This window comes from Sphingobium sp. BHU LFT2 (assembly GCF_018604485.1).
Taxonomy (GTDB): domain Bacteria; phylum Pseudomonadota; class Alphaproteobacteria; order Sphingomonadales; family Sphingomonadaceae; genus Sphingobium; species Sphingobium yanoikuyae_A.
Window position 1 is genome coordinate 1 of record NZ_JAFCGW010000012.1, and the last position, 56,045, is coordinate 56,045.

54 protein-coding genes and 1 pseudogene (1 of these 55 running past the window's edge) are annotated in these 56,045 nt (G+C 65.4%); 23 read left to right on the plus strand and 32 right to left on the minus strand.

Annotated elements, in window-relative coordinates; all coding sequences use genetic code 11:
- A pseudogene (locus JQK15_RS19135) lies at nt 1-397 on the minus strand (energy transducer TonB); the annotation flags it as partial.
- A 4-nt stretch (nt 398-401) separates the two neighbouring features.
- Nucleotides 402-2,495, minus strand: a complete 2,094-nt coding sequence (locus tag JQK15_RS19140) for a TonB-dependent receptor domain-containing protein (RefSeq protein WP_251007874.1) — start codon at nt 2,493-2,495, stop codon at nt 402-404.
- Between the two features lie 133 nt (nt 2,496-2,628).
- Between JQK15_RS19140 and JQK15_RS19145 the strand changes: the two genes are divergently transcribed.
- Complete coding sequence (locus tag JQK15_RS19145) at nt 2,629-3,435, plus strand: DUF4198 domain-containing protein (RefSeq protein WP_069337745.1); 807 nt, start codon at nt 2,629-2,631, stop codon at nt 3,433-3,435.
- Between the two features lie 17 nt (nt 3,436-3,452).
- Complete coding sequence (locus tag JQK15_RS19150; protein ID WP_214866951.1) at nt 3,453-3,944, plus strand: EF-hand domain-containing protein; 492 nt, start codon at nt 3,453-3,455, stop codon at nt 3,942-3,944.
- Between the two features lie 228 nt (nt 3,945-4,172).
- Here JQK15_RS19150 and JQK15_RS19155 read toward each other — a convergent pair whose 3' ends face one another.
- Together JQK15_RS19155 and JQK15_RS19160 are read right to left on the minus strand one after the other, a co-directional pair.
- A complete protein-coding gene (locus JQK15_RS19155; RefSeq protein ID WP_214866953.1) occupies nt 4,173-4,451 on the minus strand; it encodes a DUF2218 domain-containing protein in 279 nt (92 codons plus the stop codon).
- Nucleotides 4,452-4,455: 4 nt separating this feature from the next.
- Nucleotides 4,456-5,139 (minus strand): PadR family transcriptional regulator, encoded by a 684-nt coding sequence (locus JQK15_RS19160; protein WP_214866955.1) that lies wholly within the window; start codon nt 5,137-5,139, stop codon nt 4,456-4,458.
- 277 nt (nt 5,140-5,416) lie between these two features.
- Here JQK15_RS19160 and JQK15_RS19165 point away from each other — a divergent pair, with 277 nt between their 5' ends.
- Nucleotides 5,417-7,624: a TonB-dependent receptor gene (locus tag JQK15_RS19165; protein WP_502956831.1), complete on the plus strand. Its 2,208-nt coding sequence runs from the start codon at nt 5,417-5,419 to the stop codon at nt 7,622-7,624.
- A gap of 39 nt (nt 7,625-7,663) precedes the next feature.
- Here the strand turns inward: JQK15_RS19165 and JQK15_RS19170 are convergent, their stop codons facing one another.
- From JQK15_RS19170 to hrcA, 3 genes are all read right to left on the minus strand, one after another.
- Complete coding sequence (locus tag JQK15_RS19170) at nt 7,664-8,905, minus strand: threonine synthase (protein WP_214866957.1); 1,242 nt, start codon at nt 8,903-8,905, stop codon at nt 7,664-7,666.
- Nucleotides 8,906-8,992: 87 nt separating this feature from the next.
- A complete protein-coding gene (gene grpE, locus JQK15_RS19175) occupies nt 8,993-9,556 on the minus strand; it encodes a nucleotide exchange factor GrpE (protein ID WP_125997692.1) in 564 nt (187 codons plus the stop codon).
- Nucleotides 9,553-10,596, minus strand: coding sequence for a heat-inducible transcriptional repressor HrcA (gene hrcA, locus JQK15_RS19180; protein WP_214866959.1), 1,044 nt, complete (start codon nt 10,594-10,596; stop codon nt 9,553-9,555). Before hrcA ends, grpE begins: the two co-directional genes overlap by 4 nt.
- 328 nt (nt 10,597-10,924) lie before the next feature.
- Here hrcA and JQK15_RS19185 point away from each other — a divergent pair, with 328 nt between their 5' ends.
- The gene (locus JQK15_RS19185; RefSeq protein WP_214866961.1) at nt 10,925-11,941 is read left to right on the plus strand and encodes a hypothetical protein; all 1,017 of its coding nucleotides are present in this window, start codon (nt 10,925-10,927) and stop codon (nt 11,939-11,941) included.
- A 364-nt stretch (nt 11,942-12,305) separates the two neighbouring features.
- Here JQK15_RS19185 and JQK15_RS19190 read toward each other — a convergent pair whose 3' ends face one another.
- Nucleotides 12,306-12,842 (minus strand): DUF6438 domain-containing protein, encoded by a 537-nt coding sequence (locus tag JQK15_RS19190; RefSeq protein ID WP_214866962.1) that lies wholly within the window; start codon nt 12,840-12,842, stop codon nt 12,306-12,308.
- 96 nt (nt 12,843-12,938) lie between these two features.
- Between JQK15_RS19190 and rph the strand changes: the two genes are divergently transcribed.
- Nucleotides 12,939-13,655 carry a ribonuclease PH gene (rph, locus tag JQK15_RS19195; protein WP_004210935.1) on the plus strand — a complete coding sequence of 239 codons (717 nt, stop codon included), beginning with the start codon at nt 12,939-12,941 and terminating at the stop codon, nt 13,653-13,655.
- A 124-nt stretch (nt 13,656-13,779) separates the two neighbouring features.
- A complete protein-coding gene (rdgB, locus tag JQK15_RS19200; protein ID WP_214866964.1) occupies nt 13,780-14,409 on the plus strand; it encodes an RdgB/HAM1 family non-canonical purine NTP pyrophosphatase in 630 nt (209 codons plus the stop codon).
- Nucleotides 14,410-14,437: 28 nt separating this feature from the next.
- On the opposite strand, the gene JQK15_RS19205 is transcribed toward rdgB, so the two are convergent.
- From JQK15_RS19205 to JQK15_RS19215, 3 genes are all read right to left on the minus strand, one after another.
- Nucleotides 14,438-15,058, minus strand: a complete 621-nt coding sequence (locus JQK15_RS19205) for a CAP domain-containing protein (protein ID WP_214866966.1) — start codon at nt 15,056-15,058, stop codon at nt 14,438-14,440.
- A gap of 134 nt (nt 15,059-15,192) precedes the next feature.
- The gene (locus JQK15_RS19210; RefSeq protein WP_214866968.1) at nt 15,193-15,918 is read right to left on the minus strand and encodes a hypothetical protein; all 726 of its coding nucleotides are present in this window, start codon (nt 15,916-15,918) and stop codon (nt 15,193-15,195) included.
- Nucleotides 15,919-16,039: 121 nt separating this feature from the next.
- Complete coding sequence (locus JQK15_RS19215; RefSeq protein ID WP_004210929.1) at nt 16,040-16,669, minus strand: CAP domain-containing protein; 630 nt, start codon at nt 16,667-16,669, stop codon at nt 16,040-16,042.
- Between JQK15_RS19215 and hemW the strand changes: the two genes are divergently transcribed.
- A complete protein-coding gene (gene hemW, locus JQK15_RS19220; protein ID WP_214866971.1) occupies nt 16,668-17,843 on the plus strand; it encodes a radical SAM family heme chaperone HemW in 1,176 nt (391 codons plus the stop codon). The two genes, JQK15_RS19215 and hemW, sit on opposite strands and share 2 nt — an antisense overlap.
- Nucleotides 17,844-17,849: 6 nt before the next feature.
- On the opposite strand, the gene JQK15_RS19225 is transcribed toward hemW, so the two are convergent.
- The 9 genes from JQK15_RS19225 to JQK15_RS19265 all read right to left on the minus strand — a co-directional run bounded on the left by JQK15_RS19225 (nt 17,850) and on the right by JQK15_RS19265 (nt 25,604).
- Nucleotides 17,850-19,448 carry a M56 family metallopeptidase gene (locus tag JQK15_RS19225; protein WP_214866973.1) on the minus strand — a complete coding sequence of 533 codons (1,599 nt, stop codon included), beginning with the start codon at nt 19,446-19,448 and terminating at the stop codon, nt 17,850-17,852.
- On the minus strand, nt 19,445-19,813 hold the full coding sequence (locus tag JQK15_RS19230; protein WP_004210924.1) for a BlaI/MecI/CopY family transcriptional regulator: 369 nt from the start codon (nt 19,811-19,813) through the stop codon (nt 19,445-19,447). The genes JQK15_RS19225 and JQK15_RS19230 overlap by 4 nt, the downstream gene beginning before the upstream one ends.
- Nucleotides 19,814-20,247: 434 nt before the next feature.
- A complete protein-coding gene (gene grxD / locus JQK15_RS19235; protein WP_099233080.1) occupies nt 20,248-20,580 on the minus strand; it encodes a Grx4 family monothiol glutaredoxin in 333 nt (110 codons plus the stop codon).
- A 63-nt stretch (nt 20,581-20,643) separates the two neighbouring features.
- Complete coding sequence (locus JQK15_RS19240; protein WP_037510601.1) at nt 20,644-20,877, minus strand: BolA/IbaG family iron-sulfur metabolism protein; 234 nt, start codon at nt 20,875-20,877, stop codon at nt 20,644-20,646.
- A gap of 13 nt (nt 20,878-20,890) precedes the next feature.
- Entirely contained in the window at nt 20,891-21,214 is a 324-nt protein-coding gene (locus tag JQK15_RS19245) for a DUF1476 domain-containing protein (RefSeq protein ID WP_037510605.1), read from the minus strand.
- A gap of 57 nt (nt 21,215-21,271) precedes the next feature.
- Entirely contained in the window at nt 21,272-21,865 is a 594-nt protein-coding gene (gene leuD / locus JQK15_RS19250; RefSeq protein ID WP_004210902.1) for a 3-isopropylmalate dehydratase small subunit, read from the minus strand.
- A 109-nt stretch (nt 21,866-21,974) separates the two neighbouring features.
- Nucleotides 21,975-23,426 carry a 3-isopropylmalate dehydratase large subunit gene (gene leuC, locus JQK15_RS19255; protein ID WP_037516249.1) on the minus strand — a complete coding sequence of 484 codons (1,452 nt, stop codon included), beginning with the start codon at nt 23,424-23,426 and terminating at the stop codon, nt 21,975-21,977.
- Between the two features lie 99 nt (nt 23,427-23,525).
- Nucleotides 23,526-24,212 (minus strand): glutathione S-transferase family protein, encoded by a 687-nt coding sequence (locus JQK15_RS19260; protein ID WP_214866975.1) that lies wholly within the window; start codon nt 24,210-24,212, stop codon nt 23,526-23,528.
- A gap of 573 nt (nt 24,213-24,785) precedes the next feature.
- A complete protein-coding gene (locus JQK15_RS19265; protein ID WP_214866977.1) occupies nt 24,786-25,604 on the minus strand; it encodes a DUF2711 family protein in 819 nt (272 codons plus the stop codon).
- A 156-nt stretch (nt 25,605-25,760) separates the two neighbouring features.
- Here JQK15_RS19265 and JQK15_RS19270 point away from each other — a divergent pair, with 156 nt between their 5' ends.
- On the plus strand, nt 25,761-25,988 hold the full coding sequence (locus JQK15_RS19270; protein WP_251007875.1) for a LysR family transcriptional regulator: 228 nt from the start codon (nt 25,761-25,763) through the stop codon (nt 25,986-25,988).
- A 320-nt stretch (nt 25,989-26,308) separates the two neighbouring features.
- Entirely contained in the window at nt 26,309-28,117 is a 1,809-nt protein-coding gene (locus JQK15_RS19275; RefSeq protein WP_214866979.1) for a DUF885 domain-containing protein, read from the plus strand.
- 322 nt (nt 28,118-28,439) lie between these two features.
- On the opposite strand, the gene JQK15_RS19280 is transcribed toward JQK15_RS19275, so the two are convergent.
- Entirely contained in the window at nt 28,440-30,032 is a 1,593-nt protein-coding gene (locus JQK15_RS19280) for an isocitrate lyase (protein ID WP_214866981.1), read from the minus strand.
- Between the two features lie 146 nt (nt 30,033-30,178).
- Between JQK15_RS19280 and JQK15_RS19285 the strand changes: the two genes are divergently transcribed.
- The 3 genes from JQK15_RS19285 (at nt 30,179) to JQK15_RS19295 (ending at nt 34,583) form a co-directional block, all read left to right on the plus strand.
- Nucleotides 30,179-31,576: a helix-turn-helix domain-containing protein gene (locus JQK15_RS19285; protein WP_214866983.1), complete on the plus strand. Its 1,398-nt coding sequence runs from the start codon at nt 30,179-30,181 to the stop codon at nt 31,574-31,576.
- Nucleotides 31,577-31,724: 148 nt separating this feature from the next.
- Nucleotides 31,725-33,002 (plus strand): MFS transporter, encoded by a 1,278-nt coding sequence (locus JQK15_RS19290; RefSeq protein WP_214867155.1) that lies wholly within the window; start codon nt 31,725-31,727, stop codon nt 33,000-33,002.
- 66 nt (nt 33,003-33,068) lie between these two features.
- Nucleotides 33,069-34,583: a S10 family peptidase gene (locus tag JQK15_RS19295; protein ID WP_214866985.1), complete on the plus strand. Its 1,515-nt coding sequence runs from the start codon at nt 33,069-33,071 to the stop codon at nt 34,581-34,583.
- Nucleotides 34,584-34,589: 6 nt separating this feature from the next.
- Here the strand turns inward: JQK15_RS19295 and JQK15_RS19300 are convergent, their stop codons facing one another.
- Entirely contained in the window at nt 34,590-34,898 is a 309-nt protein-coding gene (locus tag JQK15_RS19300) for a type II toxin-antitoxin system RelE/ParE family toxin (RefSeq protein WP_097382351.1), read from the minus strand.
- A gap of 1 nt (nt 34,899) precedes the next feature.
- Nucleotides 34,900-35,145 carry a type II toxin-antitoxin system ParD family antitoxin gene (locus tag JQK15_RS19305; protein WP_214866988.1) on the minus strand — a complete coding sequence of 82 codons (246 nt, stop codon included), beginning with the start codon at nt 35,143-35,145 and terminating at the stop codon, nt 34,900-34,902.
- Between the two features lie 147 nt (nt 35,146-35,292).
- On the opposite strand from JQK15_RS19305, the gene JQK15_RS19310 reads away from it, so the two are divergent.
- Nucleotides 35,293-36,669: an amidohydrolase gene (locus JQK15_RS19310; protein ID WP_214866990.1), complete on the plus strand. Its 1,377-nt coding sequence runs from the start codon at nt 35,293-35,295 to the stop codon at nt 36,667-36,669.
- A 2-nt stretch (nt 36,670-36,671) separates the two neighbouring features.
- Here the strand turns inward: JQK15_RS19310 and JQK15_RS19315 are convergent, their stop codons facing one another.
- The 3 genes from JQK15_RS19315 to bdcA all read right to left on the minus strand — a co-directional run bounded on the left by JQK15_RS19315 (nt 36,672) and on the right by bdcA (nt 39,816).
- On the minus strand, nt 36,672-37,652 hold the full coding sequence (locus tag JQK15_RS19315) for a phosphatase PAP2 family protein (RefSeq protein WP_214866992.1): 981 nt from the start codon (nt 37,650-37,652) through the stop codon (nt 36,672-36,674).
- Nucleotides 37,653-37,739: 87 nt separating this feature from the next.
- Entirely contained in the window at nt 37,740-38,930 is a 1,191-nt protein-coding gene (gene chrA, locus JQK15_RS19320) for a chromate efflux transporter (protein ID WP_214866994.1), read from the minus strand.
- Nucleotides 38,931-39,102: 172 nt separating this feature from the next.
- The gene (gene bdcA, locus JQK15_RS19325) at nt 39,103-39,816 is read right to left on the minus strand and encodes an SDR family oxidoreductase (RefSeq protein WP_214866996.1); all 714 of its coding nucleotides are present in this window, start codon (nt 39,814-39,816) and stop codon (nt 39,103-39,105) included.
- A gap of 72 nt (nt 39,817-39,888) precedes the next feature.
- On the opposite strand from bdcA, the gene JQK15_RS19330 reads away from it, so the two are divergent.
- The gene (locus JQK15_RS19330) at nt 39,889-40,482 is read left to right on the plus strand and encodes a TetR/AcrR family transcriptional regulator (RefSeq protein WP_214866998.1); all 594 of its coding nucleotides are present in this window, start codon (nt 39,889-39,891) and stop codon (nt 40,480-40,482) included.
- Nucleotide 40,483: 1 nt separating this feature from the next.
- On the opposite strand, the gene JQK15_RS19335 is transcribed toward JQK15_RS19330, so the two are convergent.
- The 5 genes from JQK15_RS19335 to JQK15_RS19355 form a co-directional block, all read right to left on the minus strand.
- Nucleotides 40,484-41,524 (minus strand): nucleotidyltransferase domain-containing protein, encoded by a 1,041-nt coding sequence (locus tag JQK15_RS19335; RefSeq protein ID WP_214867000.1) that lies wholly within the window; start codon nt 41,522-41,524, stop codon nt 40,484-40,486.
- On the minus strand, nt 41,521-42,384 hold the full coding sequence (locus JQK15_RS19340) for an HprK-related kinase A (RefSeq protein ID WP_214867002.1): 864 nt from the start codon (nt 42,382-42,384) through the stop codon (nt 41,521-41,523). Before JQK15_RS19340 ends, JQK15_RS19335 begins: the two co-directional genes overlap by 4 nt.
- A complete protein-coding gene (locus JQK15_RS19345) occupies nt 42,381-42,665 on the minus strand; it encodes an HPr-rel-A system PqqD family peptide chaperone (protein ID WP_214867004.1) in 285 nt (94 codons plus the stop codon). Before JQK15_RS19345 ends, JQK15_RS19340 begins: the two co-directional genes overlap by 4 nt.
- Before the next feature lie 66 nt (nt 42,666-42,731).
- On the minus strand, nt 42,732-43,910 hold the full coding sequence (locus JQK15_RS19350; protein WP_214867006.1) for a glycosyltransferase: 1,179 nt from the start codon (nt 43,908-43,910) through the stop codon (nt 42,732-42,734).
- Between the two features lie 97 nt (nt 43,911-44,007).
- On the minus strand, nt 44,008-44,448 hold the full coding sequence (locus JQK15_RS19355; RefSeq protein WP_214867008.1) for a hypothetical protein: 441 nt from the start codon (nt 44,446-44,448) through the stop codon (nt 44,008-44,010).
- A 99-nt stretch (nt 44,449-44,547) separates the two neighbouring features.
- Between JQK15_RS19355 and JQK15_RS19360 the strand changes: the two genes are divergently transcribed.
- From JQK15_RS19360 to JQK15_RS19400, 9 genes are all read left to right on the plus strand, one after another.
- Nucleotides 44,548-45,801: an ATP-binding protein gene (locus tag JQK15_RS19360; RefSeq protein WP_069336143.1), complete on the plus strand. Its 1,254-nt coding sequence runs from the start codon at nt 44,548-44,550 to the stop codon at nt 45,799-45,801.
- A 143-nt stretch (nt 45,802-45,944) separates the two neighbouring features.
- Entirely contained in the window at nt 45,945-47,000 is a 1,056-nt protein-coding gene (locus JQK15_RS19365) for a substrate-binding domain-containing protein (protein WP_017499005.1), read from the plus strand.
- Nucleotides 47,001-47,007: 7 nt separating this feature from the next.
- Nucleotides 47,008-48,402: a phosphate ABC transporter permease subunit PstC gene (gene pstC, locus JQK15_RS19370; protein ID WP_214867010.1), complete on the plus strand. Its 1,395-nt coding sequence runs from the start codon at nt 47,008-47,010 to the stop codon at nt 48,400-48,402.
- Nucleotides 48,402-49,646: a phosphate ABC transporter permease PstA gene (gene pstA / locus JQK15_RS19375; RefSeq protein WP_010337565.1), complete on the plus strand. Its 1,245-nt coding sequence runs from the start codon at nt 48,402-48,404 to the stop codon at nt 49,644-49,646. Before pstC ends, pstA begins: the two co-directional genes overlap by 1 nt.
- 8 nt (nt 49,647-49,654) lie before the next feature.
- Entirely contained in the window at nt 49,655-50,443 is a 789-nt protein-coding gene (gene pstB / locus JQK15_RS19380) for a phosphate ABC transporter ATP-binding protein PstB (protein WP_004210863.1), read from the plus strand.
- 108 nt (nt 50,444-50,551) lie between these two features.
- Nucleotides 50,552-51,247 (plus strand): phosphate signaling complex protein PhoU, encoded by a 696-nt coding sequence (gene phoU, locus JQK15_RS19385; protein ID WP_004210862.1) that lies wholly within the window; start codon nt 50,552-50,554, stop codon nt 51,245-51,247.
- Nucleotides 51,248-51,250: 3 nt separating this feature from the next.
- Nucleotides 51,251-51,949, plus strand: coding sequence for a phosphate regulon transcriptional regulator PhoB (gene phoB, locus JQK15_RS19390; protein ID WP_004210860.1), 699 nt, complete (start codon nt 51,251-51,253; stop codon nt 51,947-51,949).
- 157 nt (nt 51,950-52,106) lie between these two features.
- Complete coding sequence (locus JQK15_RS19395) at nt 52,107-53,813, plus strand: Hsp70 family protein (RefSeq protein ID WP_214867012.1); 1,707 nt, start codon at nt 52,107-52,109, stop codon at nt 53,811-53,813.
- Nucleotides 53,810-55,570, plus strand: a complete 1,761-nt coding sequence (locus JQK15_RS19400; protein WP_214867014.1) for a hypothetical protein — start codon at nt 53,810-53,812, stop codon at nt 55,568-55,570. Before JQK15_RS19395 ends, JQK15_RS19400 begins: the two co-directional genes overlap by 4 nt.
- A gap of 79 nt (nt 55,571-55,649) precedes the next feature.
- On the opposite strand, the gene def is transcribed toward JQK15_RS19400, so the two are convergent.
- On the minus strand, nt 55,650-56,045 hold the 3' portion of the coding sequence (gene def / locus JQK15_RS19405) for a peptide deformylase (RefSeq protein WP_004210855.1). 135 nt of this gene lie beyond the right edge of the window; 396 of the gene's 531 nt are visible here — the last part of the coding sequence; its start codon lies beyond the right edge, outside the window; the stop codon is at nt 55,650-55,652.

A 56,045-nucleotide genomic window follows, 5' to 3' on the forward strand; every position in this document is an offset into this window, starting at 1 on the left:
GCGCCGCCCGGGCCGCGGCCTGCGGCGACGGCGCCGCTGCGGCCGCCGGCGTGGACGGAGCAGCCGGCGCCACCGCGACGGGCAGCGACAATGCGGAAGGGATCGCCACCATCGGCGGCGGCACCGGCTGCGGCGGGCTGACCGGCGTTGGGGGCGGCGCCTGCGTCGGCACCGGGGCTTCGGGCTGCGCCGTCGCCTCCGCCGCCTCGGCCTGTTCCGCCCCCTGCTCCACGCCCTTCAGCGCCGCCAGCGACATGACGGTCAGTGCAGCCCCCTCCTCGCGCTTCGGCGCGCGACCCATGCCCAGGTTCAGCAGCGCCGCGATCAGCAGCGCGTTGATCCCGAGCGAGGCCGCCGCCGGCCCCGTGACGCGAAAGGGACGCCGCACGCCCGTCATGGCGTCAGAAGGTATTCGCCACGGTGAAGCGGAAGCTCTGTCCCTCGGCGGCGAGCGACGACAGATGGCGGCGATATTGCTTGTCGAAGATATTATCCATGGCGATGCGGAATTCGAAGCCCTTGGCCACGCCACCCTGCGGCTTGAAGGCGAAGAACAGGTTGTGGACGCTGTAGCCCGGCGTCGCCAGGCCCGACCCGGCCGAGGCGAAGCTGCCCGGCGTCACCTTGTCCTGCCGCTCGGCAAATTCGCCGGTCCAGCCGCCCGACAGGCCGCTCGCCACATCATTATAGCCCAGCGTCAGGCGATAGTCGTTCGCCGGGATGGTGTTGAGATAATCGCCGGTCAGCCGGTTCTTGCCATCGATGAAGCTGGCATTGCCGCGCGCATAGAAGCCGCCCATGCCATATTCGGCCTCCAGCTCGATCCCCTTGAAGCGCGACCGGTTGATATTCTGGAAATAGGGCGTGCCCGCCGCCGCCGAGACGTTGACGATCAGATCCTTGACGTCGTTCTGGAACAGGGTGGTCTTCGCGCGGAAGCGGTCATTCTTGCCCAGCATATCGTCGAAGGACAGAGTGAAGCCGGCTTCATAATTGTCCGACTTCTCGGGCTTCAGGTCCGGATTGTTCGGCCGGGTCGCACTGCGGGTGAAGATTTCGTCGATATTGGGCATGCGCACGGTACGCGCGACCGACCCGAACAGGCCGAACCAGGGCGTGATATTGTAGAGCGCGGCGAGCTTGGGCGACACGCCGCTATCCTTCACCTTGTCGGTCAGGACAGTGCCGCCGACCACCGTGTCGCCCGGCGTCAGTCGGGTCCAGTCGACGCGCACGCCCGGCATGATGGTCAGCTTGTCGGACCAGACGATCTCCAGCTGACCGAACAGGCCATAACGGTCCATGTCGCCTTCGGGATGGGTGCCCGCGCCCGGCGTCACCGTGCCGTCGAAATTGACGCGCGGGTTGCGCCGTTCCTGCGTGCTCCACTGGCCGCCCAGGATCAGGAAGGTCGTCCAGTCGCCGCCCATGGCGAACTCGCTGGTATTCTGGACCTTGGCCTGCCAGCTTTCATAGGAGAAATCGGAATATTCCAGGTTCGCGCCCAGGAAGGTCGTCTCGGTCTGGTGGACCTTGGACAGCGAATAGGCGACCTGCGCCTCGACATTGAAGAATTTGCTGCCGTCGAAGTCGTTCACATAGCCCAGCACGGCGGTCTTGTCGTGAACCCGGCGGCGCATCAGCGAGCTGCCGGTGGCGGCCGAAATCTGGTCATAGACCTGCGGCGCGTCGCTGATCCAGTCCTGGTAGGACGCCCAGATCGCATGCTTCTTGTTGCCGCCGATCGCGACCCGGCCCTTGACCAGCCAGCTGTCGGATTCGGTGGCGGAGGCAGCGACGGTGTCGCCATTGCCGCTCGTGTAATCGTCGGTGCGGCGATAATTATAGCTGCCCAGCAGTTCGACGCCATCGACCGGCTCGGTCGCGACGATGCCCGACAGGGTATGGCCCTGCGCATTGGTTTCGGTCGCGCCCTTCAGGCGCACGGCCAGCTTGTCGCCGTCGCGCAGGAAGTCCGACGCATCCTTGGTGGTGAAGTTGATCACGCCCGCCAGCGCGCCCGCGCCATAGAGGGTGGAGGATGCCGGCCCGCGCAGCACCTCGACCCGCTTGTAGAGTTCCGGCTCGCTGAAGAAGGCGCCCATGCGATATTGTTCGTAGAATTTGGTGACGCCATCGACCGTCATCAGGATACGGTTGTCGCTGTCGCCGATCGCCGTGCCCATGCCGCGAATGTTGAAGCCCTGGCCGAGCTGGCCGACGCCGCCCTGCACATTGACGCCCGGCATGCCTTCCAGAAGGTCGCCGATCGTCGTCGCCTGCAGCTGGTCGATATCCTCCTGGTCGAGCGCGGTCACCGCCTGCGGCGTATCCAGCGCAACCTTCTCGACGCCGGCGGAGATGATCATCCGGTCGAGCGCGAACTGCGAATCGCTCGCGACCGCAATGTCGTCACCCTGGTCCTGGGCCATTGCCGGCAACGGCAGTGCGATCAGTGCGGTGCCCAGCAGAAGCAGGGTCTTGGACTTGGTCATGAAAAATGCCCCCGTATCATTGTTGCGGCGCATCACGCGCCGGGTTGGCCGCTCTCTACCCGCATTAAATGCTATTGCAAGTGATTCTCACTATATATTATAGAGGAGCGTAACGAAACCAAGGGGAACCCCATTGTCCAACCATCGCCGCCCGGTGAACGCCCTGTTCGCCGCCGCCTTGCCTGTGCTGCTATTGGCCAGCGCCACCGCTGCCCAGGCGCATATGCCCTATGTGCTGCCGACCCTGTTCGACGCCGGAAAGGCCGATCATGTCACCGTCACCTCGGCCTTCGCCGAGGACGCCTTCGTCCCCGAAGTCGCGATGCGCGACGCCCCCTTCCACCTGGTCGCGCCGGACGGCAGCCAGGCGACGACCGGTCCGGTCACCTATCTGCGTGACCTGTCGGTGTTCGAGGCTGATCTGAAGGCGGACGGCACCTATCGCATCACCACCGGCCAGCGCGCCGGGCGCAAGGGCAAGATGTTCCGCGTCGGCGACACATGGCAGATGCGCGGCGAGGGCGGCGATCCCAAGCCCGGCACGCAGGAGGTCGAAGTGCAGAGCATGACGCTCGCCGACGCCTATGTCACCCGCGGCCAGACGACGCAGGCCGCGCTCAAGCCGGTCGGCACGGGCCTCGAAATCCAGCCGGTCACCCATCCCAACGCCATCGTGTCGGGCAGCGATGCCAGCTTCGTGCTGCTGTTCGACGGCAAGCCCCTGCCCGCCACGCAGGTCACCCTGTTCCGCAGCGCCGGCGTGCATGACGGCCGCAAGGTCGCGACCGAGACCAAGAGCGACGCGCAGGGCCGCTTCAGCCTGAAGCCTGACGATGCCGGCACCTACCTGATTCTGGTCCGCCATCGCGGCGCCGCACCGGCCGGGTCGGAAACACCCTATCGCAGCTACACCTACACGCTGGCGTTCGACGCCGCCTGATATTCCGGAGACACGCCATGAACACCCGTTCCATCCTGATCGCCGCCGTCGTTGCCGCCGCCGGCACGCCCGCCTTCGCCGCCCCGCATGAAGGCGGCGCCTTCGTCCATGACTATGACAGCGACCATGACGGCCAGGTCAGCCGCGCCGAATTCGACGCCGTGCGCGTCACCCGTTTCAAGGCGACCGATGCCAATGGCGATGGCTGGGTGTCGGAGGATGAATATGTCGGCGAATATGCCGCCCGCCTCGAAAAGCAGCTCGCCCAATCGAGCCTGACCGAAGAGAAGAAGACCGAGGAGCGCCAGCGCCAGATCCGCCAGGCCCATGTCCGCTTCAACGTCCTCGACAAGGACAAGGACGGCAAGATGGCCCAGGCCGAATATGACGCATCGGGCGCGCGTGCCTTTGCCGAGCAGGACGCCGACAAGGACGGTATCGTCACCGCCGCCGACGTGCAGGCGACCAACGCCCGCATGGCCGCCATGCGCGCCAAGACCGATAGCTGATACAAAGAAGGACCGGGTTTGCCGGTCCTCATGGAGCTTACCAGGGAAGGGGCCGGGCCGTGCAGACCCGGCCCCTTTCGCGTGTCAGAGACTGTTTGAGAAAGCCGGTTCCAGCCCGCTCCCCCGCCCAACCACCCGATCCAGTGTCATCCTGTCGGGCGGTTGGGCGGGGGAGCGGGCTGGAACCGCGCTGAAAAATCGCTCTTTCGCGATTTTTCAAACAGGCACTCAGGCCCAGTGGAAGGGCAAGGGCGCCTCGCGGAAGGCGAAGCGGTCGAGATGGTCGGCGACCACCTGCTTGAACTTCTCGACATCGGCGTCGGCATTGGGTTCCAGCACCACCGTCAGCGCCTCGCCATCGGCGGTAAGGTGGATCGGCCCCATCGGAAAGGCGATCTCGCCCTTGTCCGCATCGAAGCTGGTCTCGAACTTGTGGCTCCAATGCTTGCAGAGCTGCTGCAGGTAACGGCTGCCATGGGTGGTCGGCACGGTGGCGGTCAGCGTCATGGGATCAGAGCCTTTCGATCTTGCTGGCGGCCTCGTCGATCAGGGCCGCGACGTCGAACATGGTCTGGGAATCGGCGCCTTCCTTTTCAAGGCGATGCTGGATGGCAACGCGCATATTCTGCAGCGCGCGGCGCACCGGCGCGGCATCATTACGTTCGGCCTTGCGGGCCAGATGCGCCAGCTTCTCCATCACCTCGGTGACGCCGGCCTCATGCTCGGCCAGATGGGCCGTGCCCGCCTCGGTAATGGCGAACAGCTTGCGGCTGCCTTCACCGGGCTGCTCGGCGATCAGGTCCATGTCGGCCAGCAGGGTCAGGGTCGGATAGACGACGCCCGGACTGGGCGCATAGACAGACCCCGACAGGCTCTCGATCTCGCGGATCAGGTCATAGCCGTGACGCGGCGCATCGGCGATCAGCTTGAGCAGGATGAGCTTGAGCGCATCATTGCCGAACAGCCGGCGGCGCCCACCGCCACGCCCGCCCTGGCCACCGCCGAAGGGACCGTCACCAAAGCCGTCCTCACCGAACGGACCGCCCCGGCCACCTGCCCGACCACCGCCGAAACCGCGTCCAAACCCCTCGGGGCCAAAGCCACCCGGTCCGAAGAAGCGGCCATGGCCGCGTTCACCGCGATGGCCAAAGCCTCGCGGATCGGCACTGCGCGGGTCCAAACCGCGATCGGCCATGGCGTCATCCATGTGCCGGCCCGGCCGGCAACCCCGGCGCCCAGCGCCGCGATCGGAATGGGAAAAATGCATATTCTCTCTTTCAAAATGCTTCATGATGCATTGTGATATATCTTAAAATTCATCAGCGTCAATGCATAAGATATATCTTTATGCATCTTATGATGGAGACACCCACCCGAAACGCCGGAAAATCGGGCTTATCACTTCATCGCATAAGCATTATGCAGAATGTGATTGTTCTTGCGATCGATTGTCGTTAGCAGCCCTGCCCAACATGGATCAGGGGATCGCGATGCTGCATCATATCGAAATTCGTCACTCTGCAATCGCGCTGGCGGCGCTGACCATCGCCCTCGCATCGCCAGCCATGGCGCAGCAGGCCGAGGCCGACGCTGACACCAAGAGCAGCGAATCGATCGTCGTCACCGCCGCCCGCTCGATCCTGCCGCCCAATGCACTGCCGCTGACGATCGATCTGATCGACAAGCAGATGCTGGACCAGCAGATCGCGATCTCCGGCTCGGTCACCGATGCCATCTCCACCCTGACCCCCAGCTTCTCGCCGACGCGCGGTAAGCTGTCGGGCGCGGGCGAAACGCTGCGCGGCCGCTCGCCGCTCTACGCCATCAACGGCATCCCCCAGTCGACCCCGCTGCGCGACGGCAGCCGCGACGGCTTCACCATCGACGGCTTCTTCATCGACCGGGTCGAACTCATCTATGGCTCCAACGCGCTGCAGGGGATTGGCGGCACCGGCGGCATCGTCAACCAGGTGACGGTCGGCGCGCCCAAGCAGGAGGGCATCAGCGGCCGGGTGCTGCTGCAGGGATCGGCAAGCGACGATTTCGACGGCGACGGCTTTGGCGGCAAGGCGGCCGGACTGGTCCAGTATAAGGCCGGCGCTTTCGATGCCACGGTCGGCGCCTCCTATGAAAAGCGCGGCGCCTTCTATGACGCGCGCAACCGCCGCATCGGCATCAACCTGACCCAGGGCGAGACCCAGGCGTCGCAGACCACCGATATCTTCGCGCGGCTGGGCTATGCCGTCGGCGATACCGGCCGGCTCGACCTGATCCTCAATCGCTATGAGCTGAAGGGCGATGGCGACTATGTCCCGCTCGCCGGCAGCCGCGCCAACGGCCTCCCCACCACTGCGGTCAAGGGCGACGCCCCCGGCACGCCGGGATCGAACCGCACCGAAAGCGCATCCCTCTCCTACACCGACAGCGATGTCGCCGGCGGCAACCTCGTCACCCAGCTCTTCTTCAACCGCAGCCGCGACATTTTCGGCGGCGAATTCGCCGCGATCGCGACCTTCCAGGATCCCAGCATTGCGCCGGTCGGCACTCTGTTCGACCAGTCGCAGAACCGCTCGCGCAAGATCGGCGGCAAGATCAGCTATGAACGCGCCCTGCCCGGTTTCGAAGCGCTGACCACCACGGTCGGCCTCGACGTCCTGTTCGACAAGACGGAACAGCGGCTGATGGTCACCGGCCGCACCTGGGTGCCGCCCAGCGACTTCCGTTCCATCGCGCCCTTCGCCCAGGCCAATCTCAAGATCGCCGACGGGCTGGTCCGCGTCGCCGGCGGCGTGCGCTGGGAAAATGTGCAGGTGAAGATCGACGATTTCCACACCCTCGCCTCCACCACCGCGCCCAATTATGGCGGCGTCGATGTCGCGGGCGGCAAGCCCAAATTCTCCGACGCACTGCTGAACGGCGGCCTCATCTTCGAGCCGCTTGAGGGCATTCGGGCCTATGCCAGCTATGCCGAGGGCTTCACCATGCCCGATGTCGGCCGCGTCACCCGGTCGATCGGCGTCGCGGGCGTCGACCTCGACGATTATCTCGACATCAGCCCGATCGTCTCCAACAACCGCGAAATCGGGCTGGAGGTGAAGCGCGGCCCGATCGACGCCAGCGCCACCTATTTCTGGTCGTCCAGCGACAAGGGCCAGATATTGATCGCGCAGGGCGACGGCATCTTCACCGTGCAGCGCCAGCGGGTCGAGATCGAAGGGCTGGAAATCAACCTGGGCGTGCAGACGCCGCTGCCGGGGCTCAAGCTCTCCACCGGCTATGCCCATCTCAAGGGCCGCTATGACAGCGACAGCGCCAATCCCGACGGCATCGTCGATACCGATCTGGACGGCACCAACATCTCGCCCGATCGCCTGAACGTCGCCGCCGACTATCGCCATGGCGCCATCTCGGCGCGGCTGCAGACCCAATATTATCTGTCGCGCAATTTCCATGGCAAGGCGAACCCGGACCGGCGCAACAATTTCGGCGGCTATGCGGTCACCGACGCCTATCTCCGCTACGACACCGCATCACTGGGCGGCGTCTATCTCAGCGTTCAAAATCTGTTCGATAAATTCTATATCGACTATAATAGCGACACGCGCCTGCCCAACGACAATCTGGCCTTCTTCGCCGGTCGCGGGCGGCTCTTCACCCTGGGCTGGGACTATCGCTTCTAACGGCGAATGGGCGGGTTCAGGCCCGCCCATCCCGCCTTTTCAGAGCGACGCGAAATCGATCGGCGCGTGCCGGTCGAGCGTGCGGCTCTGGTCCTCCAGCGGATATTTGAGGCCGCTGGCGCAATTGAACAGCACCGCGCGTTCATCCCGCCCGATCAACCCCTCGTCCAGCGCTCGGCTGTAGGCCGCCAGCGTCGCTCCGCCCTCGGGACAGAGCAGCAACCCGTCGTCGCGCGCCACGTCGCGCACTGCCGCCGCGATTGCCGCATCCGACACCGCCAGCGCCGCGCCGCCGCTTTCCCGTACCGCGCGCAGGATCAGGAAGTCGCCCACCGCCTTGGGCACGCGAATGCCCATGGCGATGGTCTGCGCATCCTCCCAGCGCTCGGCAAATTCCACGCCCTGTTCGAAGGCGCGGACCATCGGCGCGCAGCCTTCGGCCTGCACCGCGAACATCTTGGGGCGTTTCGACCCGATGAAGCCGATCTTCTCCAGCTCGTCGAACGCCTTCCACATGCCGATGAGGCCGGTGCCGCCGCCGGTGGGGTAGAAGATCGCATCCGGCAATTCCCAGCCAAGCTGCTCGGCCAGTTCCAGCCCCATCGTCTTCTTGCCCTCGATCCGATAGGGCTCCTTCAGGGTCGAGAAATCGAACCAGCCGCGTTCCTTGACGCCCTGGCCGACGATCGCGCCACAATCGTCGATATAGCCGTTGACGCGATAGACCCGCGCGCCCTGCGCCGCGATCTCGCGCACATTCACTTCGGGCGTATCGGCCGGGCAGAAGATCACCGATTCCATGCCGGCGACCGCAGCATAGGCGGCCAGCGCCGCGCCGGCATTGCCGTTGGTCGGCATCGCCACCTGGGTCACGCCCAGTTCCTTGGCCATGGAAACCGCCATCACCAGGCCCCGCGCCTTGAACGAGGCGGTCGGCAACCGCCCCTCATCCTTGGCGAGCAGTTGCGCACCGCCCAGCCGCTTCGCCGTGCGCGGCAGCGGGATCAGCGGCGTCGCATTTTCGCCCAGGCTCACGATGTTGCTGGTCTGCCGCACCGGCAGCAATTCGCGCCAGCGCCACAGGTCCATCGGCCGGCTGCTGAGCGCTTCCTTGGTCAGCGTGGCCCGCACGCCGTCCAGATCATAGCGCACCAAGAGCGGCTTGCCCGCCGCCGACAGCCCATGCAGCCGATCCGCCTCATAACGCTCGCCGGTCAGCGAACATTCGAGATGGGTGACAAAGGTCGGACGGTCGGTGGTGAGGTTCAGGTCGTGCAGCAAAAGGGCCTCCGTTCGGGCAAGGATTCGGTGCGTTCGCGGCCCCACGGGGGACCCTGACCGATCCAGCCCGAACGGGGCGGATATTTGTCAGTCCGGCTTCTTCGCCACGCTGACCATGGCGGGGCGCAGCAAGCGGTCCTTGATGCTGTAGCCGGCCTGCATTTCCACCAGCACGGTGCCCGGCTCGGCGTCCGCCGACGGCAGTTCCATCACCGCCTGATGCTTGTTCGGGTCGAGCGGCTGGCCGACCGATTCGATCTTGGTGATGCCGTTGCGGCCGAACACCGCCTCCAGCTCGCGGCCGGTGGCTTCCAGACCGGTCACCAGCCCCTTGAACTTGTCGTCCTCGCGCAGGTCGGCGGGAATGGCGGCCAGTGCCCGGCCCAGATTGTCGGCCACCGACAGCATGTCGCGGGCGAAGCTGGTCGCGGCATAGGCGCGCGCGTCGGCCAGTTCCTTCTCCAGCCGGCGCCGCACATTCTGCGTGTCGGCATGGGCGTAGAGAATGTCCTGCTTGGCCGTTTCCAGCTCGGCTTCCAGCGCTGCGATACGCTCGGCATTGGCGTTTTCAGGGGCGTCCACGGGGGTCTCCTGCTCGGGCAGCTGGTCCAGGGTTTCGGTATTTTCGATAGTCTGCTTGTCTTCGCTCATCTCATCAATCTCGACAGCGTCTGTGCGGTGAAATCCACCATGGGGATCACTCGGGCATAGTTCAAGCGCGTGGGGCCGATCACGCCGACCACGCCGACGACCCGGCCGTCCCCGCCGCGATAGGGGGCGGCTATGACCGATGAACCCGAAAGGGAAAAGAGCTTGTTTTCCGAACCGATGAAGATTTTGGTCGCGCTGCCCGCCAGCGCGCTCTCCAGCAGGCGCGAAATCTCCTGCTTGCCCTCCAGCTGCTCCAGCAATTGCCGCACCCGATCGAGGTCTGCGGCGGTGCCATCGTCGATCAGATGCGCCTGCCCCCGCACGATCAGCACGGGCCTGTCATCGGCATCATGGCTCCAGATCGCGATGCCGCGCGTCACCAGCTCGCGCGCCGCGCCCTCCAGCGTGGAGCGCTCCTGCTCCATCTCGCGGGCCAGCAGGTCGCCGGCCTGGCGCAGGGTCAGCCCGCCAAAGCGCGCCGACATGAAATTCGCCGCCTCGTTCAGCATCGATGGCGTCACCCCGCGCGGCAGGTCGAGCACGCGATTCTCGATCGACCCGTCCTGCCCGACCAGCACGGCCAGCGCCTGCCGATCATTCAAGGGCACGAAACCGAACTGGCGCAGCACCGGCTCGCGCCTTGGCACCATGACGATGCCGGCACAGGCAGACAGGCCCGACAGCGTCGCCGTTGCCGCCGACAGCGCCTCCTCGATCGGCCCGCCCTCGGCCAGCCCCGCCTCGATCGCGCGGCGCTCCTCGACCGACGGCTCGGCCGCCTGCATCATCCCGTCGACGAACAGCCGCAGCCCGGTCTCGGTCGGCATCCGCCCGGCCGAGGTGTGCGGCGCGGCGAGCAGCCCCAGTTCCTCCAGATCCTGCATCACATTGCGGATCGACGCGGCCGAGAGGCTCAGCCCCATCTTGCTGATCGTGCGCGATCCCACCGGCAGTCCGGTGCCCAGATAGCTATCCACCACCATGCGAAACACGTCGCGCGCGCGTTCATTCAGTTCGGCGATGGAGGCAGTGGCGGCCATGGCGATGATGTAGGCGGCTTTCCCGTGCGGCTCAACGGGGGAGATTGGGCATTTCCCTATCCGTCATGCCGGGCCTGCCCCGGCATCCCGCTTTTCTTGGTTCAAGAGGAAAGAAGCGGGACTGCAACTCGAAGCCGAGGTGGTGATACCCGCAAATGGCCGGTAGGGGAATGACTGGTTCCGGACGTGAATCCGCTGAAGAAGACACTCCGCCTAAGCCCACCATTGTCTATTCATTGGTCATCTCGCTCCGCTTAGAAACGCTCGTAGCAGAGGTTGCAAAAGGGATCAGTAAAAAGCACTAAAAGTTCATGACGAGGTTCAATCTATGACGGTTTCAGTCGATCTCATGCGTGCAAGGCTTCGCATCCATGAAGAGCGGCACACCGAATTCGAAAATCGTGCCAAGGCGAACGGTGGCAGCCTGCCAAGGAGCGATTGGTGGCGGTTCGAATATGTCGCCAATCCCTACCTGCTAGGCTGCCCGGACGATCGCCTTGCAATCCGTTTTCATGACGTTTTCACCAACCAAACAGAATTAAGCCGGGAGGCGTTGATCGGGATATTGCCGGTTGATGACGGCAACCACTTCATACGGAAGTTCACGCACCTACTAGAGGAATATGCCGTTCGGGGTGGGCTACCAAACCTCAACGATATTCCGAGAACTAACGTCGATTATTTTGCCGATGGCGGCCCCATCGCCAAGCGCATCTTTGCCGACTATGTTGAACCCCCACGCCCCTTTCTAGTCAAGTACGGTAGCCGACAATTCCTTGAGCCGATGCTGCGGAAGGGCGAGATTCGGATCTGCCCCGCGAGCTATTACAGCGATACCAGCCACAACGCCGCAATTCAGGACGACGAGGTTAGCCGAGTTTTTTGTATTCCGACTTGGCGGGAACGCTTGGCTGGAAAAAATTACACAGACATTCAAGGGCATAGGATCGAATACAAGCACGACGACATCGTCTTACCGGTCGTGTTCGACGACTATTATCTCTACAGTCTGTGTGACCATATCTATTACCGGATGCCAACTGACTTCGGTGCAGACGCTGCGCTAATTATCCATGATCCTGTCCGTTTCACTCAACGATTCATCTCCACTTTTCTCGCCGCTTACCCTGATTGGGAGCCATTAGAAGGGCCAGTCACGTATTATGACCCTTACTTGGACTATACCGGATTTCGGGTGCCTGAAATGGCAAAGCCTTTCGGCTACTCATACCAGCGGGAAGTAAGGATCGCATTCAAACCTCGACGGCGCCCTGCGAAGAAGCTGGAGCCTGTTTTCCTAAACATCGGACAAATGGACGACTATGCTGAACTCCTTTGGGCTTGATGTCGGACCTCTAGGTCGGAATGTCCGTTGCTAGGCGCGAAAAAATCTTCGCTAAGGACCGGCTTGGGCGCAACCCCGCCTTCCCTTTCCTACTCGCCGCTCTTCTGATCTACCCTACACGATGGAACAGGCCGCTCTCACGCCCCGCTTAACACCCCCGCCCCACGCGCGAACCTGTCGCGTCGCTGTCGTTTCAGTGTCGCCTCGCTGTCGCGTCAGAGGCGCGCTACTGTCGCGTCGGCGTGCCCCGCGTGTGACGTGCCTGTCGCTTCGCTGGCGCGCGGCAGGCGCAATTCGCCGGAATCGACGCAATTTACCCCTGCGACACTGTGAACTTCGGGCTGTCGCGTCGCGGGGCGGTGGTTCAGCTGGCCGGCTTGGGCTTCAGCATCGGTTCGATGCCCAGCATCTTGGGGATGGTGCCGATCGTCGTGCGGAGTTTCGCATAGCGGCTATCCATGCAGCCCGACTGGAAATCGAGCCGGGTCGGTTTCGCGCCCTTGCCCCCGCCCTTCCCCTCACCACGCGTCCATTCGATCGTGTAGCTGGGCATGTCGGTGGCGAAGCGGGTGCAATTCTCGCCCTGGGCGATGCGCTTTGCCGTGCCGGTCGCCGGCTTCCACGGGGCAAGGCCGGTGCGCAGCTGGCGATATTGCGCGGCGCTGACGGTGAAGCGGGTCGGACCGGGGACGGAGGTGAAGCGCTCGGGCTCCAGCAGGCCCGAACCATCGGGCGTGACCGTCAGCGTATAGGCGGGACAGGCGCCGAAGCAGCGGCCGGCGGTAAAGCGGATCGTGTCGCCGGCGGCCGTCGGCGGCTCCAGCTCCACCTTCTCCCGGTCGGTCACGCATCCCGCCAGCGCCAACATCGCAACCGGCCCCATCATCATCGCTCTCTTCATGGCGCCCCTCTTATCGCAACTTTTGGCGCTTGGCACTGGCATGCGACGCCACCGGGCGCTAAGCGCTCCCACCTGACCGCTTCGGAGTAGAATATTATGCGTCCTTCCGGCCGCGCGCCCGACCAGATGCGCGACATCACCATGGAACCCGGCTTCACCATCCATGCCGAAGGCTCGTGCCTCGTCAGCTTCGGTGACACCCGCGTCCTGTGCACCGCCTCGATCGAGGAAAAGGTGCCCCCCTTCCTGCGCGGCAAGGGCTCGGGCTGGGTCACGGCCGAATATGGCATGCTGCCCCGCGCCACCCACACCCGCGGCAGCCGCGAAGCGGCCAAGGGCAAGCAGTCGGGCCGCACCCAGGAAATCCAGCGCCTGATCGGCCGCTCGCTGCGCACCGTCGTCGACCTCAAGAAGCTTGGCGAGCGCCAGATCGTGATCGACTGCGACGTGATCCAGGCCGATGGCGGCACCCGCACCGCCGCGATCTCGGGCAGCTGGGTTGCGCTGCGCATCGCCGTCGACAAGCTGCTCGCCTCCGGCGCGCTCAGCGAAGACCCGATCATCCAGAAGGTCGCGGCGATCAGCTGCGGCATCTATGAAGGCACGCCGGTGCTCGACCTCGACTATGCCGAGGACAGCAATGCCGAGACCGACGCCAACCTGATCCTGACCGGCGACGGCAAGTTCGCCGAAGTGCAGGCCACGGCTGAGGGTGCCGCCTATGACGAGGAGGAACTGCTTCGCCTGCTCCGCCTCGCCCGCATCGGCTGCGCCAAGATCTTCGCCGCGCAGGATGTGGCGACGGGTCGCTAAGCCAATCCCGTCACCCCGGGCTTGACCCGGGGTCCCGCTTTCCCTTGACTGCGCGAAAGCCGACAAGAAAGCGGGATCCCGGCTCGGGGGCCGGGATGACCATATGGAATAAGGGTAGAGCCAGATGAGCGACGAATACGGACAGGAACAGGCGATCCGCAAGCTGAAGCCCGGCAAGCTGGTGATCGCCAGCCATAATGCCGGCAAGGTGCGCGAAATCGCCGCGCTGCTCGGCCCCTATGGGATCGAGCCGATCTCCGCCGCGTCGCTCGACCTGCCCGAACCGGAGGAGACCGGCACCACCTTCATCGCGAACGCCGAGCTGAAGGCGATGCAGGCCGCCGACCTCTCCGGCCTGCCTGCGCTGGCCGACGACAGTGGCCTGTGCGTCGAGGCGCTGAACGGCGATCCGGGTCTCTTTTCCGCCCGCTGGGCCGGCCCGGACAAGGACTTCGGCATGGCGATGCAGAAGGTGTGGGACGGGGTCCAGGCTAAGGGGCCGGACGCCGGCCATGGCGCGCATTTCATCTGCGCCCTCGCCCTCGCCTGGCCCGACGGCCATGTCGAGGCGTTCGAGGGCCGGGTCGACGGCCTGCTGGTCTGGCCGCCGCGCGGGCAGAACGGTTTCGGCTATGACGCGATGTTCCAGCCGCTCGGCCACGACATCAGCTTCGGCGAGATGGACCCGGACGCCAAGCACGCAATGAGCCACCGCGCCGACGCCTTCGCCCAGTTGGTGAAGGCGGTGATCTGAACCGGATGGGGGGCGGTCCCGGCCGCCCCTATTCCTCGCCGCCCGCCAGCACCGGCGCCGGATCCAGCGGCCCCATGCCGAACATGTTGCCGGCGGGATAATAGCGGCAGACCAGATAGTCGAAGCTGCGTCCCTCGGCCAGCGCGCAGCCGACCGACCGGGTGCCGCGCCAGATGATCTGGGTATAGTGTGCGACATCCTGCCAGCGGCCGGTGGTGCTGAAATTGGGCATCTTGCCCGCCCGACGGAAATAGCGCCGTTCATTGAGGAACGCGCCGACCATCACCTCATAATCATAGAGGCCCCGGCTCCCCATCCACAGATTCTCGCCGCTCGGCACCGCGCGGGTCGCGCGCGGGCTGTGGGCGAAGATATTGGTCCGCGCCATCTGCCGCGCATAGCGCGCCGCATCCGCCGCCAGCGTCCGGTCCCAGGCGAGCGGAGTCAGGCCCCAGCGGCTGCGTTCGTCATTATGCATGCCCAGGACTACGTCCTGCAGCAGCCCATCGTCGCGATCGGCCTCTTCCATGCCATATTGTTCGGCCGGGCCGGGCGCACGCCGCGCCGGCGCGGCCTCTCCCTTGCCACCGAAAATCCCCAGCATCATGGCGGCCGTCGCAACGGCCAGCCCCCATTTCCACCCGCGCATCGTCTTTGTTCTTTCGACCCGATAACCCGCGCCTCTCCCCCGGCCCGGCCGGTTCGGAACGCGATGCTGCGGCTAAACGCCGGGGCGTGTGAAGCAGGGATGAACGGTAGGACGCGGCCGCTGCCGCGCCGCGATCACTCCGACGAGACGGGGCGCAGCTTCGCCGAATCGATATGCCAGCGCCGCTGCGCAGCCGATGCCCCGTCGACATCATTGACGCGCCGCACGACATAGGTGCCGGCAAAATGCTGGCGGGTGCCATCCGCCAGTTTCGCGTCGATCGTCACCGGCACCGGCTGATAGACGGAGCCGGCGCCCGCATCGCCCGGCGTCATCCGGCCGATCGTCACATGGGTCGCGCGGGTGGCGGCAAAGCCGGCCTGGAATCTCTCCATCGTCTGCCCTGCCGGCCTATCTTCGCCCCACTGGCTCCAGGCGGTGCCATAGTCGCGCGCGTTGATCGCCGCATAATAACGCTGCACCACGGCCGCCGCAGCCGCCATGCTCTTGGGTTCGGGCGTGCATCCTGCCATCGGCTCGCCCTGGCCGTCGAACAGGGCGCAACTGCGCGCGATCTCATCCTCGATCATCGCACAGCTATTGGCGGCATTGCAGGGCGGATGGGTGGCGGGCGACACGCTGATGCACAGTTTCACGCGGCGCTCGGCCGCTGCGGCGCCGATCTCGGCGGTGCAGGACAGGGGCGTCAGGTCGGCCTGGCTGGATCGGGGGACCGGTGCCTTGTCCGGCTGGGCAGCGTTGGTGGAGGTATTTTCGGGCGCGGCGGGCGCAGCCCCCTGATTGTCGAGCGTTGGGGACGGTGAACCGCATGCGGACAGAGCCAGCAGCGCGATCGTCATGCTGATGCAGGCCCATGGCCTTGTTCTTGAAACGGGCTGCATTTTTCCTCCCCCCTTTTGCCGACTGCGCTTCAAGGCATAATCGACAGAGAGGAAAAATGATCCGCCTGGGATAAGGTCTTCAGCCCTGCCAGCCGCCAAAGTCGCGGTCGAACGGGCTCATGCCATAGACATTGCCGGCCGGATAATAGCGGCAGACCAGATAATCATATTGGGCGCCCTCGCCCAGCGCGCAGCCGACCCGACGAGTGCCGCGCCAGATCATCTGGGTATAGTGGCCGACATCTTCCCAATTGCCGGTCGTGCTGACATCGGGGAAGCGGGCCTTGAACACGAAGGCACGGCGTTCGTCCATGAAGGCGTCGAGCATGGCGGTATAGCCATAGGCCCGGTGCGTCCCCATCCACAGATTTTCGCCAATTTCCTCGTCGCGTTCACCGCCGTGCGAATGGCGGAACTGGTTGGTATGCACCATCTGGCGCGCATAGCCGGCCGCATCGGCCGCCAGGCGATCGTCCCAGGCCAGCGCGGGCACGCCCAGCGACTGGCGCTCGCGATTATGCACGTCCATCACCACCTGGCGCAGCATCGCGTCGGAACGCGGCGCCGGCTGGATATTATAATAATTCCACACGTCGCGATTGACCGAAGCCGATGCCGGTGCGACCGCCCCTGCGATCATCCCGCCGAAAAGCATCAGTGCAGCCGCTAGCGGGCCGCGCTGAACGCGTCTAAAGATATGTCCACTCATGTCACCCGAAGTCCTTCTCGCCCCACCGGCTTTCACCGAGGCTCTTGGCCTATATGTTCATTGGCCATTTTGTGTTTCGAAGTGTCCTTACTGCGATTTTAACAGTCATGTGCGCGACCGGATCGACGCCGATGCGTGGCAGGCTGCACTGCTCGCCGACCTTGCCCATGAGGCGCAAAAAACCGGCCGGCGACCGCTCCGTTCGATCTTCTTTGGCGGTGGCACGCCGTCGCTGATGCCGCCCCGCATCGCCGCTTCCCTGATCGAGGCGGCGGAAAGACATTGGGGCTTTTCCAACGACATAGAGATCACGCTTGAGGCCAACCCGAACTCGGTGGAAGCCGCGCGTTTCGGCGATCTGGCGGCCGCCGGGATCAACCGTGTGTCGCTCGGCCTACAGGCCCTCGACAATGAGGCACTGGCCTTCCTGGGGCGTGCCCATGACGTCGATGAAGGGCTGGGCGCACTCGACACGGCTCGTCGCATTTTTGACCGGGTGAGCTTCGATCTCATCTACGCGCGCCCCGGCCAGAGCGAATCGGACTGGGAAGCGGAGCTGGCGCGCGCCCTCTCCTTCGGCACCGGCCATCTGTCGCTCTATCAGTTAACGATCGAGCCGGGCACGCGCTTCGCCACGCTCGCCGCGCAGGGCAAGCTGACACCGGTCGACCCGGATCATGGCGCCACCCTTTATGAGCTGACCCAGGCGATGACGGCGCAGGCCGGCATCCCTTCCTACGAGATCAGCAATCATGCCCGGCCGGGCCAGGAAAGCCGCCACAACCTCATCTATTGGCGCTATGGCGACTATGTCGGCATTGGCCCCGGTGCCCATGGCCGCCGCGGCGGCATGGCGACATTGCGCCACAAGAAGCCGGAAAACTGGATGGGCGCGGTCGATCGCAACGGCAACGGCCTGCAACAGGAAGTGCCGCTGCAGGCCGAGGACAAGGCGCGCGAGGCGCTGCTGATGGGATTGCGGCTGGGCGAAGGGGTCGATCTGGCCCGGATCGCCGGCCTGTCGGGCCTGCCGATCGGCGCGCTGGTGGATGATCGGGCGGTCGACCGGATGAATGATCTGGGGCTGGTCTGGCGAACCCGCAACCGGCTTCAGGTCAGCCCGGCGGGCATGTTGCTGCTCGACGCCATCCTGCCCGAAGTGGTGGCGGTCTAAAAAGCCTCAGTCCGGATTGCGATCGAGGTCGGCCAGTTCCTGGTCGATGTCGCGCAGTGCCTCGGCCCGATCGCTTTCCGGCATGCGGCTGGCGGCGATCTGGGCACGAGCGGCGGTCAGCCCGGCGCGCGCGGCATTGCGCCCCGCCCGTTCGGCATTGCGGGACATGCGCTCTGCATCGCGGGCGTTCAGCATGGCGATCCGCTCCGCCTTGCGGGCCTGCGCCTCGATCGCCCGCTCGCAGATGCGCACCCGGATGTTGCGGCGGCCATTGGCATCGACAAATTCGCGATGGCTGGTGACCTTGTCACCCTCGCAGCCTTCGCGCACGTCGACCACCGGCACCATGCGGGCAATCTCCGCCTCGGTCGGGATGCGATGGGTTTCGACCCGGCCATTGGCATGGGTGACGATCACCCGTCCCGGCTCGCTGCGCACCGTCACCGGCGGCACGGGCGGGACCGGCGGAACCGGGGGCACGATGTCGGCGGCCGGAACCGGCGGCACGGGCGCTGCAGGCGGCACGCGATCGGCATGGGCGACCGGCGCAGGCGCTGCCGCCGGCATAGGCGCGGCGGCGGGAACCGGCGCGGCCTGCGGCAGGGTCTCCCGCGCCGATACGGGCTGCGACACCAGGTTGGTCAGCCTGGCGAAATCGGCCTGATCGACCTTGTCGGTGATCGCCGCCATCTGCTGCGCGGCGCGGCTGCCCGATGCGGTGAGGGCCAGGCCCGTGGCGACGACCATGGCGACGGCGGCCATGCCCCAGCTGATGCGCTTCAACGATGTTTCATGGCTCGAAAGCATTTTCAGCCTCCCCTTGAGCGTGGTGATGCGGGTGAGATGGCAGGCGCCGGCAAATTGGCGACCACCGGCGGCCTTCAATATGGCGCGGCCATAGGCGTGGGCCTGATCCTGGCCGTAGAGCGAGAGGACGCGCGCGTCGCATGCGGTTTCCTGATCGGCGCGATAGGCGCGATAGGCGATCCAGGCGACCGGATTGCACCAGTGCAGCGCCAGCAGCAGCAGCGCGACCATGTTGGCGGCCAGATCGCCGCGCTCATGATGGGCGCGTTCATGGGCGATCGCCATATCCTGCTCCTGCGCGTCATAGCGCAGCCCGAAATCGGCCGGCAGGACAATATAGGGCCGGAAAATGCCGAAGGCGAGCGGCCCGGATGCCTGCGGACTGGTGATCAGGTGGATGCGCCCTTCCTCGCCCAGCGGCGTCGATCCGGCCAATATGTCGCGACGAAACCGGGCATAGCCGATCGCCTGCACGACCAGGAACAGGACGACGCCCAGCGCCCACAGGCCAATCGCCATTTCCAGCCAGGGGATGCTCGTCGCTGCGGCCTGTGCCGCGGGCGATGGCGCAATCTCCAGCAGCGCCGGCAGGCCCGCCTGGTCCACGACATTATGCAGCGGCGAAGGCGCGGCAACCTCGCGCGGAAGCGTTGGCAACAGCATCCGGGCCAGCGGCAGCAGCCACAGCCAATAGGCCGCCCCCGCCCCCAGCCAGCGCGCCACCGGGCGTCGCAACATCATCACCATCGCCATCAGCAGGGTCGTGGCGATCAGCGTTTCGGCCATCCAGACGCTCATGATTTCAACCCCTTCAGGATTTCCTCAAGCTCCGCGATATCATCCGCGCTCAACTGGTCCTGGCTCGCCAGCTGGGCGACCAGGGGAGAGATGCGACCGCCGAACAGGCGATTGACCAGCCGGCCGGACTCGCTCGCCACATAATCCTCGCGCGCCACCAGCGGGCGATAGAGGAAGCGGCGGCCATCCTGGTCGGCGGCGATCACCTCCTTGGCCATCAGCCGCGACAGCAAGGTCTTGACCGTCTGCAGGCTCCAGTCACGTTCGGCGGTGACGCGATCGGCGACGTCATTGGCGGTTGCCGGCGCCTGTTCCCACAGCGCTTCCATCACCACCAGTTCCGCTTCGCTGATCTTCTCGCTCACTGCCTGATCCCGACCCTATTCCGACTCTCCAACTACAGATGTAGTCGCATCGATTACGAATGTAGTCAATCAGGAAAGTGGCTCGGCCCAAATAGCTTTTCGACGAAAGTGTCGGGCGACCTTACAAACGACAGCGGACGACTGGCGGCGTTAACCCTTGAACCATGCACGAATGGGTGGCTTTCCACTTCTGGCACGCCGGATGCTTCTCTTCCCACATACCCACCGTTCAACTACCCGGGGGATGCCGGCACGGTCTCCGCAGGCATCCCCCACCCGGTGGCCGCTCCCGAAGCTTTCACAGACCTTATCGCCAGCCGGACTTGCAGCACATTGAACCGTCCCTGGCCGGCTTCATATGCACGCACTGCAGACAAGAAAAAGGGCGGCCCGACCAGCGGACCGCCCCATGATCTTTCGCCCTGAGCCGGCGATCAGTTCGCCGCAGCGACGCCGTTGTCGGTCATCAGCTGCTGAAGCTCGCCGGCCTCGTACATTTCCATCATGATGTCGCTGCCGCCGACAAATTCGCCCTTCACATAAAGCTGGGGGATGGTCGGCCAGTCGGAGAAGCTCTTGATGCCCTGACGGACCGCCTGGTCCTGCAGCACGTCGACCGTCTCGTAATTGACGCCCAGATGCTCCAGGATCGCGATCGCGCGGCTGGAAAAGCCACACTGGGGGAAGAGCGGCGTGCCCTTCATGAAGAGCACCACGTCATTGCCGTTGACGATGTCGGCGATCCGCTGCTGCACGGCGTCGGTCATTTCACTGGGTCCAATTCTTTGTCTGGCGTCGCCGCGCGGCGGACGCATATGTCGCTATGGCGGTTAGTTGGGAACGGCGGTGGTCAGTTGCAAGGCGTGAAGCACCCCGCCCATGCGTCCGCCCAGCGCCGCATAGACGGCGCGCTGCTGCGCCACGCGGGTCATGCCCCGGAAGCTTTCGGACACGACCTTCGCCGCATAATGATCGCCGTCGCCGGCAAGGTCGGTAATCTCGACCTGCGCATCCGGGATCGCGGTCTTGATCATCTCGGCAATATCGTCTGCTGCCATCGGCATGGCGATACCTGCCTTACTGCGCTTCGATGAACATGCGGCGGGCGATCACCGCCTGCTCGTCGAGCGCGGTGCGTACGCCGCCTTCGTCGATGTCGAGGCCCGCCTGGGTCATGTCGCCCAGCAGCTTGCGGATGACGTCCTCGTCGCCCGCTTCCTCGAAATCGGCCTGCACGACGGCCTTGGCATAGGCGTCGGTTTCCTCAGGGGTCAGGCCCATCTTCGCGGCCGCCCATTCGCCCAGCAGGCGGTTGCGGCGCGCCTGGATGCGGAACTGCATCTCCTGGTCGTGCGCGAACATATTTTCAAATGCGCGCTCGCGGTCGTCGAAAGTGGTCATGCGTGAAGCCCTGTTGAAATGCGTCTGTCGCGTTCAGAGATAGGCGGAACCGCGCCTTTAGGCAACGGCCGGCACCAGCCAGGGGCGCAAAGCCGCATCCTTCGCCTCGAACGCGTCGATCACATCCGCCTCGTCCAGGGTCAGGCCGATCTCGTCGAGGCCGCCCAGCAGGCAATGCTTGCGGAACGGATCGATCTCGAAGCTGAAGCGATCCTGATATTGGGTGGTGACGCTCTGCTGCTCCAGATCCACATGGATCGGGTCGGTCTTGGCGACTTCCATCAGCCGGTCGATCGCCTCCTGCGGCAGCACTACGGTCAAGATACCATTCTTGAACGCATTGCCCGAGAAGATGTCGGAAAAGCTCGGCGCGATCACCACCTTGATGCCCAGGTCGCCCAGCGCCCAGGCGGCATGTTCACGGCTGGAGCCGCAGCCGAAATTGTCGCCCGCGATCAGGATCGGGCTGCCGGCATATTCGGGATCGTCGAAGACATTGCCCGGTTCCTTGCGCAGCACCTCGAACGCGCCCTTGCCAAGGCCGGCGCGCGAAATCGTCTTGAGCCAGTGCGCCGGGATGACGATGTCGGTGTCGACATTCTTCATCCCGAACGGATAGGCCCGGCCGTCAACGGTAGTCAGCTTGTCCATCAGTGCGCCCGCTTCGCCTCCACCGCGGGACCGTCCTCAGCGCGGCCCAGCGTCGCGGCCATCGCCGCACTGGCCAGCGCGCCCAGCGCCAGCACCCAGAATACCTTCTTCATGCGACCATCCCCTCTTTTTCACCCATCAATGCGCGCACATCGGTCAGCCGGCCGGTCAGCGCGGCAGCCGCCGCCATTTCCGGCGAGACCAGATGCGTGCGCGATCCCGGACCCTGACGGCCCATGAAATTGCGGTTGCTGGTCGATGCGCAGCGTTCGCCGGCCGGCACCTTGTCCGGATTCATGCCCAGGCATGCCGAACAGCCCGGCTCGCGCCATTCGAAACCGGCGTCGAGGAAGATGCGATCCAGCCCCTCGGCCTCGGCCATGCGCTTGACCAGGCCCGATCCCGGCACGACCATCGCATGCTTGATGCCGGCCGCGATATGCCGGCCCTTCAACAGCCCGGCGGCGGCGCGCAGATCCTCGATCCGGCTGTTGGTGCAGCTGCCGATGAAGACATGCTCGATCGCGACATCTTCCATCTTCTGCCCGGCGGACAGGCCCATATAGTCGAGCGACTTCTGCGCGGCGGCGCGCTTCGACGCATCGGCGAAGCTTTCCGGATCCGGCACCACGCCGGTCACCGGCACGACATCCTCGGGACTGGTGCCCCAGGTGACGTTGGGGACGATGTCGGCCGCGTCGATCACGACCGTCTTGTCGAACACCGCGCCTTCATCGGTGTGCAGCGTCTTCCACCAGGCGACGGCCGCATCCCAGTCGGCGCCCCTGGGCGCCATCGGACGGCCTTCGATATAGGCGAAGGTCTTCTCGTCCGGCGCGAACAGGCCGGACCGGGCGCCCGCCTCGATCGACATGTTGGCGACGGTCAGGCGGCCCTCGATCGACATGTCGCGGAACACCGACCCGCGATATTCCATGACATAGCCGGTGCCGCCGGCGGTGCCGATCGTGCCACAGATCGCCAGCGCCACATCCTTGGGGGTGACGCCATAGCCCAGCTCACCCTCGACCACGACCTGCATGGTCTTCGACTGCTTCAGCAGCAGGGTCTGGGTCGCCAGCACATGCTCGACCTCGGACGTGCCGATGCCGAAGGCCAGCGCGCCCAGCGCGCCGTGCGAGCTGGTATGGCTGTCGCCGCAGACCAGGGTAGTGCCCGGCAAGGTGAAGCCCTGTTCCGGGCCGACGACATGGACGATGCCCTGTTCCGGGTCCGCGTCGCCGATCAGGCGTACGCCGAATTCGGGCGCATTGCGTTCCAGCGCGGCGAGCTGCTGCGCGCTTTCCGGATCGGCGATCGGGATGCGATGGCCATCGGCGTCTCGGCGCGGCGTGGTCGGCAGATTATGGTCGGGTACCGCAAGGGTCAGGTCGGGCCGGCGCACCTTGCGTCCAGCGAGGCGTAGGCCTTCGAACGCCTGCGGGCTCGTCACTTCATGCACGAGGTGACGATCGATATAGATCAGGCAGGTTCCATCGGGACGCCGTTCAACGACATGCGCGTCCCAGATCTTCTCATAGAGGGTGCGTGGCTTAACCATGGTCCCCTCCCCCTAGACCCGTAAGGCGCCAGGGGAAAGGGGGAGAAACGGGCCTTGCGATGGAAAATGTGTGTTTTTCGCAAGGCTGAAGCAATAATGTTACGCCGCGCGATAATCCTCGACCACGCGGCCGACCGCCGCCAGTTCCGCCTCATGCCCCTCCTCGCGCCAGGTTTCGGCCAGCGCCGCCTCTTCCCATTCGCGCATCGCGGGATGGGCCAGCATGGTTTCGACCCAGCCGCGCGCGATCGGCCCGACATCCAGGCCATAGCTGCGCACCCGGAAGGCGACCGGCGCATAGAAGGCGTCGAGCGCGCTGAATTCCGCGCCGGCCAGATAGGGCCCGCCAAAGCGCGCCAGTCCCTGCTCCCAGAGTTCGCGCAGCCGGGCGATATCCTTGTTCAGCGCCGGCTCGATCAGGTTCAGCTCCACCCGCACCCCGACATTCATCGTGCACGTCGACCGCAGCGCGGAAAAGCCGCTGTGCATTTCCGCCACCGCACACTGGGCAAAGGCGCGCGCATCGGCATCGGCGGGCCAGACGCCCTCATGCCGGTCGGCGAGATAAAGAAGGATGCCGAGCGAATCCCACACCGTCCGATCACCGTCGATCAGCGCGGGCACCTGCCCCGTCGGCGAAAAGCTGCGAAAGGCGCTGTAATTGACCGGCGCGGCAAAGGGCTCGATCCGATCGACGAAATCGATCCCCAGCCCCTTCATCAACAGCCAGGGCCGCAGCGACCAGCTCGAATAATTCCGGTTGGCGGTGATGAGCGTATAGGCCATCGATCAATCTCCCCTGTGCGTGGTGCGCGTCCCCTTAGCGCATCGGGGAACCGCCCGACAGGCGGAACGATCCACGGGTCTGACAAGCTCAGCTTATCAGGCAGGACGGGGAAGCTCGCCCCCCCTGACGAGCAAGTGGGAAGCGGACCGGTTGCTTACCCTCTCCCATTCACGGGAGAGGGAGGGGCCCGCGCCATAGGCGTGGTAGGGTGAGGGTCTTCCGGAACAAGCGCCCCTCATCCAACTTCGCCTGGCCGGCCTTGCCGGCAAGGCTTTCTATCCTTCTCCCGCCAGCGGGCGAAGGAATGAGCGCCTCTGATCGATTGCGGCTGGGCGGCTTTCGGCACCCTGATTTCGATCTGCTGGGCAACCCGAACGGGTGGATCAGGGGACGGTCATTTTTATGCCGTCATACCTGCGGAGACGGGTATCCTTCTCACCAGCGTGGGGCCAGATGCAAGGTCAGGAGATGGATTCCCGCCTGCGCGGGAATGACGAATAAGGGTGGGAAGCGGACCGGCGGCTTTTAGCCAACCGGTTTGGAAAGCGGACATGTGCTCGTCACTTCGCGAGCTATTCCACAAGCGGGATGCAGGGCTGTCTAAACCAAGATGACTCTGTTGCTTCGGAACACCAAAACCCCTCGAACAAACTGGCGATCTTTAGGCCTTGGAACGCCTCTTCTTTCCCAAGAAGCAGTGTGTAGAAGCTATCCCAGTGGACCCATGCTAGAAGTGAGTGATCGGGAGCAATCAGGCGTTTCACGCCATATTGTGGAAGGTCAGCCATGCCGTCCCACAAATCACCTTGTTCCAACAAGCTAGTGTCGACCAGGCGTTCATCATCACCAAATTCATCTCCCACGATCAGCCGGCTAAAACCGGCTCGTCTAAACACTGCGGCGAGGTTGGCTTGCATCAGCGGTTCGAAACGCCCCTCGTTCGGCGGAAATATGCCATGCTGAGAGCAGTAAATGGTGAGACGCTCTGATTTGGCGGCGTCCGCAAAGCCATGCTTGAGGCCGCGGATGCTCGTTCTCAAAGCCTGATCCAAATCGCAGTGGTTAGCGAAATCAGCCTGCTGACAGATCGTTCGCCAGCCGATCTGCCGTCCATATCGCTTTGCCGCACTATCGACCCCTTCGAAACTAATCTCCTTACCAACGCGTCGATTAGCCGCCTCTTCGTCCGCCCACTCCAACAAACCAAGTGCAGCAGGAGCCGCCGAGCCTGAAAGGACAAGCGTTCCGTGTTCGCAGGTCTTCGGGTCGAGCCCTTTTACGGTGAAAAATGGATGGAGGGCGACAAAGCCGTGTGTGTATGCGCCGCCAAACCAAGGTAGGATGGGCGTATCGTCGGGCGGGCCAAACTTATCTCGATCGATCATATCCATACCCCGTTCTAATCGCATACCGTTACGATGTCAGCTTTCGGGCTAGGCCAACTCTACGATGAACGGCACAAAATGGTCGCTTCCAGACCGACAGCTATCTCTCCCTCCCGCCGCAGCTCTTTCCTACACAGGGCTTTTTCTGTTCTATCCTGTTGGATGAACCAGCCTCTTCCTCCTCCGCTCGCCGCGCTGCTCGAAACCGGCAATATCAGCCATGCCGCGCAGATGGTCGGCATGTCCCGTTCCAGCGCGCACCGGCTGCGCGATCGGCTCGCGGGCACCGGCTTCGACCGCTGCTGGGCCAATGCACTGGCGCTCCACGCCGCCCGCCTGAGCGATCCGCTCGCGCCGAACCGCCGACATAAGGGGCCGATCGGCCGATAAATGGCGCCCGGCTGTCGCCTGACTGTCGCGTCGCTGTCGCTTCGGCGTGCCCCCGATGTCGCTTCACTGTCGCTTCGCGGGCGCGCCACAGGCGCATTGTAGTCAAAATCGCCCCGAAATCACGACGCATGACGGTGTGAACTTTCAACTGTCGCGTCATTTCCCCCTCGCCCCTGGAGCGATTTCCAAGCAATCGGCATCGATTGTTGATTAAGAAATCGCGGCAAAACAAATAATAGCCAAGCCCTTGCATGCGCGGCACTAAGGCGACCCCGGCGGCGGGCGACCGTTCGTGCCAGGGCCAGAACAGGGAGCATTTCGTGAACCGACGCCAATTCCTCACCACCAGCGGCGCCACGGCGCTGGCCGCATCCGCCCCGCGCGCCTTTGCGCAGCCGGGATCGCAGGATGCCCGCCTGCGCGCCATGCTGGACGGCTTCTTCTATGAGCGGCTGGACGACAGCCCGGAACAGGCGACCCGCCTTGGCCTCGACACCGGTGCCCGCGCGGCGCTGCGCGGCAAGCTCAGCGACACCAGTGCCGCCGGCGCGGCGCGCGACCTTGCCCGGACCAAGACGCAGGCGAAGCAGCTTGCCGGTCTCGATCGCGCGGCGCTCAGCCCGGCGAGCCAGCTCGATTATGATGTCGTCGCCTATCAGCTCGACCGCGCCGTGGGTGGCGAGCGTTTCGCCTATGGCGAGACGGCGGGCCGCTATGCGCCCTATATCCTCAGCCAGCTGACCGGCTCCTATCGCGAGACGCCCGACTTCCTCGACAGCCAGCACCGGGTGAAGGACGCGGCCGATGCCGACGCCTATCTGGCGCGGCTCGAAGCCTTCCCCGTCAGCATGGACGGCGAGCTGGAGCGGCAGAAGGCGGATGCGGCCAAGGGCGTGTTCGCGCCCGACTATATTCTCGACACGACGATGAAGATGCAGGCGGCGCTGCGCGACCAGCCCGCCGCCCAGACCGTGCTGGTGGCAAGCTTTGCCAAGAAGCTGGCCGCCGCCGGCCTGCCGCCCGAGCGCGCGGCGCAAGCCGAGAAGATCGTCGCGGAAAAGGTCTTCCCCGCCGTCGATCGCCAGCGCGCGCTGGTGCAGCAGTTGCGGGCCAAGGCGGTGCATGATGCCGGCTGCTGGCGCCTGCCCGATGGCGAGGCCTTCTATGCCGCCGCCGCCGAGGCCGCGACCACGACCCGGCTGACCGGCGACGAAATCCACCAGATGGGCCTGGATCAGGTCGCCAGCATTTCGTCGCGGATCGACGCGATCCTGAAGGGCGAAGGGATGAGCCAGGGCACGGTCGGCGACCGTCTGGTCGCGCTCAACAAGCGCCCCGACCAGCTCTACCCCAATACCGATCCGGGCCGCGAGGCGCTGCTGGCGCAGCTCAACAGCCAGATCAAGGCGATGCAGGCGCGGCTGGGCGAGGCGTTCAACACCGTGCCCAAGGCGCCGGTCGAGGTGCGCCGCGTACCGGTGACGATCCAGGCGGGCGCGCCGGGCGGCTATTATCAGAATGCCTCGCTCGACGGGTCGCGGCCGGCCATCTATTTCATCAATCTGCGCGACACGTTCGACCGGCCGAAATTCGGCCTTGCCACGCTGACCCATCATGAGGCGGTGCCGGGCCACCATCTGCAGGTGACGGTGGCGCTGGAATCGGATTCGATCCCGATGATCCGCCGCCGCGGCTTCTACAGCGGCTATTCCGAAGGCTGGGCGCTCTATTCCGAGCAACTCGCCGACGAGATGGGCATGTATAAGGGCGATCCGCTAGGCCAGGTCGGCTATCTCCAGTCGCTGCTGTTCCGCGCCACCCGGCTGGTGGTCGACAGTGGCATGCACGCCAAGCGCTGGAGCCGCGAGAAGGCGACCGATTACCTCATCGCCACCACCGGCATCGCGCGCGGCCGCAGCCAGGGCGAGATCGACCGCTACACCGTCTGGCCGGGCCAGGCGTGCAGCTACAAGATCGGTCACACCGTGTGGAACGACCTGCGCGAGGAAGTGAAGACGGCGCAGGGGGACAAGTTCGACCTCAAGCAGTTCCATGAGGTGCTCACGCTGGGCGCGATGCCGCTCGACATATTGAAGCAGGCGGTGCGCCAGCGGGCGGGGATCGCCTAAAACCAATATGCAAAAAACGGCCCGGTGGTGCGCCACCGGGCCGTCGAGGGTCCTTCCACCCAAATCGCGAAGGGAGTGTCGAATTCCCCGCGAACTGGCTGTCTTCACGGCCCCGGCCGCGAAACCCTAATCTTCCATGCTTGTTACGCTAGCGGAACCCATCTTCCCGACAAGCATCGGGATATCGCCGGGAAGATGGGGCGCCTGCGGCAGATTCTATTTCGTCGTTCCCGCGGAAGCGGGAACCCATCTCCCAACGCCGGTTCCTGACGCGAGGTCGGGAGATGGATCCCCGCCTTCGCGGGGATGACGGGGATAGGGTTTAGGCCGCAAACTGGTTCATCGTGTTGTGGGCGCCGCCGGCCTTGAGCGCGGCTTCGCCGGCGAAATATTCCTTATGGTCGTCGCCAATGTCGGAGCCGGCCATATTCTGGTGCTTCACGCAGGCGATGCCCTGGCGGATTTCCTGCCGCTGAACGCCCTTGACGTAGCCCAGCATGCCGGCCTCGCCGAAATATTCCTTCGCGAGATTGTCGGTGCTGAGCGCGGCGGTGTGATAGGTCGGCAGGGTGATGAGGTGGTGGAAGATGCCCGCCTGCGCTGCCGCATCCTTCTGGAAGGTCCGGATGCGTTCGTCCGCCTCGATGCCGAGGTCGGTGGCGTCATAGTCCGCGCTCATCAACCTGGCCCGGTCATAGGCGGCAAGGTCGCGACCTTCCTTCTCCCAGACGTCGAACACCTGCTGACGGAAGTTCAGCGTCCAGTTGAAGCTGGGCGAATTGTTATAGACCAGCTTGGCATTGGGGATCACCTCGCAGATGCGGCTGACCATCCCGCCGATCTGGCCGATATGCGGCTTTTCGGTTTCGATCCACAGCAGGTCGGCGCCGTTCTGGAGCGCGGTGATGCAGTCGAGGACGCAGCGATCCTCGCCGGTGCCGGCGCGGAACTGGTAGAGATTCGACGGCAGGCGCTTGGGCTTGAGCAACTGGCCGTCGCGGCTGATGAGGACGTCACCATGGCCGATCGCGCCGGCATCGACCGGGTCGCAATCGAGGAAGCCATTATAGAGGTCGCCGATATCGCCCGCTTGCCGGGTGAAGGCGATCTGCTTGGTGAGGCCCGCGCCCAGCGAGTCGGTGCGCGCGACGATCACGCCGTCGTCGATCCCGAGTTCTAGGAAGGCGTAGCGGACCGCCCGGATCTTCGCGAGGAAGTCTTCGTGCGGGACCGTGACCTTGCCGTCCTGATGGCCGCACTGTTTTTCATCCGAGACCTGGTTCTCGATCTGGATGCAGCAGGCGCCGGCCTCGATGAACTTCTTGGCGAGCAGATAGGTCGCCTCCGCATTGCCGAAGCCGGCGTCGATGTCGGCAACGATCGGCACGATATGGGTTTCGTAATTGTCGATCTGCTGCTGCAACTTCGCGGCGCGGACCTCATCGCCTTCCGCGCGGGCCTTGTCGAGATCGCGGAACAGGCCGCCCAGCTCGCGGGCGTCGGCCTGGCGCAGGAAGGTGTAGAGTTCCTCGATCAGCGCCGGGACGCTGGTCTTTTCATGCATCGACTGGTCAGGCAGCGGGCCGAACTCGCTGCGCAGCGCCGCGACCATCCAACCCGAAAGATAGAGGTAGCGGCCCTTGGTGGTGCCGAAATGCTTCTTGATGGAGATCATCTTCTGCTGGCCGATGAAGCCGTGCCAGCAGCCCAGCGACTGTGTGTAGTTGGCCGGATCGGCATCATAGGCGGCCATGTCGGCGCGCATGATCTTCGCGGTGTAGCGGGCGATGTCGAGGCCGCTCTGGAACCGGTTCTGCAGGCGCATGCGGGCGACGGATTCAGGGGCAATGCCGTCCCAATGGCCCTGGCCACCGATCAGCGTGTCGGCCTTCGCGATTTCACTTTGATAGGTCATGTCGTCATTCCCTTGGGGTGAGCTGCAAGAAAGAATGACAGCGAAGTAGACACAGGAAATGGGGTGCGGCACCCCTGCCAAAGTCCAGTTGTCGATCTTTACAAAAATCTGCTGTAAAGTTGTAAAGAGCGTACAGGAGTCGTGTCATGGCCAAGGATCGTCCCGTCTATATGGGGCCGCGATTGCGGCGGCTGCGACGCGAGCTGGGCCTGACCCAGGCAGACATGGCCAATGATCTGGAGATCAGCGCCTCCTATGTCGCACTGCTGGAGCGCAACCAGCGGCCGCTGACCGCCGACATGCTGCTGCGACTGGCGCGCACCTACAAGCTGGACATGGCCGAAGTGGCGGGCGACGGCGGCGCGGAACAGACGGCGCGGCTGCAGGCGGTGCTGAAAGACCCGATGTTCGCCGATATCGACCTGCCGCAACTGGCAACCGGCGATGTCGCGGTCAATTATCCGGGTATTACCGAGGCTTTGCTGCGGCTCTATACCAGCTATCGCGAGGAACATCTGGCGCTCGCCGACAGGGGGGCGGATGCGGAACCCCAGGAGGATGTTGCCGATCCGGTGGCCGAGGCCCGGCGCTTCGTCGCCGCGCGGCGCAACAGCTTCCCTCTGCTAGACGATGCGGCCGAGAAGCTGGCGGCGGAAGCGGAGGCAGAGGGTGGCCTGGCCGGCTGGCTCAAGGCGCGGCACAATTTGCGGGTGCGGCGATTGCCGTCGGACGTGATGGCAGGATCGATGCGGCGGCTGGACCGGCATCGTGACGCGGTGCTGCTGGACGATGCGCTGGACGGGGCGAGTTCTGCCTTTCAACTGGCGTTGCAGATCGCCTATCTGGAGATGCGCAAGGGCTTCGACGCGCTGCTGAAGGACGGACAGTTCGCCAGCGAGAGCGGGCGGCGGCTCGCCCGGCGGGCATTGGCCGGCTATGGCGCGGCGGCGATATTGATGCCCTATACCGCCTTCGCCAAGGCGGTGGAGGCGAAGCGCTATGATGTCGAGGCGCTGGCCCGGCAGTTCGGCGTCAGCTTCGAGCAGGCGGCGCACCGGCTGACGACGTTGCAGAAGCCGGGGCAGGAACGCGTCCCCTTCTTCTTCCTGCGGGTCGACCAGGCAGGCAATGTGTCCAAGCGGCTGGACGGGGCCGGCTTTCCCTTTGCCCGCCATGGCGGTTCCTGCCCGCTCTGGTCGGTGCATCGCGTATTCGAGACGCCGCGCGAGGTGGTGACGCAATGGCTGGAACTGCCCGACGGCCAGCGCTTCTTCTCGATCGCGCGCACCGTGACCGCCGGCGGCGGCAGTTGGGGGGCGGCGAAGGTGGAGCGGGCGATCGCACTGTGCTGCGCGGCCGACCATGCCCATCGGCTGGTCTATAGCCAGGATGCGCCGGCCCCCGCGCCGACGCCGATCGGCGTTACCTGTCGCCTGTGCCACCGCAGCCAGTGCATGGCCCGGTCCGCCCCGCCGATCGGCCGCGACATGCTGCCCGACGATTATCGGCGGACGCGGGCGCCGTTCGGCTTTGCCGATGGTTAGGGAGTGGCGCGCTTACCTGTCTCCGTTCGTTTCGAGCTTGTCGAGAAACGGGGTGAAGCGGGGCATGAAGGTCGGCGCTTGCCGCTTCTCGACAAGCTCGAAGCGAACGGATTGGGGGGAGGCTCTGATGGATGAGGAAACGCCACCGATGGGGCAGCCGTCCGGCCTTTCGAAGCGATCGCTGGTGATTGCCGGGCTGTCGACCATCGTCGAATGGTATGACTTCACCCTCTATCTCTATCTCGCCACCTTGTTGTCGCGCATCTTCTATGGCGGCGGCGCGGCGGGCGTGGGCCATGTGCTGGCGGGCTTTGCCCTCGCCTATCTGATGCGGCCATTAGGGGCGATATTCTTTGGCCATATCGGCGATCGCCATGGCAGGCGGCCGACCATGTTGCTGTCGATGGCGCTGATGAGCGCGGCGATGCTGGCGACCGCGCTGCTGCCGACCCAGGCCCAGGCCGGAGCGATGGCCGGCTGGCTGCTGCTGGCGCTGCGCTGTGTCATGGCCTTCTCGGTCGGGGGCGAATATACCGGCGTCGTTGCCTATCTGCTGGAAGGGGCACCGCCGGGCCGACGGGGCCTCATCACATCCCTGGCGTCGGCGGCGAGCGAGGTCGGCGGGCTGCTGGCAGTGGCGCTGTCCGCCCTGACCGTGGCACTGCTGGACGAGGCGGCGCTGGCCGACTGGGGCTGGCGCATTCCCTTTCTGGTTGGCGCGGGACTTGCGGCGCTCATCCTGCTAGCGCGGTCGCGGATCGAGGAATCGCCCGATTTCCTGGCGCAGCGCGCCCGTGGAAGCATCCCGGCCCAGCCCCTGCGCCTCAGCCTGCGCGCCTATCGGCCGGCGATCGGCCGCGGCTTTGCCATTTCGGCGCTGGGGTCGATCACCTATTATGTCGGCATCGTCTATGTGCCGAGCTTCCTGATCGGCACCGGCCGCATGGGCGAGGCCGATGCGCTGACACTCTCAACGCTGGCGGCGCTCGTTGTGATCCTGGTGACGCCGCTGGTCGGGGCCTTGTCCGACCGGATCGGGCGGCGGCCGGTGCTGGTCGCGCTGGCGCTGGCCGGCGTGGCGCTGCCGGCCTTGCTCTTTGCCCTGATGGCCCAGGGCAGCGCATTGGGCGGCGCGCTGGTCGGCGCGATCCTGCTGGCGGCACTGGGCGGGGCGGTGAGCGCGGTCGGCGCCGTGACCACGGCCGAGCAATTTCCCGGCGAAGGGCGGCTGAGCGGCCTCGCCTTTGGCGCCACCAGTGCGACGGCCCTGTTCGGCGGCCTTACGCCCTATCTGTCGCACCAACTGACGCAGGCCAGCGGATGGGCATCGGCCCCCGGCTGGCTGATCGCGATCGTCGCGCTGGGCGTATTGCCGGTGCTATGGCGCCTGCCCGAAAGCGCGCCAAAGCGACAACTGCCCCGCTGAGCCCCCTTCCCGCGTCGCCCGCTCTGGGCTAGCGCATGCGCCACAAAAGAAAGGGGAGCATCCTTAATGCGTTTGACGATTTCGCTGGCCGCGCTCGCGCTGGCCATCATGCCCATGGCCGTCCAGGCCCAGGACGGGGACAAGAAGAAGGATGAGGCACCGGCCGCCGAAGCTGGCGTGCCCGCCCCCAATGTCTCGGTCACCCATCATAAGGGCGTGTTCGGCGGCAAGGCGATCAGCTACACCGCGACCACCGGCGAAACCTATCTGAAGGACAAGGATGGCAAGCCGCTCGCGGCGATCTATGCCACCGCCTATGTCAAGGATGGCGGCGACAAGAAGCGCCCGATCACCTTCCTCTATAATGGCGGCCCCGGCTCGGGCTCGCTCTGGCTGCACATGGGCGCCTTCGGCCCCAAGCGCGTGGTGCTGCCCGATGCACAGGATGACGGCGCCCCGCCCTATCCGCTGGTCGACAATGCGGAATCACTGCTCGACGTCACCGACCTCGTCTTCATCGATCCGGTCGGCACCGGCTTTTCTCATGCCATCGGCAAGAAGGATCCCAAGGATTATTGGGGGGTGTCGGCCGACGCCAAGTCGATCGCCGAGTATATTCGCCTGTGGCTCAATGAAAATGGCCGCTGGTCCTCGCCCAAATATATCGGCGGCGAAAGCTATGGCACCACCCGTTCGGTGGCCCTCATCAACGAGCTGGAGGGCAGCTATAACGACGTCGCGGTCAACGGCATCATCCTGATCTCGTCGATCCTCGACTTCGGTGCCTCGGCCGAGGTGCAGGGCAATGAAATGCCCTATATCCTCAACCTCCCCTCGATGGCGACGACCGCCTGGTATCACAAGAAGATGGGCAATCCGCCCGCCACCGTGGCCGAAGCCGCGCAGCAGGCCCGCGCCTTCGCGATCGGCCCCTATGCCGCCGCGCTGCTGAAGGGCAACCAACTGTCGGATCAGGAACGCGCCAGCGTCCGTGCCGAACTGGCCCGCCTCACCGGCCTGTCGGAGCAGTTTGTCGACCATGCAGAACTGCGCATTTCGCCGGGCCGTTTCTACAAGGAATTGCTGCGCGATCGGGGCGTCTCCATCGGTCGCCTCGACACCCGCTATACCGGCAAGGATTATGATGCGGCCGGCGAAGAGCCGGACAATGACCCCAGCTTCTACGCGATCGACGGCGCCTATACCGCGGCGATGAACAGCTATGCCCGCGACGAGCTGAAGTACAAGACCGACCGCAGCTATGTGACGATCGGCGGGGTCAGCGGCTGGGACTGGAAGCTGCAGGGCCAGCGCGGCCGCGACAGCGAAGTTTACGCCAGCGTCGCCCCCTATCTCAGCAAGGCTTTGCGCGAGAATAGCGGCCTCAAGGTATTCGTAGGCCAGGGCTGGTATGATTTCGCCACGCCCTTCTTCGGCGCGGAATATGCGATGAGCCGCACCGGCTTCGATCCCGCGCGGATCCAGTATCATTATTATGATGCCGGCCACATGATGTATGTCCGCCCCGACGACCTGCGCAAGTTGAGCGCAGATATCCGGGCGTTCATCAACGCCCGCTGATCCACGCTAACGATCCGGCCCTTCCTCCCGCGCCTGCCAGTCTTCCCGACCATGGCGGACCCGCAGGATGAGGGGCCGGCTATCCTCGACCAGATCATAAAGAATCAGATGCGCCCGATAGTGGCGCACCCGTACCGGCGGCATGATCTCCTCCCGCAGTCGCACTGCAAAAGGATATTCGGCAATCAGGTCGAAAGCCGCCGCCAACCCGGCATGATAGAGATCGGCCTGCACCAGCCCAAACCGTTCGATCCCGTCGATGAAGATCGCTGCGATATCGTCCGACGCCGCGCGGGTCAGACGATAGCGCGCCATATTAGCGCTTCAACCCGGCCTGATGCAGCGCCCGCACGCGGATATCCTCCATCGTCTCGTCGCTGATCCCGCCCTGCCGCGCTTCATCGACCAGCATCTGCATATGGGCGACCTTCGCCAGCCGCTCCTGATCGCGCCGGATCAGGTCACGCACATAATCGCTCGCATTGCTGTAACGGCCGGTTGCCGTCTGTGCGTCGACCCAGTTCTTCATCGGATCGGGCAGAGAAATATTCATTGTCGCCATAGGTTGCTCCTGCCCTATCCTATCGCAAATTGGCAAAGATTGCCAATCATTCGAAGGCTTCACAGGCATGCCTCGCCATCGCAACAATCCCCTTTAACGCCCGTAAAATCCCCTTATGCTCCTGCCCAGCAAGGGAGATTCAATCATATGCGCCACGCGCTCACGGCCTTTCTGGCCGCTGTCAGCTTTTCGTCCATCGCCGTCGCCCAAACCCCGACTGCGCCGCCGCCGGCTCAGCCGGCCATGGTCCAGCCTACCCCCACGCCGCAGAGCGAACTGCCCGGCCTGATCGCCAGGGACATGGAGGGGCTGATGACCCTCTATCGCGACCTGCACGCCAATCCCGAACTCTCGCTGCAGGAGGTGAACACCGCCGCCAAGCTGGCGAAGCGCCTGAAAGCGATGAAGTTCGACGTGACCGAGAAGGTCGGCGGCACCGGCGTCGTCGCGGTGATGAAGAATGGCTCAGGCCCCGTCCTCCTCATCCGCGCCGACATGGACGGCCTGCCGGTGGTCGAGCAGACCGGCCTCGACTTCGCGTCCAAGGTCCGCACCAAGACGCCCGAGGGGGTCGAAACCGGCGTGATGCACGCCTGCGGCCATGACACCCACATGACCGCCTTCATCGAGACCGCCAAGCTGCTGTCCAGCCAGAAGGACAAGTGGAAGGGCACGCTGGTGATGATCCTCCAGCCGGCCGAGGAAGTGGGCAAGGGCGCCCGCGACATGCTGGAGGACGGGCTCTACACCCGCTTCCCGCGCCCGACCCATGCCATCGCCTTCCATGACGCCGCCAATCTCCAGGCCGGCGTCGTCGGCTATACGCCGGGCTATGCCCTCGCCAATGTCGACAGCGTCGATATCGTCGTGAAGGGGCTGGGCGGCCATGGTGCCTATCCGCAGACGACCAAGGACCCGATCGTCCTGGGTTCACGGATCGTCACCTCGCTGCAGACCTTGATCAGCCGCGAACAGGATCCGCAGGATCCCGCCGTCGTCACCGTTGGCAGCTTCCAGGCCGGCGCCAAGCACAACATCATCCCCGACCAGGCGCTGCTGCTGTTGACCGTGCGCAGCTATTCGGACGAGACCCGCGCCAAGCTGATCAAGGGGATCGAGCGGATCGCCCGTGGCGAGGCGATTGCGGCGGGCGTGCCCGACGACAAGATGCCGGTGATCAGCGTCAAGGACGAGTTCACTCCGTCCACCTACAACCCGCCCGAATTTGCCGAACAGATGGGCGCGCTGCTCAAGGGGCATTTCGCCGAGGGCCGCGTGGTCAAGACCCCGGCGGTGATGGGCGGCGAGGATTTCGGCCGCTTCTACCGCGCCGACAAGTCGATCAACAGCTTCATCTTCTGGGTCGGCGGCGTGCCGGCGGACAAGATGGCGGCGGCCGAGGCTGGCCAAATCACCCTGCCCTCGCTGCACAGCCCGTTCTGGGCGCCGGAGGCCGACAAGGTCATCGCCACCGCCAGCGAGGCGATGACCGTCCTCGCCATGGATATCCTGAAGAAGGATTGAGCTTATACGCTGACCGCGCAGCGGCGCCGATGGACCTCCATCAGCGCCAGCGCGGTCAGCGCCACGCCCAGCCCCAGGATCATGTCGACCAGATAATGGGTGCCCTCGACCGGGGTCGATAGCAGCATCGCCGCGTTGAGCGCGACGATCGGCCAGCGCAGCGCCGCGATCCGCCAGCCCGCCGCAATATACAGAACCGCCGCCGCGGTATGGAAGCTGGGCGCCGACACGATGCCGCGCAACTGCCCCAGATCGATGGCATGGACCGCATGCGTCCGCAGCGCCGGGATCAGCCCCTGCTGCCACAGTTCGCTTTCGGGCATGTAGCGGATCGGTTCGTGCCACAGATAGGAGAATGGCCCCACCGCCGGCATCAGGCTGAACAGGATCAGGGTGATGACCGCCGCCAGCCAGAAGGTGGCGATGAAGCGCCAGGCCCGTTCCTGCTCGCCCGCCCGCGCCATGCACCATAGCAGCAGCGCCGGCGTCACATAGATGCTGCGATAGGCGGCCGTTTCCAGGAACTGGAGTGTCCGGTGCGACGCCGTCAGCCGATACCAATAGAGCCAGTCGAACCCCAGCGCTTCGTCGATCCGCTGCAAGGTCGCATCGGCATAGCCATGGGTCAGCGCCGCCACGGGATAGCTGGCCGCCGCGCCCATGACCGAGATCAGCGTGAACAGGCCGACATAGGTGGCAAATGGCGCCACCACCCCGGCATGGCGCCAGCCGCTGCGCGGCAGACCGAAGCGCAGCACCAGCAACAGCGCCGCCGCCGCGCCATAGGCGATGCTGCTCAGCTGCCAGAAATCGATGCGCAGGTCAGCCATGTCCAGCAGCAGGGCGAGCAGCAGCATGCTCCCGCCCAGCGCCGCCAGAAAATGCCGCCGGATCGCCAATGGCCGCGTGACGATCGGCACCGGACGCGCCGTCTGCGCGGCAACAGGCTCAGCCAGAGGCCAGGAGGTTTCGATCGACGGCATCACGCTTATGTCCGGGAAGAAAGGCGGAAAGGCCGCCCTTCCGCCTCCCGTGCTTAAGCTGCGATGAACCGTTGCATGACGGCCCTGTCAGGGCTGCAGCAGCCAGCCCGCGCCACCGCCCAGCGCGATGATCGCCGGCATGCTCCAGCGCCCCTTGATCCGCCAGGCACAGAGCGCACCGACCAGCAGGATCAGGCCCGCCGCCCAGAGCCGGTCCGCCCGCATCGCCGCCGCCCAGCCCAGTTGCACCAGCGTTGCCGCGATCACCCCGACCACGGCCGCTGCGACCCCGGCCAGCAGATGGTGGAGCTCCGGATTTTCGACCAGCGCCTCCAGCCGCTCATAGAAGATCAGGGAAAAGGCGAAGGCTGGCAGGAACATGCCCGCCGTGATCGCCAGCGCGCCGCCCAGCCCACCGGCCATATAGCCGGCAAAGGTCGCGAAGATGACCAAGGGCGCCGGCAATATGCCGGCCAGCGCCACCCCGTCGAGGAACAGCCCGTCCGACAGCCAGCCGCGCCCGACCGTATCGCCGCGCACATAGGGAATGGCGGTATAGGCGCCGCCAAAGGTGAGCAGCCCGCCCTTCAGCCCTGCAATGAACAGCAGCAGCATGTCGGGCCGCGCTGCACCAGCCACCGTCGGGATCGGCGCAACCGCCACTGTTCCTTTGTGCAGCAACAGCGCCAACAAGACCGCCCCGACCAGCACCACGCCAATGACCATGGGCCGCGCCCGAAAAGCATAGACCAGCCCCGCCGCCAGCAGCGGAATCCAGAAAGGGGTGCCCAGCAGCGTCGCGGCAGAGGCGCCGATCGCCAGCGCCCAGAGCAACCGGTCCTCCAGCACATGGCCGCCGATCCGCTGCACCGCGCGCGCGATGATCGCCAGCACCACCAGCTGGATGCCGAACAGCACCGGCAGCGCCCAGCCCGCGCCGGCAATCCAGTCGCGATAAAGCCAGGCGGCGACCAGCATCAGCAGCAGACCGGGCAGCATGAAGCCCAGCCCCGCCAGCAGCCCGCCGATCCGGCCGCGCGCCATCATGCCCATATGGACGCATAGTTCATGGGCTTCGGGACCCGGCAATATCTGCATCACCGCCAACAGGCGGTTAAAGCGCGGCCCGGACAGCCAGCGCTCCTCCTCGACCAGGGTCTGGCGTAGCATCGCGATCTGCGCGACCGGCCCGCCAAAGGCCAGGCAGCCAAAGCGCAGGAATTTCAGGAATAGCGGGAACAGGCGGATCGGCGGCGGACCATCATCCAGTGTCGTCATCGTCATCGGCTCCTGCCGCAGGCGCGGCCTATGGAGCGGAACTTGGACGATCATCGCCTGAACGGGCGCCCGCACGGCCCGTTGGCGCTCATCATAGCATCGCGCGCCGCGAAGAAAAGAGGCGGCGCAACAGGATGGGGCGGCCGTTCAGCCGCCCCTCCCGAGCGGACGATCAGGCGCCGAAGCCGCCGTCGATCGTGTGCATGGCACCGGTGATGATGCCGGCTTCCGGCCCCGCCAGATAGGCGGCCAGCCCGGCAATTTCCTCACTCGTGGCATGGCGCTTGATCGCCATGAAGCCGTGCATGGTGGCGCTCATCGGGCCATCGGCCGGGTTCATGTCGGTATTGGTCGGGCCGGGCTGGATGATGTTGACGGTGATGCCGCGCGCGCCGAAGTCGCGGGCCAGGCCACGGGCCATGCCCTGCAGCGCCGACTTGGTCAGCGCATAGGCCGCGCCGCCCTCGAACGGCATGCGATCGCCATTGACCGAACCGATGACGATTATCCGTCCGCCATCGTTCATCTGCCGCGCCGCCTCGACCGCCGCATGATAGGGCGCGCGGACATTGATATCGATCATCCGGTCGACCGCATCGGCGTCCAGCGTCAACGGATCGCCCAGCACCAGCGTGCCGGCATTGACGACCAGCACGTCGAGCGCGCCCTCGCCCGCCACCACGTCGATCACCGCCTGGCGATCGGCCGCATCGGAGCGGATGGCACGGGCGCCGACATCGGCAGCAAGCGCGGTGGCAGCGTCCTGCGACCCGGCATAGGTGAAGGCAACATCGGCGCCGTCCCCGGCGAAGCGCCGCACGATCGCGGCACCGATACCCCGGCTGCCGCCGAGGACGAGGACTTTCTTGGCAGTGAAATCGGTCATGGGACAATTCCTTGCTAAATTTGTAATGACCGCTATATAAATCACCGATCGCGCCCGTCAAGGATTTTTGTAATGACCATTAAAGAAAAAGCCAAGAGCCGGGGCCGCCCACGTTCCTTCGACGAGGACGCCGCCCTTTCTGCGGCGCAGGCACTGTTTCATCAACATGGCTATGATGGTGTCGGCGTTGCCGCGCTGGCGCAGGCGATGGGGATCAATCCGCCCAGCCTCTATGCCGCTTTCGGTGACAAGGCGGCCCTGTTCGACCGGGTGCTGGCGCGCTACGCCCGCAATGCCCTGCCGGTGGACGAGATATTGGCGCCCGGCAGGCCGCCGGCTGCCGCGCTTACCGAACTGCTGCGCACCGCCGCCCGCATCTATGCCACCGATCCGGCCGCGCCGGGCTGCATGGTGCTGGAGGCCGCGCGCGGCGCCGACGCGACCGCCGCCGCACAGGCGCGTTGCTGGAAGGACAGGAGCGTCGACCGGGTCCGGGATTATCTGGCCCCCGACCATCCCGACCAGGCGCTGCCGGTCGCCGATTATATGGTGGCTATCATGTCAGGCCTGTCGTCCGATGCCCGTGACGGCAAGCCGATCGAGCGATTGCTCGCCATTGCCGATATGGCCGGCCTCGCGCTGGAGGCGGTTCTGGCCAGCCGCTGATCTAGTGGGGCCGATGCCCCTTGCGCCATTTGGTCAGCAGATGGCGCGCCAGCATCAGCGGCGGCATCCGCAGCCAGTGGGATCGCACGAAAAAGGCGAAGACCAGCGCTTTGCGCGTCTCCTGCCCCCAGCCGTTGCGCGCCAGCAACCGGCTGATGAAAGCTCGGTCGCTCCAACGCAATTTATAATCGACCTCTATAGGCGCTCGATAGGCTTTGACCTCGGTATCGAAGAGATGACGAGAGAGGCGTAACGCGCGCCAAACTGCTGCGGTCAATTGGTGATGCGCCGCCTTCTCGAAGAGACAGAGATAAAAATCATCCTGTCGTTCCGACGATTCCTCACAAAGGCAATGAATATCCCACAGGTTGCGCAGGCCGCCCTGCAAATCGCCGTCCGCCAGCAGATGCGCTGCCGCATGACAGACCCGATCCTCAGCCGACAGCATATATAATCCATCGGTTATCAGGACTGCGTCCGCCATCATCCCGGCCGCATCCGGCGTCGGCCGCGCCGTCAGCGGCAGCACGGTATGATGCACGTCGATCATGCGGTCGCGCTCGGTGTGGATCATCGGCGGCAGTTCATGCATCCACTGCCGATAATAGGCGTCGTCATAGGGGTCTTCCTTGACCCATTCCCAACCGGCCGCAACCAGCGCATCGGCCGCCGCATCGATCCGGTCGCGCGGCACCAATATGTCGAGATCGCCGATGAAGCGCCCCCGCCCCGCCGGCAGGCCCGCCGCCGCATAAGCCGTCCCCTTGAGCAGGATCACCGGCAGGCCGATCGGCGCCAGCGCCGCCCGCGCCCGGTCCGCCTCCCAGATCGCCTGGCGCGCCTCGCGTGCCGCATCAGCCTTGGCATCCGTCAGGATCGGCCGTACCGCATCGGGCACAGCCTGCCCCTCCAGCCGGAAGGCGAGCGTGCCGATCAGCCGCTCCGCCCGCGCCATCGCGATCAGGCTGTTCCAGCCGGCCGCATCCAGCGCCGCCGTCTTCGCCGGATCGCGCAAGGCCCCGACCAGCAGCGCCGCGCTCATGCGATGTCGCTCCACAGCCGGTCGACCATGGCGATCGCCGCCTCGCCCGAGGGGAAGTCGATCGCCCGCGCCGGTACCTGCGCGACAAAGCGCGTCAGCGCAGCAAAGGCCGGTTCGCCCAGCGCCACATAATTGGTCGATGCCTGGGTCAGGCGCATGAACACTTCCCCCCGCCCCACCGGCCGTTCCGCCGGCCCGGAGCCGAAGCGCGGGAACAGCAGCAGCGCCGGCATCCCGCCCTCGCCCATCCGCGCCACAGCATCGGCGCGCGGCACCATATGGCGAATGTCGCCCTTGGCGGTCGCGCCCAGCAGCGGCCCCATGCGCGCTGTCGGCACCTCGCCCGCGATCACGTCGATCGCCTTGTTCTTGAGCGACACCAGCCGGGGAAAGGGCAATATCGCCCCGCTGTCGAGATCAAGCAGCGCAAACTCGTCGCCCATCAGCCGCCAGCCACGCTCGCCCAATTGCGCCGCCAGCGTCGACTTGCCCGATCCGGACTCGCCGGTCATCACCAGCACCCGGCCGTCCTTCTCGACGCTCGACGCATGGAGCAGCAGATGTCGGCGCCAGCCCAGCGCCATCTGCAGGTTCATGCCCATTTCCGCCGCCAGCAGCCCATGGGCGAGGCTCATCGGCGCGGCATCGGCCAGGCCATGGTCGCCGGTGATGAAGATGGACGGTCGCACCCAGCGCCGGATCGCGCTGGTCGGCTGCAAGCGCACGGTGAAATCGGCGATGGCTCCCTCGACATCGGGATAATCGGCATAGAGGCGCTTCAACTGGTCGATCGGCTGCGCCCAAGCGGAACCGATGCGGAAGGTCGCCGGGCCGATGCGCAGGGTCAGGCTGTGCCTCATGCCGGCCGCACCAGCCCGATCCGGTCGAGATAGGCGAGATGCTGGCCGATCTCGCCCACCACATCGCCCTCGCCCAGATCATAGAGCAGGGCCAGCCGATCGCGCAGCATCGCCGCGCTCGCCGGCAGGCCATCGGCCATGGCGTCCAATATCTCGGGCACCGGGCTGATCACCATATGGGTCTGGCCCGACGGGCGATGATAGAGCAGGACGATATCATCCAGCGGCCGAACGATGATCGCCTCCGCCCCTTCGCGACGATATAGTTCTTCCCTGACCACGCGTCCGGCACCTCCATGGCTCCCCTCTTGCCCTAAAGCCAAAAGGGTAGCCAAGTGCCTAACGCATCAGGGAAAGGCCTGCAGCGCCACGCCGACCGGCAGCTCGCGCGCGCCGACCGTCATCAGCGCGCGCATATAGGTGTCGAGCGCCCGGTCCAGCCCATGCTCGCGCACCGCCTGCGCCAGCTGCTCGGGCGGCGCGGGATGGGCCAGCGCCCATTCGATCGCACGGGCAAAGCCATCGACATGGCCGACCGGCACCGGCGGATGCTGGCCGGCGGCGGCCAGCAGCGGATGGATATTGCGGGTGCAATCGGTCGCCACCACGCCCGCGCCACAGCCCAGCGCCTCGATCATCGTGCCCGCCAGCCCTTCCCAGCAGGACGGCTGCAACAGCAGGTCCGCTTCGGCAAACAGGCTGGCCATGCGGTGCGGACAATCGACGAAGCCCAGAAACTCGACCCGGTCCGACAGGCCCAGCCGCGCGCATTGCGCCTCCAGCTGGGCGCGCAGCGGTCCCTGCCCGACGATGCGCAGCCGCCAGTCGCGATTCCGCAATTGCGCCAGCGCGGCCAGCGCGGTCGCCTGATCCTTCTGAGGCGCCAGCCGTCCGACCATCAGCAATTGCGCCGGGCGCTGCGGGCAACAGGCGGTGCCGCGATCGTTGCAGGCCTGTTCCATCAGCCGGGTGACGGTGGGACGCGGCATCAGCCGCACGTCGCGACCGCCCAACGGCCCTTCCTCGGCCAGCAATTGCCGATCGGTCTCGCCCATGACGATGGTCATGCTGCAGGCCCTGGCAATCGCGCGAAACCGCGTCTTGCGCGCCCAGGCGGACAGGCCCTGCTGTCCTGGCCGGACGATCGGGTTGGAAATGCGGCCGACCGCGCGGGTCTGCGTGCCCAGCGTCGCGGCCGCGACCAGCATGTTGCTCTGGTTGCCGGCCGAATAGACGACATCGGGCCGATGGCGCCGCACCATCGCGGCCAGCGGCAGAAATTGCGCGATCATCGACAGTCGCCGGGCCCAGCGCGGCGCACAGACACGGCGAACCGTCAGCGCCGGGTCGATCATCCCGGCCAGCGGCCCGTCCAGATGCGCCAGCCACAATTCGACCCGCAGGCCGCGCCGATGGAGATGATTGGCAAGCTGGATCGCGACCCGGTCAAGCCCCCCGTCACCGGGGCGATAGAGATAGACGACCGCGAATGGAGAATGTGCCGCCACCTGGCGTGCATGGAACATGGTGTCGCCCTTGCGCTCGACGGAAATGTCGATGCTTCGACGCCGTCAACGCGGGCGACCCGTAATCGGTTCTTTCAGTTCACCCCGGCTTTGGGGCTTAACGCGGCATTTGCAGCGATGCGAAACAGGTAAAGCCGCTCTGCCCCGACTGGAGGCGGCGAATATAGTTCAGATAGGCCTGGTTCTGCTCATAGCTGGTGCCGGGCAGCGGCCGACCGCGCAGCGCCTGCTTGACCTGCTCGCCGGTATAGGTGCGCCCGCTCGCCGGATAGGCGCCCGGCGTCCCCGCCGGCACCATCTGGCCATTGGGCGCGATATAATTGCCCGAGCGCGACGGATCGGGCACCGGAATGGTGCAGTTGAGGACCGAGGCGGCAGTATTCGCCAGCGCCGGGCGGATCGACACGATCGCCGATGCCGCGACGGCCCCGCCCATCAGCAACTGGCGCCGCGAAGGGACGGCCAGATCGGGTGCAGATACGTCCGCTGCCGCCTTTTCAGGCTGCACGCTTTCCGGTCCGGGGATGGGCTCGCTCATGTCACAATGTTCCGCTATCGCGCTTGCCAAAGCGTAAATATTGGGCGCTATTCTCTGTAGCCATCGCAGCAAATGCGCGCAAAATCCAGCACGGTAACCATGAATCGACTGACAATTTCTCAGATTACAGCCTCGCTGGCCGTGCTTCTACTCGGTACCGGTGGCGCGCTGATTCTCGGCGGATCACCGCTCGCCATCGCGCTGCCGGTACTCGCCGGCCTGATCGTGCTGGTCATCACGGCCGAAGGCGTGCCGGTCGGCCGCGACGTGCCGACGATCGCGCTCGATGCGCCCGACCTGTTCGCCCATCCCGATTTTCCCGGCCTGCTGGAAGCCATTTCCGATCCGCTCATGCTGGTCGAACGGGGCCGCATCGTCCATGCCAACCAGGCCGCCAAACGCCTGCTCGGCAGCCATATCGAGGGGGAGGATGCGCGCATCGCCATCCGCCACCCCGCCGCCGCCGAGCGGCTGGCCAGCGTTGCACCACTGGCCGAACCGGTGATGATCGAACTGGTGGGCCTGGGCACCCGCGAACAGCGCTGGCAGATGCGCATCGCTTCGGTCGGGGCGGTCGGCGACATGCGCCGCCTCGTCCATCTGGTCGACCATAGCGGCACCTACGCGGCCGAGCGGATGCGCGTCGATTTCGTCGCCAATGCCAGCCATGAACTGCGCACCCCGCTGGCCGGCATATTGGGCTTCATCGAGACGCTGGCCGACCCGGAACTGGGCAAGGATGTCGAAACCCGCAAGCGCTTCCTCAAGATCATGGACGGCGAAGCGCGCCGGATGCAGCGGCTGATCGACGATCTCATCTCATTGAGCCGGATCGAGGCGGAGAAATATCGCCTGCCCGAAGCCGCCGTCGACCTGTCGGAACTGACCGCCGAAGTGGTCGGCGTGTTCCGCACCAGCAATGGCGATCGCGGCCGCGAGGTGGAGATGGAGATCACGCCCGGCCTGCCGGCGATCCAGGGCGACCGCGCCCAATTGTCCCAGCTCATCCACAATCTCGTCGGCAATTCGGTCAAATATGGCCGCCCCGGCACGCCGATCCATGTCACCCTGAGTGAAGGGCCCAGCGGCATGGTGCGCCTGTCCGTGGCGGACGAAGGCGAAGGCATCGGCCCCGATCACCTCCCCCGCCTGACCGAGCGATTCTATCGCGTCGATTCGGGCCGCAGCCGGGCGATGGGCGGCACGGGTCTGGGCCTGGCCATCGTCAAACATATTGTCGAACGGCATCGTGGCCGGCTGGATATTTCCAGCGTCCTTGGAAAAGGCACCAATGTCAGCATCTTGCTGCCCGGCGCCCCGGCCGATGACACGGCGACCAAGACGAGGGCGTAAGAAAATTTCACGCCGAAGACGCGATCCGGCCCCTATGTCATGAAAATGCAATCTGACTGTCACAAAGGCGCGATGGTCCGCGGCTAGGCGCCTCCCTGAGGGGCGCGACATTGCGAATCGCGGCCTGTTAGTTGGAGGTTTCCGTGAAGCAATTCGCCCTTTTCGCCGCGACCGCTGTGGCCGCTCTTTCGCTTGCCGGCTGCGGCGACCAGTCGGGCGGCGGCGCTGGCGCGACCCGTGACCAGATCCGCGCAGTCGGTTCCTCCACCGTCTATCCCTTCGCCACCGCGGTCGCCGAACTGTTCGTGCAGGGCAATCCCGGCATGAAGTCGCCGATCATCGAATCGACCGGCACCGGCGGCGGCATGAAGCTGTTCTGCGCCGGCGTCGGCGCCCAGCATCCCGACATTGCCGACGCCTCGCGCCGCATGAAGAAGGCCGAGTTCGATCAGTGCCAGAGCAATGGCGTGAAGGACATCATCGAGATCCAGGTCGGCGTCGACGGTCTCGCCTTCGCCGAGAGCAAGCAGGGCCCCGGCCTCAAGCTCACCCCCAAGATCGTCTATGAGGCGCTGGCCGCCAATCCCTATGGCAAGGGCCCGAACAAGGCCCAGACCTGGAAGGATGTCGACCCCAGCCTGCCCGCGATCGCCATCTCCGTCTTCGGTCCGCCCTCGACCAGCGGCACGCGCGACTCGCTCGCCGAACTGATCCTGACCAAGGGTTGCGAGACCGACCCGGCGATGGAAGAACTCAAGAAGAAGAGCGAGGACGAGTTCAAGGCCACCTGCACCCGCGTGCGCGAGGATGGCAAATATGTGGACTCGGGCGAGAATGACAATCTGATCGTCCAGAAGCTGGGTGCCAACCCCAACGCCGTCGGCGTCTTTGGCTACAGCTTCCTGGAAGAGAATAAGGACACGCTGAAGGACGTGCCGATCAACGGCATCGAAGCCAGCTACGAGACCGTCTCGACCGGCCAATATCCCGGCGCCCGCCCGCTCTACATCTATGTGAAGAAGGCGCATATGCAGGCGATCCGTGGCCTGCAGGGCTTCCTCGACACCTTCGCCGCCAACTGGAACCCCGACGGCGCGCTGACCAAGCGCGGCATGGTCGCGGCGCCGGAAGACGTGCGCAAGAAGAGCGCGGAAGTCGTCAAGTCGCTCAGCGTCCTCGACGGTTCGCAGCTGAAGTAAGGGCATCATGACCGGTCCTGCAATCCTCCTGCTGCTGGCGGGCCTGGGCGCGATCGCCTGGGTCAGCGCCCGCGCCCGTGCGCTGCGCCTTGCCGGCGTGGCGCGCGCCAGCGGTCGCCGCGACGCGGTACACAGCCTGCCCGGCTATCATGGCTGGTATGTCGCGCTGTGGACGCTGATCCCCGCTGGCATCTTCCTGGCGGTCTGGGCGAATGTCTCGCCCGGCCTCGTCACCCAGTCGGTCCTGGCCGACCCGGTGGCGCAGAGCCTGCCGATGGACGGCTTCTCGCGCTCCGCCATCCTGGGCGAGGCACGGGCGATCGCCACCGGCGCGCAGGCCGGCGCCTTCAACCCGGCCGCCAATGCGCTGGTCGAACCCTATCGCACCGCGCTCAGCCATTATGGCATTGCCGGCGCGGTGCTGGCGCTGGTGCTCGCCTTTGCCGGCGGCGCCTATGCCTTCACCCGCGTCCGTCCGGACTTCCGCGCCCGCACACGGGTCGAGCGACTGGTCATGGCAACGCTGCTGATCGCCTCGCTGATCGCGATCATCACTACGCTCGGCATCGTCGCCTCGCTCCTGTGGGAAAGCTTCCGCTTCTTCTCCATGGTGAACCCGATCGACTTCCTGTTCGGCACCAAATGGAGCCCGCAGTCGGCCGCCATGGGCTATGGCAATGAGGATGCGTTCGGCGCGGTGCCGCTCTTCTGGGGCACGATCTTCATCGGCGCGATCATCGCCATGATCGTCGCCATCCCGCTCGGCCTGATGAGCGCCATCTACCTCACCCAATATGCCAGCCCCACGGTGCGCAAGTGGATGAAGCCGACGCTGGAGATGCTCGCGGGCGTACCCACCGTCGTCTATGGCTATTTCGCCGCGCTCACCATTGCGCCAGCCCTGCGCGACTTTGCGGTGATGATCGGCATCCATGGCGCCTCTTCGGAAAGCGCGCTGGCCGCCGGCCTCGTCATGGGCGTGATGATCATCCCGTTCGTTTCCTCCATGGCCGATGACAGCATCGCTGCCGTGCCGCAGTCGATGCGCGACGGCAGCCTGGCGATGGGCGCCACCACCAGCGAGACGATCAGCCGCGTGCTGATCCCCGCCGCCCTGCCCGGCGTCGTCGGCGGCGTGCTGCTCGCCGTCAGCCGCGCGATTGGCGAGACGATGATCGTGGTGATGGCGGCTGGTCTGGCTGCCAACCTCACCCTCAACCCCTTTGCCAGCGTGACCACGGTGACGACCCAGATCGTCCAGTTGCTGACCGGCGACCAGGAATTTGACAGCGCCAAGACGCTTGCCGCCTTCGCACTCGGCCTGGTGCTGTTCATCGTCACCCTGCTGCTCAACATCGTGGCCCTGCGGGTCGTGAAGAAATATCGCGAGGCTTACGAATAATGAGCGCCGAACGCCTCCCCACCGACTGGAAGTCGGACGCCATGCGCAAGCGGATCGCCCGGCGCTACGCCGCCGAGCGCCGCTTCAAGGCCGCCGGCATGGCCGCCGTGCTGCTCAGCGCCGCCTTCCTCGCCTTCCTGCTCTTCACCATGGTTGGCAACGGCATGCGCGGTTTCACCCGCACGGAAATCGCCCTCAAGGTCGATTTCCCGGCCTCGCCGCTGCTGCTCGATCCGGCCAACATCACCGATGAAGCGCTGGCCAACGCCAATCTGCCGATGGTGACCAGCACCGTCGCGCAAAAGGCATTGGGCAAGGATGCCGACGCGATGATCTCGCCCAGCGCCTGGATTGCCATCCGCGACGCGATCAAGGCCGATCCCAAGATCCTCGCCCGCACCGAGACGATCGACGTGCCCGCCGCAACCGCGATCGACCTCGCCGCCAAGAGCAAGGGATCGCCCGAAGCCGAGGCCCAGGTCGCACGCCTGCGTCAGGCCGGCTTGCTCGCCACCGGCATCAACTGGGGCTTCCTGACCGCCAGCGACGGCACCGATCCGACCCAGGTCGGCATCTGGGGCGCGTTCAAGGGGTCGCTGCTGACCATGTTGGTGACGCTGGTGCTCAGCTTCCCGATCGGCGTCGCCACGGCGCTCTATCTGGAGGAATATGCCCGCAAGAGCTGGTGGACCGATATCATCGAGGTGTCGATCAACAATCTGGCGGCCGTGCCCTCGATCATCTTCGGCCTGCTCGGCCTGTCGATCTTCCTCAATCTGCTGCACCTGCCCCGTTCGGCCGCGCTGGTCGGCGGCATGACCCTGGCGCTGATGACCATGCCGGTCATCGTCATCGCCGGCCGCAACGCGATCAAGTCGGTGCCGCCCAGCATCCGCGACGCCGCGCTCGGCATCGGCGCCTCGCCGGTCCAGGTCGTGTTCCAGCATGTGCTGCCGCTGGCCCTGCCCGGCATCCTCACCGGCACGATCATCGGCATGGCCCGCGCGCTCGGCGAAACCGCGCCGCTGCTGATGATCGGCATGCGTGCCTTCATCGCCACGCCGCCCGGCGGCATTGTCGATCCGGCCACCGTGCTGCCGGTGCAGATCTTCCTCTGGTCCGATGAAGTCTCCAAGGGTTTCGTCGAAAAGACCTCGGCCGCCATCATCGTCCTGCTGGCCTTCCTGCTCGCGATGAACGGCCTCGCCATCTACCTGCGCAACAAGTTTGAAAAACGGTGGTAATCACACCCATGACCGAAGAACAGCAAAGCCTGGCCGTGGCCAATCCGAAGATGACGGCCCGTGACGTCAAGGTCTTCTATGGCGAGAAACAGGCGATCAAGGGCGTGTCGATCGATGTCGACATGGACCATGTCACCGCCTTCATCGGCCCGTCGGGCTGCGGCAAGTCGACCTTCCTGCGGACCCTCAACCGCATGAACGACACCGTCGCCTCGGCGCGGGTCGAAGGCACGATCACGCTCGACGGCGAAGATATCTACGCCCCCTCGATGGACGTGGTGCAGCTGCGCGCGCGAGTCGGCATGGTGTTCCAGAAGCCCAATCCCTTCCCCAAGTCGATCTACGAGAATATCGCCTATGGCCCCCGCATCCACGGCCTCGCCGCGGGCAAGGCGGACATGGACGTGATCGTCGAAAAGTCGCTGCGTCGCGCCGGCCTATGGGACGAGGTCAAGGATCGCCTCAATGATAGCGGCACCGCCCTGTCGGGCGGTCAGCAGCAGCGTCTGTGCATCGGCCGCGCCATTGCGGTCGAACCCGAAGTCATCCTGATGGACGAACCCTGCTCGGCGCTCGACCCGATCGCCACCGCCAAGATCGAGGAACTGATCCACGAACTGCGCGGTCGCTATGGCATCGTCATCGTCACCCACAATATGCAGCAGGCCGCGCGCGTGTCGCAGCGCACCGCCTTCTTCCACCTGGGCGAACTGGTCGAATATGGCGTGACGAGCGACATCTTCACCAATCCGCGCCAGGAGCGGACCAAGGATTATATCACCGGTCGCTACGGCTGATCCCGCGCGCTTTCGAGCCAGATGCTTGCATCTGGCGGCTTAGAAAGCGCGCCACTTGAGATTCCGGCATCGATCCCTGCAGGATCGGTGCCTGCGGAGAGAAGAAACATGGCTGAACATACGATCAAGGCATTTGACGAGGAAATCGACCGGCTGCGCGGCCTGATCGCCGAAATGGGCGGTCGCGCCGAAGCGGCGATCGAGAATGCGATGCTGGCGCTCCAGCGCCAGGACCAGCGTCTCGCCGCCGAAGTCGTCGCCGACGACAAGCGCATCGACGCGCTGGAAGCGGAAGTCGAGAAGCTGGTGGTGCAGATCATCGCCCTGCGCGCGCCGATGGCCAACGATCTGCGCGACGTGATCGCCGCCTTGAAGATCGTCAGCGTGGTCGAGCGGATCGGCGACTATGCCAAGAATATCGCCAAGCGCGTGCCGCTGATCGCCGCCAACCAGCACAAGCTGGAACCGGTGTCGCTGCTGCCCTCCATGGGCCAGGTCGCGGCCGAGATGGTGCATGACGTGCTCAACGCCTTCGCCGCGCGCGACGCCGAACTGGCGCTGGCGGTGGTGGAGCGCGACCAGGTGGTCGACGATTTCTACGACAGCGTGTTCCGCACGCTGGTGACCTACATGGTCGAAAATCCCAAGACGATCAGCGAGTGCGCGCACCTGCTGTTCATCGCCAAGAATATCGAACGCATCGGCGACCATGCGACCAATGTCGCGGAAATGGTCTATTATGCCGCAACGGGCCAGACCCTACCCGAACGCGAACGCGGCGGCACCCAGCAGCAGGAGAATTGAGGCATGGCGCGGGCGAAGATGCTGTTGGTGGAGGATGACGCGGCGCTCGCCGAACTGCTCATCTGGCATTTCAAGCGTGAGGATTTCGAGGTCGCCCATACCGTCGATGGCGAGGAAGCGCTGCTGATGGCGCAGGAAAACACGCCCGACATCGTGCTGCTCGACTGGATGGTCGAAAGCCTGTCGGGGATCGAGGTCTGCCGTCGCCTCCGCCGCATGAACGGCACCGCCAATGTGCCGATCATCATGCTGACCGCGCGCGGCGAGGAAGAGGATCGCGTCCGCGGCCTGGAAACCGGCGCCGACGATTATGTCACCAAGCCCTTCTCGCCCCGCGAGTTGGTCGCCCGCGTCGGCGCGGTGCTGCGCCGCGTGCGCCCGGCGCTGGCTGGCGAGACGCTGACCTTCGCCGATGTCGAAATGGACACGGTCGGCCACAAGGTCCGTCGCGGCGGCCAGGTCATCCCGCTCGGCCCCACCGAATTCCGCCTCCTGAAGCATTTCCTGGAGCATCCCGGCTGGGTCTTCTCGCGCGAACGGCTGCTCGACAGCGTCTGGGGCCAGGACAGCGACATCGAACTGCGCACCGTCGACGTCCATATCCGCCGCCTGCGCAAGGCTATCAATGTCGACGGCCGCCACGACATCATCCGCACCGTCCGCTCGGCCGGTTATGCGCTGGACACCGACGGCCTGAACTGATCGTCGCCGCCATCGCGGACCAGAAAGAACCTCTCCGGCACACCGCCTGGAGAGGTTTTTCTTCGGCAACTCTGCCCGATCAGCAATTTCTCTTCCCGGAACAAAGCCCTGTGGATTTCGCCACCGCCTTGCATAAGGTGCCGGCCGGGGGGAAATCATGATTCTCGGTATCGATCTTGGAACGACCAATAGCGCCGCCGCTATCTGGAAGGATGGCGCAGCACAGCTTGTGCCCAATGCGCTGGGCGACTTGCTGACACCGTCGATCGTCAGCGTGGACAATATGGGCATGATCCATGTCGGCCGCGCCGCACGCGATCGGCTGACCACCGACCCGGACGGGACCGTCGCCAGCTTCAAGCGCTATATGGGCACGGAACGCCGCGCCTCGATGAGTGGTCACAGCTACTCGCCCGAAGAATTGTCCGCCTGCATCCTGCGCTCGCTCAAGGCCGATGCGGAGGCCTTTTGCGGCGAGCCGGTCAGCGAAGCTGTCATCACGGTGCCCGCCTATTTCAACGATCGTCAGCGCAAGGCCACGCGGCGCGCGGGCGAACTGGCGGGCCTGACCGTGCGGCGCCTGATCAACGAACCGACGGCGGCGGCGCTGGCCTTTGGCGTCCACGATCGCGACGAGCATGAACCCTTTCTGGTCTTCGATCTGGGCGGCGGCACCTTCGACGTGTCGATCGTCGAGATGTTCGACGGCATCATCGAAGTGCGCGCCTCATCGGGCGACAATCATCTGGGTGGCGACGATTTCAACAGCGCGATCATCGCACTGGCCCGCGCCGCGCTGGAGGCCGAAACGCCGCTGGACGACAAGGATCCGCAGCGACTGGAGGCCCGCCTGCAGGTCGCGGCCGAAGCCACGAAACAGGCCCTGTCCCTTTCCGACGAGGCGGACTTCACGCTGGTCATCGGCGACGATCAGCGCAGCACCCGCATCACCACCCGCGCGCTGGAGGAACAGGCCCAGGGCCTCCTTACCCGGCTGCGCGATCCGGTGCTCCGCTCCTTGCGGGATTCCAACATCGACGTCCGCGCCCTCAGCGAAGTCGTGCTGGTCGGCGGGGCGACGCGCATGCCCATCGTCCGCCGTGCCATCACCCGCATGTTCGGCCGCTTCCCCAACAGCACGGTCCATCCCGATCATGCCGTGGCACTCGGCGCGGCGGTTCAGGCGGGGTTACTGGCCAGGGATGCCGCCCTCGACGAGATCCGGCTGACCGACGTCTGCCCCTTCACCCTGGGCGTCAACCATTCGGAGCGCGACGCGCGCGGCCATTTCCATCATGGCCTCTTCTCGCCGATCATCGAACGCAACACCGCCATCCCGGTCAGCCGCGTCGAAACCTATCGCACCGTGTCCGACAATCAGCGCTACATCGAATTTGGCATCTATCAGGGTGAGGCGCGCGAAGTCTCCTCCAACGTGCTGCTGGGGTCGATCAGCATCCCGGTGCCGCCACGCCAGGCCGGCGAGATACTGGTCGATTGCCGCTTCAGCTATGACAGCAGCGGCCTGCTGGAGGTCGACGTCGTGGTGCCGGAAACGGGCCAGAGCCGCAATCTGGTGATCGTCGACGAAAGCGAGCAGCGCGCCGAACGCGACCTGGCCGAAAGCCGGGCGCGCCTCGCCGCACTCAAATTCCACCCGCGCGAGGCGATGGAAAATGTCGCGGCGCTCGCCCGCGCGCGCAAGGGATACGAATCCTTCATCGGCGAGCGGCGCGAAGCCATTGGTCGCTGGATCACCCAGTTCCAGTCGGTGCTGGAAACCCAGGACAGCCGGCTGATAACCGAGGAGCGCAGGCTCCTGCTCCAGAATCTGGACCTGGTCGAAAAGGATTATGGGCTGTGAGCCCTTCGAGCGCCTGGCACTTGCTGGGGATAGAGGCGACGGCGGACAGCAAGGCGATCCGCCGTGCCTATGCCGCCCGGCTGCGCGCCATCGATCCGGACCAGGACCGGGATGGCTTTGCCGCGCTGCGCGACGCTCGCGACCAGGCCCTGATGCTGGCATCGGGCGAAGTGGCGGATGCACCGCGCCCCGGCATCATGATCGACGGGATAGAAGTCATCGTCCCGTCGCCGGACATGGCTTTCACCGCCCCCCATCTGACAATTGACCATAGCGCATCCGCCCCCTTGTCGATCGAACCTGTAGCACCGGACGCGGATTGGCGCATGCCGCCCATCGCGCCGGATTGCCGGATCGCACCGGATGCGGGCGATGCGATCGCCCTGCCCCTGCCCGACGGGGCCGACGCGCTGATCGTGCCGACGGTGACGCGCGCAGAGGTGCAGGATCTCAGCCGCGCCGACCATGCGCTCCATGCCCTGCTCTATCCCGATCCGGACGCGGAGTCGCAGGATCGGCCGCTGCATCCGGCGGACATCGTCAACGGCACTACCCTGATCAGCCGCATCCATGCCGAAGCGCAGCAGGGCGCGATCGACCTGCATGCCCGCGTCGACGACTGGCTCGCCAACATATTGGCCGGCTCCTGGCCCCGCGCCCAGCCGCTGCTCGCCCCGGCCGCCCGCCTGTTCGGCTGGGACGCGCTGGACGGCCAGATCGACGCGCCACCGGCAGTCGATTTCATCAACCGGCGCCTCGCCTCCGACCGCTTTGCCCAGCAGGTGCAGCAGAAAGGTCACCCGCTCCATCGCGCCTGGCAGCAATTGGCCAAGCCGACCCGGCCGGGGCAGAGCTGGGCCCTATGGTGGCAGGGCGCCAAGGTCGACGAACTGATAACGACCATCCGCCGTGACTATCCCGAACTGGAGCAACGGCTGGACTGGCATCGCATTGCCCTGCGCGAGGAACGGACAGGCCTAGCGATAGCATCCTTCGGCGGTCGCATCTTGTTCGGCGTCGTCCTGCTGCAGTTACTCGGTGCCATGGCGCGCTGTCAGGACAGCGGGTCGCCCATGCCCAGTCTGCCGAGCGCCAGCGACATCCCCGTCGCCACCGCCCCGCGCGTACCCGGCGGCCTGGGCGATGTCGCCGCCGACATGCAGGCGGCGGTGCGCGCGGCCTTCGGCAAGGATATCCCGCTCGACCTGCTCAATGCCCAGGCGCCGCTCGTCCATGCGCTCTTCGCCAGCAACTGGCGCGCCGGCATGGGCATGGGGTGGACCCGCGCCCGCTATGTCGAGGCGATGACCGGCATCATCCGCAATCGCTATGCCCTGCTCGCGCGGCAGAAGGGCGGCGACAGCCTGATCGCGATGCAGCGCCAGCGGCTGAAGGAAGAACGCGCACTCAAGGGCGATCATTGGCACGCCTGCGCCGAGGCGGCCAAGCATGGCGCCTTTGCCGATCCCGAGCTGATCCCGGCCGATCTGCGGGAACCGGCGCGAGCGCAGGTTGCCGACCTGGTCATCGCCATGCCCGACAATCCGGTGCTTCCGCCGCCGGGCGGCAGCTTCTCCATCCCCGGCCAGATCGTGCAGCGCGTGATCGACCAGTCCGGGCTGTCGCTCGATCAGGTCAGCGCCGCCTTCCAGAACAAGGGGAAGGATCGGGAACAATGCCTGACCCACATCGCCCTGCTGGATGCCGCGCTGGATGCAAACAAGGCCACCCGCGCCGCCCTGTTGCCGCACATCTGAACCGGCGATCGCACATAGGAAAGAAGCGCCCTGCCTTGCGGCAGGACGCTTCTTCTCCATCAGCCAACGGCCAAGCAGCTCAGGCCGCGCGGCGGGCCTTGTTCAGCTTCTTGAGCAGCATGTCACGCTTCAGGCGCGACAGATGGTCGATGAACAGCACGCCTTCGAGATGGTCCATCTCATGCTGCAGACAGGTGGCGAGCAGCCCTTCCAGCTGTTCTTCGTGGATGCGGCCGTCGCGGTCCATCCAGCTGGCGCGGATCACCGCCGGGCGCTCCACCTCGGCAAACTGGTCGGGCACCGACAGGCAGCCTTCATTATAGACCGACTGCTCGTCCGATTCCTTCAGGATTTCCGGATTGATGAACACCATCGGCTTCTTGACCGGCGGCGCGCCTTCCTCATCCGATTCCGGTTCCTGCAGATCCATCACCAGGATGCGCTTGGGCACGCCCACCTGGATCGCGGCCAGGCC

Excerpts from the sequence above, each read along its gene's own strand:
- JQK15_RS19140 (WP_251007874.1), bottom strand. The coding sequence starts at position 2,495 with ATGACCAAGTCCAAGACCCTGCTTCTGCTGGGCACCGCACTGATCGCA.
- JQK15_RS19150 (WP_214866951.1), top strand. The coding sequence starts at position 3,453 with ATGAACACCCGTTCCATCCTGATCGCCGCCGTCGTTGCCGCCGCCGGC.
- JQK15_RS19155 (WP_214866953.1), bottom strand. The coding sequence starts at position 4,451 with ATGACGCTGACCGCCACCGTGCCGACCACCCATGGCAGCCGTTACCTG.
- JQK15_RS19160 (WP_214866955.1), bottom strand. The coding sequence starts at position 5,139 with ATGGCCGATCGCGGTTTGGACCCGCGCAGTGCCGATCCGCGAGGCTTT.
- JQK15_RS19165 (WP_502956831.1), top strand. The coding sequence starts at position 5,417 with ATGGATCAGGGGATCGCGATGCTGCATCATATCGAAATTCGTCACTCT.
- grpE (WP_125997692.1), bottom strand. The coding sequence starts at position 9,556 with ATGAGCGAAGACAAGCAGACTATCGAAAATACCGAAACCCTGGACCAG.
- hrcA (WP_214866959.1), bottom strand. The coding sequence starts at position 10,596 with ATGGCCGCCACTGCCTCCATCGCCGAACTGAATGAACGCGCGCGCGAC.
- JQK15_RS19185 (WP_214866961.1), top strand. The coding sequence starts at position 10,925 with ATGACGGTTTCAGTCGATCTCATGCGTGCAAGGCTTCGCATCCATGAA.
- JQK15_RS19190 (WP_214866962.1), bottom strand. The coding sequence starts at position 12,842 with ATGAAGAGAGCGATGATGATGGGGCCGGTTGCGATGTTGGCGCTGGCG.
- rph (WP_004210935.1), top strand. The coding sequence starts at position 12,939 with ATGCGTCCTTCCGGCCGCGCGCCCGACCAGATGCGCGACATCACCATG.
- rdgB (WP_214866964.1), top strand. The coding sequence starts at position 13,780 with ATGAGCGACGAATACGGACAGGAACAGGCGATCCGCAAGCTGAAGCCC.
- JQK15_RS19205 (WP_214866966.1), bottom strand. The coding sequence starts at position 15,058 with ATGCGCGGGTGGAAATGGGGGCTGGCCGTTGCGACGGCCGCCATGATG.
- JQK15_RS19210 (WP_214866968.1), bottom strand. The coding sequence starts at position 15,918 with ATGACGATCGCGCTGCTGGCTCTGTCCGCATGCGGTTCACCGTCCCCA.
- hemW (WP_214866971.1), top strand. The coding sequence starts at position 16,668 with ATGTCACCCGAAGTCCTTCTCGCCCCACCGGCTTTCACCGAGGCTCTT.
- JQK15_RS19215 (WP_004210929.1), bottom strand. The coding sequence starts at position 16,669 with ATGAGTGGACATATCTTTAGACGCGTTCAGCGCGGCCCGCTAGCGGCT.
- JQK15_RS19225 (WP_214866973.1), bottom strand. The coding sequence starts at position 19,448 with ATGAGCGTCTGGATGGCCGAAACGCTGATCGCCACGACCCTGCTGATG.
- grxD (WP_099233080.1), bottom strand. The coding sequence starts at position 20,580 with ATGACCGACGCCGTGCAGCAGCGGATCGCCGACATCGTCAACGGCAAT.
- JQK15_RS19240 (WP_037510601.1), bottom strand. The coding sequence starts at position 20,877 with ATGCCGATGGCAGCAGACGATATTGCCGAGATGATCAAGACCGCGATC.
- JQK15_RS19245 (WP_037510605.1), bottom strand. The coding sequence starts at position 21,214 with ATGACCACTTTCGACGACCGCGAGCGCGCATTTGAAAATATGTTCGCG.
- leuD (WP_004210902.1), bottom strand. The coding sequence starts at position 21,865 with ATGGACAAGCTGACTACCGTTGACGGCCGGGCCTATCCGTTCGGGATG.
- leuC (WP_037516249.1), bottom strand. The coding sequence starts at position 23,426 with ATGGTTAAGCCACGCACCCTCTATGAGAAGATCTGGGACGCGCATGTC.
- JQK15_RS19260 (WP_214866975.1), bottom strand. The coding sequence starts at position 24,212 with ATGGCCTATACGCTCATCACCGCCAACCGGAATTATTCGAGCTGGTCG.
- JQK15_RS19265 (WP_214866977.1), bottom strand. The coding sequence starts at position 25,604 with ATGGATATGATCGATCGAGATAAGTTTGGCCCGCCCGACGATACGCCC.
- JQK15_RS19270 (WP_251007875.1), top strand. The coding sequence starts at position 25,761 with ATGAACCAGCCTCTTCCTCCTCCGCTCGCCGCGCTGCTCGAAACCGGC.
- JQK15_RS19280 (WP_214866981.1), bottom strand. The coding sequence starts at position 30,032 with ATGACCTATCAAAGTGAAATCGCGAAGGCCGACACGCTGATCGGTGGC.
- JQK15_RS19285 (WP_214866983.1), top strand. The coding sequence starts at position 30,179 with ATGGCCAAGGATCGTCCCGTCTATATGGGGCCGCGATTGCGGCGGCTG.
- JQK15_RS19290 (WP_214867155.1), top strand. The coding sequence starts at position 31,725 with ATGGGGCAGCCGTCCGGCCTTTCGAAGCGATCGCTGGTGATTGCCGGG.
- JQK15_RS19295 (WP_214866985.1), top strand. The coding sequence starts at position 33,069 with ATGCGTTTGACGATTTCGCTGGCCGCGCTCGCGCTGGCCATCATGCCC.
- JQK15_RS19300 (WP_097382351.1), bottom strand. The coding sequence starts at position 34,898 with ATGGCGCGCTATCGTCTGACCCGCGCGGCGTCGGACGATATCGCAGCG.
- JQK15_RS19305 (WP_214866988.1), bottom strand. The coding sequence starts at position 35,145 with ATGGCGACAATGAATATTTCTCTGCCCGATCCGATGAAGAACTGGGTC.
- JQK15_RS19310 (WP_214866990.1), top strand. The coding sequence starts at position 35,293 with ATGCGCCACGCGCTCACGGCCTTTCTGGCCGCTGTCAGCTTTTCGTCC.
- JQK15_RS19315 (WP_214866992.1), bottom strand. The coding sequence starts at position 37,652 with ATGCCGTCGATCGAAACCTCCTGGCCTCTGGCTGAGCCTGTTGCCGCG.
- chrA (WP_214866994.1), bottom strand. The coding sequence starts at position 38,930 with ATGACGACACTGGATGATGGTCCGCCGCCGATCCGCCTGTTCCCGCTA.
- bdcA (WP_214866996.1), bottom strand. The coding sequence starts at position 39,816 with ATGACCGATTTCACTGCCAAGAAAGTCCTCGTCCTCGGCGGCAGCCGG.
- JQK15_RS19330 (WP_214866998.1), top strand. The coding sequence starts at position 39,889 with ATGACCATTAAAGAAAAAGCCAAGAGCCGGGGCCGCCCACGTTCCTTC.
- JQK15_RS19335 (WP_214867000.1), bottom strand. The coding sequence starts at position 41,524 with ATGAGCGCGGCGCTGCTGGTCGGGGCCTTGCGCGATCCGGCGAAGACG.
- JQK15_RS19340 (WP_214867002.1), bottom strand. The coding sequence starts at position 42,384 with ATGAGGCACAGCCTGACCCTGCGCATCGGCCCGGCGACCTTCCGCATC.
- JQK15_RS19350 (WP_214867006.1), bottom strand. The coding sequence starts at position 43,910 with ATGTTCCATGCACGCCAGGTGGCGGCACATTCTCCATTCGCGGTCGTC.
- JQK15_RS19355 (WP_214867008.1), bottom strand. The coding sequence starts at position 44,448 with ATGAGCGAGCCCATCCCCGGACCGGAAAGCGTGCAGCCTGAAAAGGCG.
- JQK15_RS19360 (WP_069336143.1), top strand. The coding sequence starts at position 44,548 with ATGAATCGACTGACAATTTCTCAGATTACAGCCTCGCTGGCCGTGCTT.
- pstC (WP_214867010.1), top strand. The coding sequence starts at position 47,008 with ATGACCGGTCCTGCAATCCTCCTGCTGCTGGCGGGCCTGGGCGCGATC.
- pstA (WP_010337565.1), top strand. The coding sequence starts at position 48,402 with ATGAGCGCCGAACGCCTCCCCACCGACTGGAAGTCGGACGCCATGCGC.
- pstB (WP_004210863.1), top strand. The coding sequence starts at position 49,655 with ATGACCGAAGAACAGCAAAGCCTGGCCGTGGCCAATCCGAAGATGACG.
- phoU (WP_004210862.1), top strand. The coding sequence starts at position 50,552 with ATGGCTGAACATACGATCAAGGCATTTGACGAGGAAATCGACCGGCTG.
- phoB (WP_004210860.1), top strand. The coding sequence starts at position 51,251 with ATGGCGCGGGCGAAGATGCTGTTGGTGGAGGATGACGCGGCGCTCGCC.
- JQK15_RS19395 (WP_214867012.1), top strand. The coding sequence starts at position 52,107 with ATGATTCTCGGTATCGATCTTGGAACGACCAATAGCGCCGCCGCTATC.